This is a genomic window from Sphingobacterium faecale (assembly GCF_016746095.1).
Lineage (GTDB): Bacteria > Bacteroidota > Bacteroidia > Sphingobacteriales > Sphingobacteriaceae > Sphingobacterium > Sphingobacterium faecale.
On record NZ_JAERTY010000008.1, the window covers coordinates 286,813 to 344,260 of the forward strand.

Below are 57,448 nucleotides of genomic sequence, written 5' to 3' on the forward strand. Positions count from 1 at the left end.
TCCTTTTATTGGCAAAGAACCGTGACCGCCTGCAAAGCGATAACCCCGATCTGCCGGAGTTTGCAAAGGATCGTTCCGACGTCCAGATAGCGGAGGACATCCTAAAAAGAACCCAATAACCAAAATCAGATTATTTTATGGACTTTATCAACATGACGGAGCTAATGCCCCGTTTTTTATTGCAGGGAAATCCTGTAAATGTGCCGGACTCATTTAAAGACACATTCAATTTTTTACAGGGGAACGGCGTCTATGAGGAGGGTGTCATGCACTTTCTCAAAGGCATGAAAAACACGATATGGACGCACTTCGATACATTCATCACCGATGCACAGGCCCTTGCCGCCATTTTCATGCTCATATTCTTTGCCATCAAATCATACGAAATGATGGCGGGTGATAAAAAAATGGAAATCATGCCTTTGTTGCGACCTTTCGGGCTCGTGATGGTCATTATCTGGTGGGGAACGTTTACCCGCGTACTTGCATACCCCACGGACATCGTTGCCGCCAAAACGGAAAGCCTGTTTGACAGTGGACAGATCGAAGTCAACAATCTACGCCTGCAACGTGCAAAACTCATGGTTGACGTTGCCGACCAACTGACCACCATACAGGCCGAAACAGAGATCGCCGAAAAAGAAGCGGATACATGGTACGGTCAGGCATGGGATGCTGTTACCTCAACGGTAAAGGAGGGTTTTGCTTCGGTATGGAACCCAATCGTTGAACTTAAAAACCGTATGCAAGTGGGGTTACAGCTACTGGCGACCTATACCTTGGAAACGTTGGCCGTTTGGATATTACGCATCTGCGTTTATATCATATTCATTATCCAGATCATCTATTCGACCATCCTTATCATTTTAGGCCCGTTTAGTGTTGCCGTAAGTATCCTGCCTGCCTTTAGGGATTCCTTTGGTACGTGGATAGCCCGGTTTATCGCCGTAAACCTGTATTCCGGCATTGCCTATCTGGTCATGCACGTAGCCAGCCTGTTCCAACAGTATGCAATGGAAGCCGAGATTACCCGTTATCAGCAACTCCTTGACAGCACGGGCGACACATTGGAGAAAATGGGCTGGTTTGCGGGCAACGGGATTTTAAGTTTTGGGATCGTGATTGTGACATTCCTGATCGGAGGGCTGACCATGCTCACCGTCCCGAGTATCAGCACATGGATCGTATCGACAAGTGGTATCACCTCTGCCGCAAGCACAATGGGACGCGGAGCATCCAATATGGGACGTGCCGCAAGGAAGATCATCGCCAAGTTTTAACCCTTTTACACACTTCATTTCATGATAATAAAAAATATCGAAGCCAAGATCAGACTTGCCACCTTTATTGCAGGGGCAAGCCTGATCGCCGCCCTGCTCATGGTAGTTGCGGTATCTTTTTTTGCCTATAAACAGGTCAGCAATGCACGGAAGTCCGTGTATATACTTGATGCGGGCAATGTCCCCATGTCAGCAAGTCAAACCGACGTAGAGGTAAACAGGCCCGTGGAATACCGTACACATATCAACCTTTTTCACTCGCTATTCTTTACGCTCGCGCCCGACGAGAAGTTTATCGAATACCAGATGAAAAAAGCCATGTATCTGATCGATGAATCCGGTGCATTGCAGTACAACAACCTACGGGAAAAAGGCTTTTTTAACTCCGTTCTATCGTCCAGCTCCGTACTCACCATCCAGACGGATTCCATCCACGTCGATCCCGTAAAGAAATACTTTAAGTTTTATGGCAAACAGACGATAGATCGGCGCAGCTCTACCGTAATACGCTCGCTGGTCACCGAGGGCTATTTGCGGGACCTTGAAATGCGTACGGAGAACAATGGCCACGGTGTACTGATAACCCGATGGAAAACACTCGAAAACAAAGACATCAGCTATGTTCAAAAAAATAACTTCTAACCGACCACCTGACACCACGTTGTGGGCAGCTTTTTACAAAGAGTTTGGCAAGTACATCGATGGGAGCATCACACGTACCAAACGGTTTCTTGAAGCCCGGCCACGTGCGGTATTTTCGGCAATGGTGGTAAGCATCCTCGTTTCTGCCAGTTGCTTTCTTTTTCTCCCAAAGGAAACACCGAAGAAAGAACCCTTACAACTTTCGGTACAACAACCCCTAATGGATGGAATGGGCGGTATTGTCACCACCGTTTCAGCTTTAAAGGAACTGCTTGAAATCCGTACCGTCCTTGACACGCTTATGCAAAAGGACAGTTTGGACAGCGCTGATAGCCTGCTGATGGAAAGTGCCATCGACAGGATGCAGATCCTCGAAAAGCGACTGGCCGAAGCAAACAAACACCATAATTCACCCTAATACAATCCAACAAACATGAAAATCAATTTCAGACAACCGCGCTATGTACTGCCCCTCATAGTGCTGCCTTTTCTATGCCTGTTTTTTTATGTCTACCAAACAGGTTTTGCAAAGGAAGAAGCGCCCCAGCAAGAGGGTGATCCCTTGCAGGGCCAGATTGCCGAAGTGTCGGAAGATGTCAAGAACCGCGCGCTGTCCGATAAACTTGCCGCCTACCGTGAGCAGTACCGCCGTGGTGACGGCTATACGGCCATAGGCCAGTTACAGGAGGAAAGAGCCGAACAATTCCGTTTCGATGAACTCTATAACGAGGAAGAAAAGCGCAGACTTGATTCCATCGAGCGAGCGCTCAAAAATCAGCGACCTTTTTCCGCTAATAGAGATTCGGAAAATGACGACCAAGACCGGGCATTGCAACAGGCTCTTTCCTCATTACAGCGAAAACCCGAACCGACCAAAGTGGAACCGGACAAGACCGATCCGATGGAACTTTTTCGCAAACAGATGGCCTATGCGGACAGTATGGCAAGGGCGAACGACCCCGACCAGCAGGCTGCCCGCAAGGAACGTGAACGTATGGAGGAAGCGAAAAAAGAACTCGAAAACCAGCCCCGTCTTTCCGTTTCCAAATACGGTACAGGACAGGGAGCATTCAACACCATCCGCCCCGAAAGCGACAATACTTTCATACAGGCCATCATTGACGAAAACATAACGGGTTATGCCGATTCCCGTCTACGGATACGGCTCATGGATGACCTGTTGGTCGGCCAGCACATCGTTAAGAAAGGTACGCACGTATTTGCAAGGATTTCCGGTTTTTCAGGTCAACGGGTGCTGCTCACCATTACTTCCATCATGCACGAAAACAACATATTGCCCGTCCGGTTGGAAATCTACGATAATGACGGTTCCCCCGGACTGTACGTGCCCGCGTCAGCATTCAGGGAGTTTAGCCGCGAGCTTGGCGGGAACACCACACAGGGAATTACCCTGCAACAACAGGCCGAAAACAACAGTCAGTTGGTCATGAGCGCCATTCAGCGGATGTTCCAATCCACAACGACCGCCGTATCAAAGCATATTCGGAAGAACAGGGCCAAACTGAAATTCAATACGATGGTGTACCTCATCGATCCCCAGGCACTCCGCCAAAACCAACAGAACTACAAACAGTAAAACCACTTTAAGATTTCACCATGAAAAAGAAACATCATTTTCTTATCCTTTTCCTTTTATGTTGTATCGGATATTCCGCACACAGTCAACAGGCTACGGATACCCGATTAGGAACACTTCCCGAACTAAGCCTGCACCGTGGACATACGGTGCATATCCTTTCACCCGAACCCATCCAGTACGTTGACATCGCTTCACACCATGTATCGGGCGACCTGCCTCTTGAAAACGTGTTGCGGATCAAACTGAATGAGGATACCACGCAGATAGAACACCTCGATTATGAACTTGGAACGGTTACCATTGTGGGCGACAACTTCGTGGCGCAATACCGCCTAACCGCCCCATTATGGGTTAATGACGGGAGCATTCCGGCCATGCTGGAAATCAAACCGGAACACACCCGACCTTTGGAACTTTCGGAGATCAGATTGAGCCGTAGCAATATGAAAAACCTTGCGCTCGGTTTGCTTACAAAAAGTGTTCACAATCCTGTACGAAGCACAAAGGAATACGGTGTAGGCATTGTACTTAACGGTATCAGTACATTGGGCGATTATATCTTTCTTGACGTATCATTTACCAATACCTCAAACCTTTCTTACAATGTGGATGAACTCCGGTTTTTCATTGAGGACAAGAAGATCACCAAAGCAACGAACGTGCAGACCGTTGAGATTAAACCCTTGTGGCAATACCAACCACTGACGGAATTTAAGAAAAGACACCGCAATGTGTTCGTACTGAAAAAGGCAACCTTTCCCGGTAGTAAGATACTTCGGGTAACGCTCACCGAAAAACAGATTTCAGGACGTACGGTCAACCTAAAAATAAAGTACGGTGATATTCTGAAAGCCGACACCTTGTAGGTCGGCGGTATCCAACCATTAAAAATCAAATTATTATGGAGGAACGGCGAAGCCCTACTTCCAGCCGATAAAAAACAAGTTATTTATGGAAGAAACCAAAGAGCAACAGGGGCTTTACCGTTCCCTGCAATTTGGCATATATCTATCCGTCGTCCTCGAAATCTTTCTTTTTTTCTATGTAGATAGCTTCCTCTTGACAGGAACAACCAACAACGGGTTGTTCCTATTTGCGGAGAGACTTTCGAGGGTGCCGTTCTATGCCGAACTGCTGAACAGCAAACTCTTTACACTCGTGCTGATCTGTCTGGTCTCCGTCGGAACATTGAGCCGAAAGAAAAAAGACCTCAATCCCAAGACCCAGATAATATATCCTTTGGCATTGGGGATGCTTATCCTTTTTTCAGGTCTATGGTTGCAGGGGCGTGAAGCAGCCCCGATATGGCAATCGGTCAATTGGTATGACCTCGCCTATGTCACGAGTGCTTTTGCGGGAGCGATCTTGGTACACATGGCAATGGACAATGTATCCAAGATCATAAGCTCCAATCTGGGAAAGGATCGCTGGAACGTCGAAGAAGAATCCTTTATGCAGCCGACCAAGCCCGTCGTAAGCCCGTATGCAATCAATATTCCGACCTTGTTCTATTACAAAGGAAAAGTCCGTAGAGGGTATATCTTAATTGAAAATATTTTTAGGGGCCTGCTTCTTTGCGGGGTTCCGGGCAGTGGAAAATCGTTTGGGATCATCATGCCGATCATCCGCCAAATGCTGGCCAATTCGTTTACCATGTGCCTATACGATCTGAAATACCCCGATCTCGGCAAAATTGCCTATTATCATTACCTGCTTGCCAAGCAGAACGGTCGGTGCAAGAATTACCGTTTCCATGTTATCAACCTCAATGAACCCGAAAAGAGCAGACGGGTAAACCCTTTGAAACGGGAGTATCTTAATACGCTTGCAGATGCTTCGGAAACGGCCGAAGCACTCGTTGAAGCATTGAAAAAGGGAGACAAAAGCGGTGGTAGCGACCAATTCTTTACACAGTCTGCGATCAACTTCCTTGCCGCGTGTATTTACTTTTTCAGTAGCTATCAAGATGGACGCTATTCCAGTCTGCCCCATGTACTTGCGTTTCTTAATCTGTCTTATGAGCAGATTTTTACGGTGCTGTTCAGTAACGGGGAGCTTGCTTCCCTTTTGTCACCGTTCATGTCTGCCTACAAGGCGAAATCGTACGATCAGCTGGAGGGGCAAGTGGGTACCCTCAAAATCTTTATCAGCCGCATGGCCACCAAAGAAACGTTTTGGGTTTTCGGTGCGGATGATTTTGAACTACAGGTCAGCAATCCCAAACACCCCGGTGTTCTGGTGCTCGCCAATGACCCGCGAACCCAGAGCATCAACTCTGCTTGCCTGTCGGTGGTACTTAATCGGGTGACCAAACTTATCAATACGAAAGGCAATTTACCAATCGGTTTAGTGGTCGATGAGGCTCCAAGCCTCTATATTCACCGTGTTGACCTATTGGTGGCACAGAGCAGATCCAATTTTTCCGGGGTGGTTTTGGGGCTTCAGGAGTTGCCTATGTTACGCCAACAATACGGCAAAGAAACAGCGGAAACCATCACGTCCATTATGGGTAATGTACTGTCCGGTGCGGTCAGGAGCAAAGAAACTTTGGAATGGCTGGAACGTCTGTTTGGCAAGGTCAAACAGACGGGAGAAAGCCTAAGCATCGACCGTACAAAAACTTCGCTTTCCTTGAATGAAAAACTCGAACCGCTCATACCCGCTGGAAAGATAGCATCGTTAAAAGCGGGTGAAATTGTCGGTATCGTTGCCCGTGATACGATGGAAACCTATACGGGCAAATACGAGACCACCGCGGTAAACTGCCGTGTCAATCTGGACATGGACGCCCTCAAAAAGGAAGAAGCGAATTATCGGGAACTGCCGACCTATTACGACTTTGGTGATCGAAAAGAAGAAATCCTATTGGACAATTTTTTCCGAATCAACAGGGAGGTTGAGGAAATAGTTGAACAGTTTGTGCAAAAATCGGAGAAAGAGCCTTTGCCTCATGCTAAGGTTGCTAAAACAGTGTTCAGAAAATAACCATTGAATATCTAATTCATACCTAAAAAAATTAAAAATGATTGAGGAAACAAAGCTTTGGATTGATCCAACCGCTCCATTCTATCATGGTACTGACGCCTTATTCGATCAATTCATAGATCAGTATCGAGGAAGCAATACGGCATGGGATAATACAGTTCATGGATTTTTCTTTTCCGAAAAACAGGAAAATGCTCTTCTGTTCGGTGATAATATCATCACCGCCAATCTGGATATTCGTAACCCTATCGATCTCCGTCTCCATTCCATTTTCAGTGAAGAAAATCAAGCATCTATTATCTGGGAAATCCTTACTGGAGAGAAATTGGACGATGTTAAAGCACTTCAAAAAATAAATGACGAAATCAGCCTCGGCGAATTAGATGAGATGCGGGATGGGTTAAATAATGAATTTGCCCACGATATGATGATTGCCGCTGGCTACGATGGCTGTGTTTCGGATTTCGGTGACGATCAATCTGAATATGTGGTTTTCAGTGCAAAACAGATCACAATAATCTCTATTGATCGATATTCCGTTAAACGGAGCTTGGGCCGATGACTTAATCAGTATAGAACATACACTTATATCAATTTATTATTTATGAACCAGTTAAGAGATTTTTCATGGTTGTTGAGACTATGCCTTGTTTTCTTGGTTTGTCTATTGCTATCAACCAATTATGGCATTGGACAAATTATTGACTACAGTCCACCATTGGACAAGTTAAAGGTTACATCGCCATTCGGATACCGTATCCACCCGATCAGCGGTAAGGCTTCACACCATAGCGGTGTTGATTTTGCCGCCCGTTCCGATCCCGTTTTCAATGTACTTGACGGCCGGGTTAAAGAAACCGGAAAACATAAGTTGCTCGGCAAATACATACGCATAGTACACGGCGAAGTAGAAACCATTTACGGGCATCTTTCCCATATACTCGTTTCACCGCGCGACACGGTTATAGCGGGACAGCTTATCGCCATCACGGGAAGCACGGGCAGGGTAACGGGAGAACACCTGCATTTTTCGGTGAAATTCGACGGTAAATTCCTTGACCCTTTGAAATTCCTGCTCAGGATAAAAGAACAATTAGATCAATCCTTAAACATCGAATAATATGGACTATCATTTAAGATCACTGCAACAAAAACTAAGTGTTCTGGCCAGTGGTGAGGATATTGGACTGACACCAGCGGAAGCAGCTATTTATGGCGTGGAATACGCCGACGAATGGCCGGACGACGAATCCCCGGAGGTGGACGAAGATGAGTAGCAAAAATTCAAAATCCCTGCATGAAATAGTTGCGGAGAACATCATCAAGAAACTTGAACAGGGTACGGCTCCGTGGCAGAAGCCGTGGAATGAGAACGGTCCGGCTTTCGAAATACCTTACAATGCTACAACAGGAAACCGCTATAAAGGGATAAATATTTTTTCCCTTTTGATGGCTGATCGTGATGACCCTCGATGGATGACCTTTAAGCAAGCATCAGAAAAAGGCTGGCAAGTTAGGAAAGGTGAAAAGGCTTCCCTTATCCAGTATGTAAAACTACACCAATTGGTGCCTAAAAAAGACGATCACGGCAAACCGATTTTGGATGAGAATGGAAAACCCATCAAGGTTCAGATAAGGTTAGATAGACCGATCATTACGACTGCATGGGTTTTCAATGCAGAGCAGATCAATGGTGTCGAACCTTTGGTCAGACCCGATGTAAAACAATTACAATGGAATCCTATCGAACGGGCCGAAAACCTCATTCAGGCTTCAGGAGCGAGTATAAGCCACATGCCGGGTGACCGAGCTTTTTATAGCCCACTTCGTGACAGCATTACTATGCCGTTCCGTGAGCAATTCGATGCACGGGATAAATACTATGCAACCGTTCTCCATGAACTCGGTCATTGGACAGGTCATAAAGATCGTCTGGATAGGAGTTTGATAAACCGTTTCGGGACTGAAGGATATGCCCGCGAGGAACTCCGTGCCGAAATCGCTTCGATGCTTATCGGTCAGGAACTCAACATTGGCCATGATCCCGGCCAGCACGTTGCCTACGTGGACAATTGGATTCAGATATTGCGTGACACACCTTTTGAAATACATACCGCCGCTGCCGATGCGGAAAAAATCCTTAATTACCTTTTGGCATTTGAGCAAAAAAGGGAAATCAAAGCTGCCGCAAATATTCAGACCGAGGTACAGGCCGATGCCAGATCACAAAGGACAAAAGAAAGCAGCCTGTCCATAGGTGATGAAATTGCCTATAACAATACCATCTACAAAGTGCAAGGTCATCTGAAACGTGGCCGTATGCGTGTGGAAGACTTAACTACAGGAAATATTTTCCCCCTGTCGAAAACTGATCGGCTATACGGTTCACTGCTCCACGCCAAACAGCATCCCGATGCTGTTAAGGTAAGTGAAGACCTGCACCGCCCGGTGGTACAGCCCGAAAAGGAGGCTGTTGCCGCCTATGGTATCAGAAGATAAAATCTAAAACTTAATAAACAATTACATCATGAAATATCCCATCAACGAAAATGAAATGCCCCTAAATGAACTTGAAAAATTGGGGCTTTACAAAGACGGAGGGTTCAGTATCAGTCCGGAGAATATCGATGCCCTGCTTGCAGGAAGAAGAACCGATATGTTGAGCATGGCAGGTCTGAACATCGACGGGCTTGCCATCCGCCAACTGGATGCAAAGCTATCCATTAGCCGGAATGAGCTCGGCGATGTCCAGCTCAACATACATCCCATTTACCGAGAACCGCAATGGCATCCATTATTGAGTGATGACGACGAAAAAGCCCTGATCGCAGGAGAACAGCACGTAGTCAGCAAGGAACAGGATATTGACGGCAACAAGAAGAAAACAGTCATTATTGAGTATGACGACCTAACAAGGGAATTTGTGGCGTATGAACCCGATGAAGTACAGGCCCCGATCAGAGTAAACGGCGAAGAACTTTCGGAAAAGCAACAGGAGGCTTTCCGCAACGGAGAAGTGGTAGAACTCACAGATGGAACGAAAATCCAGCACTCGGCAACGGACAATAAGGGTATCCGTTCAGACCGTAAACGGCTTATCCTATCCGTGCTATTGGACGGCGGTATCTCATATTTGATATTCCGTGGTATCAATAACCTAAAAGGCAGGTTTGAACCACAGGACGAGGGTTATACCGAGGGATACAACCGAGCATTGGCCGATATGATGATGGCCGATAAAAAACAGAAAGACAAAGGCAATGAGAAAACCGTTCAAGACCTCGTGCTAAATCTCCGTGATAAACAGGAAAGCAGAGGCTACGGACGTGGCGTTGCAAGGTAATGGTATTTCTCCGATTGAAGTCCGAAGTACGGAACTTCTTTGCACCACATATCAATATAGTCGAGGATAACATTATGTTTCCTTATACAATGGAAAATCAGGTATTGGCCCAAGAGCATTGGAGTGAAAATGGTGTCCGTATCCCTGTCTGTAAAGGTATGTGGTTGGTGACGGACGGCTTACCTGTATCCGTCACCCATCTTTTTATCGGTCATTCCGCAAGCGATTTGTTGTGCTTTTGCCATTATCATCCCAATTGGGTTAACCCGCCCTGTTTGAGTGCGTTTGTTTCATTGGGTTTATTGCCAACTAAAGAACAGTTTACTTGGCTTAAAACCCTATTTCCGAACGCCAAAATACATACGGTATTCGACGCGGGGATAAGTGGCCGTGTTGCCGATTGTAAAGTGGCGACATGGCAACTCGGTAAGAATGCGAAGTTTACCCTTGTTGATGACCACGGGGAATTTTATTGCAACAGAAAACGGTACCGTATTCCGGTTGGTATTTTCTCAATGAACCGTTTTGAGAAATTATCGGGTATTCGTTCGGGTATCCGAACCCATAAACCAAAAGCACCATTTGAAACGTTCTACCAATCCTTTACAAACGGGCTAATCTGAACCAGCCCGCCCGAACCCCTGATCCTTTATTGGGTCAGGGGTTTTTGTACCGTGTAAGTTATAGCGAAAGAAAACAGACTTTAATTTATCATTTAATCCATTCATTATGAAAATCGAACTAAAGAGCATTTATCACAGCGCCCAACTTAGTGAAGAAACGGAAGCCTTTACCGCCAATTTGTATATAAATGGCGTTCACGCTGGCTATGCTAAAAATGAGGGGCATGGAGGTAACACCGACTATTATGCAAAAGACGAAAAAGGACGAGAATTAATCCGTCAAGCGGAGGAATACTGTAAGAGTTTACCACCGATTGAATACCCTGCCGATAAATACATGGAAGCATTTTCGATTAACATGGATCTTGAACACTATATTGACGACCTATTGAACAAATATGTTGAGAAAAAGGAAACGGCGAAATTCAATGCTAAATTAGATAAGACGATGTTGAAAGGGATAGTCTACGGAGTACCCAATCAATCCTTTGGGGCTATTACTTATACCATGCCACTTGTTAACGTTTTGGCTCACCCTAAAGGTCCTGAAACCGTCCTACAAGCAATCAAGGATAAAATTTTGCCTAAGTTAAAGGACGGAAACAAACTTTTAAACACGAACATTCCCGAAAGTATCATTAAGGCCGCTGGTTTGGAAGAGGAACAATATGTAAAACCTACAATTCAGAATATTAGATATGGTACAATTCCTGATGTGGACGAAAACAAGAATAAAAGAGGAAAATCGAGATAATTTATGTATAGACGTTTGAGAGATTGAACTATGGATTATTTTGTAACTTTATTGACAACTTCAGTTTATTAGCATTAATTGTCGTAGTTTATTTAAACTAACATTGAAAAAACAAATTACCTTATTTACGAATTGAAATGTTTTATGAGAATACACAGCAAGCAATCGATTGTTTGAAAGCGGTAGCTGCACTTTATCCTAATATAAATGAACTACTTAATAACTATGATTACATTCGGTGGCAAAGGAAATTAGAAAAATCTTCTGATTTTGAGTTTGATTTGATAGAACCGAGAGTATTTAACCTTTTAAATTTACTTTCAACAGTACACATTGAAAAGCAGTATCCTCAATTCTATAGCGTAGGAACGCCAATTGTTGCCAATCTCGAACGATGGTTAGCATGTTTTCCAGAGCTATTAAAAGATGTTGCTTTTCATGGCAAAATCAAGAATCTTGACGATACGAGTTTTTTATCTACGCTAAGCGAGTTACTCGTAGCGGAACATTTTAGATTATTAGGGTACAAAATTAGATTTGAACATAAATTTTCTATTCCAGCCACAGGAGGTAACCGTGACATTGATCTTACCATTGAGAGCCCAACAAAAGAGACCGTACACATTGAGATATATAGCCCATCTATGAAAATAGATGATGGATTTGGTCGACTGGACGATTCTGATATACCTTTTTCAAAAAAAGTGGCATTTAAGATGAACGACAAATTTGGTAATGACGAGATAAGCGGATTGAGTGGTAAGATCTTATTGGCGGTAGACACATACAAGATCGACATGTTTTCTGTTCGGAAACAGATCTTGGGGAAAAATAATGATGCTCTTTATTCTGAAATGGTAAATTATCTTCCTCAGGCAGTTCATGGTTATCTGTTTTTTTATGGCAATATAAATGCAGTAGAAAGCTTTATTTTTGAAAAATTAATCTTTAAGCCAGAGAATGGTTCAGAATTTTCTGATCTTTCGGTAGATCCTAAATAACATGAGAGTCGTTAAAGATACCAATTGGTTATCTTTGAGGAAAGAAAATATGTATGGTGATTATTCTTTTGAGAAAAGATATTTATTTTCTACGTGCACCATCACTTCCTCAATATGACTAAAATCAGTGTATTTAGTAAATGAATTGATAAAACGGTTAAACTCTATATGATTGGACTCGAAATCAGCTTTATCGAACTGAAAGTCAAAGCCAAGGAGTTTCGATATACTGTACAAAGGCTGGCCATTTGGCCCATTTACCTGTAAGTGTGCTAAACCCTGCATGATGTTGATGTCAATGTGAATGATAATCGAAAAACGTTCAATAAGTTGCGCGTCAACATATGGAATGCGAATAATGACGCAGTCGTTGAACAGTGGTTTCTCAACTTTGACATAGTTTAATGCACGTTTTAGATTTCGTAATTTTGATTTTGGTACATCCGGTTGTAAGCTCTTCTTAGGGAACATTGAATGGACGATACGTGTGCCGCGATAAAGAATTAGTATGAAATCTTTGCTTTCACCATTGGAATCCGTAAAACGCGATGATCTGCCAACATATTTAACGAACAAATCGCCGTCCGGATGTGCTTTTTCATCAATCTTACCAAGGATAAATACGTCATCTGCAATTTGCCGCCAATCAAAAATTGGTATTTCCAATGCTTTAAATCTACTCGGATTTCCAATGGCACCTTGTCCAAAGTAGAGATCGTTTGAGTAATAGCTATGCCTACTCAGTATATGAGCCCAACCGGTATCTTTATTGCCATGAATATATATCAGGCCTCTTGCTGAAACAGACATAATATCAAACCATCGGTTTTTAAAAGATGCTAAAATCCCCATGCGCCAAATGGGATCTTTGGATTGTTGCTCGATTTGGAGGATCATATCAGAAGTCAGGTATTCCCTTTTCATTATTAAATTTATTTGTAAAGTGGTAAAATACGACTATAAAGAATCATATATTGCTCGGTTTTTTCAAAGAAGAATCAATGTTTTTTCCTAATTATTAGTTGTGGATTTTCAGCTTTCTACCATTGTTTAGCCATTAACAAATCCAGGCTTATGTTTATATTGTCATTATCCAAATCAGAATAACTTAATAAAGAGAAATCAAAGTGATCTGGATAAAGCTGTTTAAGCAATTCTCCTAATTCCAAAATGCTTTCTGTTCTTATTTTATAATCGCTTTCCACCTTGCAATTGTTAATTGTTAAAAGAAGTGAGATTTTAATATTTTCATTCAACCAATTCGTTTTTCGGAATAACCACAGATACTTCGAAATACTTTCCACAGGTCGCAGATTATTTTCGTATTCTACAATAACCACCTTGTTCGCAAAATAGTAGGCATCGTCTGGTCTTATTCTATACTTTCTATTGTTGATAATAAGCTTTTTGTCATATTTGTGAGTAATGTGATTCTTCTCTTCAAAATATAGTGCTACTATTTGTTTGGTATCATTTGTAGTCATAAAAATTTGTTAAAGATCATCCCATACAGCAGGTGGTGGTTTTAGTGAATTCTTCTTCTTGGCTAAATAAGTTGAAATTGAAGCGGATAACCCTAACATCAATTCAGCTTCTTCATAGGAAGGTTCTCCTTGTTCACGAAGATGCCTTCCTTGCTCCGAAGAAAAGCCCCATATCTTTTCCACAATAATATCGATTGTAGGGGGAACTATTTCACGATTTCTTTTGATAAGTTCGCCTAATGTGATTTTGTTATTCCCAACAAGGTCTCTAGCAACGCATTCTAAACTAGCTACACCATGCTGAATCGCTCCAGTAATATCAGGATTAGGTCTTCTTGAAAGATCATTAATGGCTTCCCTTATCTCATTTTGAGCCGTATGTAGTTTAGCTTCTCCTAATTCTTTAATGGCCTTTCCTAAATCATCTTCAAATAACTCTTCTCCGCGAAATACTATATGACCATTGTTTAACTTCCAGCCTATTCCATTGGCTTTGAAATAATCATTGATTTCTTCGGTGAATTCCGCTTTCCGCTGGATAGTTTGGTGAAATCTTTCAATTATATCATAGATATAAAACCATTCGCACTCTTCCATCCATTCTCTTACTTCATTGCTGATATTGGGCTCTCCCCAATTATACTGGGTTTGCGGTGATACTCGTAGTACACGGCAAATAGTTTCTCTTACAGATGTTGAGGACAATCCTAAGTCATATAATAGTTGAGGGATAAATTGTCTCAATCCTACCGGTGCATCCTCTCTAGTTGTAATTTCTTTTTCAGAAGAAGAGTGTCCATTACGCTTTGAAAATCTTTTCATAAATTAAATTATCATATATTAACAAAGATAATAAACCAATAATACTTTGCCTAGATGAGATTTGGCACTTGCAGACCTCATCGTGTGCGGATAATATTAAGATTCAAGGCAACATTGAATCCTTACCTTTGTGAAAAGCAATAAAAACATAGAGTTGGATATGTATTTAGTTGTTTTTTAGCTACTTCCATGAGGACTACGCAGGAATATTTTGATTTGGTATTACAAAACACTGAAAAATATTTACTTGGGAAAAACAAATACAACATGAAAATTTATTAGATGATTGTTTGGGAAAACTTCGGATGAATTTGTATAAACTGCTTTTCAAGTATAATTGTTTGATGTATCTTAGTTTTAGTGATTCCAGAAGAGGATGTGTAATAGCTAAATAAAACTTATGTTTGATACATTTATTGAAATGAATTTTGATCACGCTTATCGCTTTGCTTCAAGTATAAGAGATACAGTTCTATCTAATAATCCCGAAGAATATTTTTTAGATTTCCTTGATTTAGATTTAGAAGGTACGGTTAAACCTAAAAAAGAAACAATTTTGCATGTTTTTATAAGTAACCACGTGTCGTTTCAATTTGAGTATTATGTAAAAAAAGGAGAGAGAGAGGAAGTCGCCAATGAATTCGAAAGTCTATTTAAGAGCTATAAACACAAGTATCGTAAGTCGAGAAGAAAAGATTACGAATACTTGTTATATCTTGAAAAGGAATTCAATAATAATATACTGCAAAAAATAGTTAATGAAACTTTTCAATTATTGTTTTCTGATCGTCTTTTTTGTATGGAATTTAACAAGCTGGTATCCGAATATGTAAGTGAGTTGAAGTTTGTGGATAATCCTAAAATTCTTTCTTCAGATGGGAAAGTTATTAGATGTGCATATTTCCAAAGCTGGGTGCAGAAAGCAATCTTTTATAGAGATAAAGGATGTTGTGCAATTTGCCTGTCTGACTTGTCTGGCTTGTTGAAAACTGATTTTCATAAAGCAATTGATCATATAGTTCCTATAAATTTAGGAGGAACAAATGATATAACCAATTTTCAATTAATTTGTAGATCATGTAATTCAAAAAAATCTGGTAAGGTCATCAAGACTTCTAAATATTATTCCCCTTTCTTTTAAATGTTTATTTCATTTTTTTTGTTACAAAGATGTAACAGAACATTTTCAAGAAAGAAAAATTTTTGTTAAATTTGTCATTGTAAATCAAAAACGTTGGTTTGTAAATCCTTTAATAATAGTTAGTTATTGGTTATGTGTTGTTTGGAGATTACAGCATTTCTCAGTAGCTTATCGGGTTAGATCATCTGACTGTTAATCAGAGGGTCGCTGGTTCGAGCCCAGCTTCAGGAGCCATGTTTGTAAAGCCATCAACAGATGTTGATGGCTTTTTTTGTATTACCATTTCCAGGCAAGAATTCTTGAAACTTTTTGACCCTGCTGCATAGGGATGATTTCTATTGCGGTAGCTTTGTGGTATTCGAGTATGGCGATCAGGGGTTTTATGTGGTCTTTGCTCGAAACGAGGGTAGTAATCCAATTGAGCTGATCTCTGAACTTCATACTTTCGTAAATAAGCTTACTTATAAAAGCTTTTTCACCGCCAGGGTACCATAGTTCGTTGGGGTGACCTGCAAAGTTCTGAACGGTAGGCTGTTCTTTGTTCTTGTGTAGGTTCTGAAATTTTCTTGAACTTACTTTCCAGTTGTCTTCACGTGATTTGAAAAAAGGAGGATTACAGATGACCGCATTGAAGCGATCCTTGTCAAACACGACGCCTTGGAGTATGTGTTCTTTGTCGTCTTGGAACCTGAGTTGTATTTTCTTTTTGAGCCATGAGTTTTTGTTGATGTTTATTTCGGCGTTTTGAATAGACTTCATGTCAATCTCTGTCGCTGTGAAATCCCAAAGGTATTCTTGTGCTCCTATGATTGGGTAGACCAAGCTTGACCCCGTCCCGATGTCAAGTACCTTGACTTTTTCGCCAGTTGGAATGTGACCATCGTTGTCTTTTGCCAAAATGTCGGCGATATAGTGTATGTAGTCTGCTCTTCCAGGTATACCTGGGCAAAGGCTATTGGGGCTAATCTGCCAGTTTTTGATTTTGTACTCACTGGTAAGTAAGGCCTTGTTCAGTTCGAATACCGCCTTTGGGTTAGCAAAGTCGATGCTTTGGGTACCGAAGTCGTTCGTAAATATGAAGGCGAGAAGGGCTGGGTTGCTTTTACACAGTTTGTCCATCTGGTAGCCGTTGCGGTGCTTGTTACGCGGATGCAGTTTTGAAGAAGTTGCGCCTTTTTGAATCATGTTCATTTACTGTTGTTGAAAGAGCAAAGGTACATTTGTAAGGTTATTAAATAGCATATAAAGGTAAAATTAGTGAGCTGAAGTGCCTTTTTTAATCTAGGGATTCGCTAATGCCAAGCATTTTATCTATGTTTGGACGTTTATTAAATTAACTAGGTGTGTCTTCATGTAGAACAGTGTAATTGTACATACTGTATGTGGATGTGCTTAACGCATTAACAAATTTTAAAATCATAATTGTAGATGATTAACATTACTCTCCCTGACGGTTCGGTGCGTCAGTATGAAAAAGGAACTACCGCTATGCAGGTAGCTCTATCTATCTCCGAAGGTTTAGCACGCAATGTATTAGCAGCAGAAGTAAATGGTGAAGTGTGGGACGCATCCCGTTCTATCGATACCGATGCTGCAGTCAAGTTGTTGACTTGGAATGATGATAAGGGCAAGTCTACTTTTTGGCACTCTTCTGCGCACTTGTTGGCAGAAGCGTTGGAAGAATTGTATCCAGGTATCAAATTTGGTATTGGTCCTTCTATCGAAACGGGCTTTTACTATGATGTGGACTTTGGTGATCAAATGTTTTCTTCTGACGATTTTAAGCAGATTGAAGATAAGATGCTGGAGTTGGCTAAGAAGAAAGAAGTGTTCGATAGAAGAAGTGTTTCTAAAGCGGAAGCGCTTGCTTACTTTGAAGATAAAGGAGACGAGTATAAACTGGATCTGATTAAAGATTTAGAGGATGGGTCGATTACCTTTTATTCGCAAGGTAATTTTACCGATCTGTGTCGAGGTCCACATATCCCGAATACAGGTTTTATCAAAGCTATTAAGCTGACCAATGTTGCTGGAGCCTATTGGCGCGGTGACGAAACTAGAAAGCAGTTGACCCGTATTTACGGTGTTACTTTCCCGAAAGCATCAGAGCTTACAGATTATCTCAAGTTTATCGAAGAGGCCAAGAAGAGAGATCACCGTAAGCTAGGTAAAGAGTTGGAGCTTTTTGCTTTCTCTGAAAAAGTGGGTATGGGATTGCCTTTATGGTTGCCAAAGGGAACAGCGTTAAGACAGAAGCTGACAGACTTTTTGCAAAGAGCACAGCTGAATTCGGGTTATGAGCCGGTAATGACCCCGCATATTGGACACAAACAGCTCTATATCACTTCAGGACATTATGAAAAATATGGAGCGGATTCTTTCCAGCCGATAAAAACGCCGGTAGAGGGAGAGGAGTTCTTGTTAAAACCAATGAACTGTCCTCACCACTGTGAGATATACAAGACTAAGCCTCGTTCGTATAAGGAATTGCCGGTTCGTTTTTCAGAGTTCGGAACGGTATATCGCTACGAACAATCAGGTGAGCTTCATGGCTTAACTCGTGTTCGTGGGTTTACACAAGATGATGCCCATTTATTCTGTCGTCCTGATCAGGTGAAGGAAGAATTTAAGAAAGTTATCGACCTGGTTCTTTATGTCTTTGGAGCGTTGGGCTTTAATGAATATACAGCGCAGGTTTCTTTACGTGATCCGGAGAATAAAACCAAATATATCGGTTCGGACGAAAACTGGGCTTTGGCTGAATCGGCTATCATTGAGGCTGCTGCTGAAAAAGGACTTCCAACTGTTGTGGAATACGGTGAAGCTGCGTTTTACGGTCCTAAATTAGATTTCATGGTTAAGGATGCACTGGGCCGTAAATGGCAGTTGGGTACGATACAAGTTGACTATAACTTGCCAGAGCGCTTTGAATTGGAATATACAGGAAGCGATAACCAAAAACATCGCCCTGTGATGATTCACCGTGCGCCGTTTGGTTCTATGGAAAGGTTCGTAGCAGTACTGATTGAACACTGTGGTGGACAGTTTCCGTTATGGCTTGCACCAGAGCAGTTTATCGTCTTGCCGGTATCAGAAAAATATGAAGATTATGCGCAAAAACTTTTAGAATCGCTAAATAATTCCGATATTCGCGGTCTAATCGATCTTCGTGACGAGAAAGTAGGGCGTAAGATCCGTGACGCTGAAGTCAAAAAATTGCCTTATATGCTTATTGTAGGCGAAAAAGAGATGGAAAGTGGCACAGTTTCTGTTCGTAAACACGGGTCAGTGGACTTGGGTTCGATGACGTCTGAAGAGTTTAGAGATTTATTAATAAAAGAAATAACCGTTTAAAATTTTAAACATTTGGCATTAAAAAGACCTAGTGGTCCTAGACCACCGATGAGGAAAAAAGAACCGGAGCACCGTATCAACGAATTCATACGTGTGCCTGAGGTACGTTTAGTTGGGGATAATGTTGAGCCAGGAGTATATCCTACGCGCAAAGCGTTAGAGCTGGCTGATGAATTGGAGCTAGATCTAGTTGAGATTTCTCCGAATGCTGTTCCTCCTGTTTGTAAAATTGTTGATTACAGCAAGTTTATTTATGAGCAGAAGAAAAAGCAAAAGGAAATCAAAGCGAATGCCAAACAAACAGTTATTAAGGAGATTCGTTTTGGACCTAATACAAGTGAACACGATTTTGACTTCAAATTAAAGCATGCTATGCGTTTTTTAGAGGCAGGAGAGAAAGTTCGTGCGTATGTACACTTTAAAGGGCGTGCTATTGTCTTTAAAGAGCAAGGAGAGATTTTATTGTTGAAATTTGCCCAGGCTTTAGAGGACTATGGTAAAGTAGAATTGTTACCTAAATTGGAAGGTAAACGTATGTTCTTGACGTTGGCTCCAAAAGGTGCTAAGAAATAAAAGTATTCTAACAGATTGATATAAATATTAAGTATTATGCCAAAAGTAAAAACCAATTCCAGCGCTAAGAAACGTTTTAAAGTGACTGGGACAGGTAAAATTGCAAGAAAAAGTGCTTACAAAAGCCACATCTTGACTAAAAAGACTACTAAACAAAAACGTAATCTTACGCAAACAGCTTATGTTTCTGATGGAGACTTAGGTAATGTAAAACGTATGTTAGTTCTTGGGAAGTAATCCTTTCTTAACAAAAAAAACAATATTTTTTGACCGGGTATAGGGTTGTAAGCTTGCTGAAAAACGTAACACCTTTTACCAAATTAAATTTTAATAATTATGCCACGTTCGGTTAACGCAGTTGCTTCGAGAAGAAGAAGAAAAAGAATTTTGAAATTAGCTAAAGGCTATTTCGGTTCACGTAGCAAAGTATATACTATTGCTAAAAATACAGTAGAAAAAGGTTTACAGTACGCTTACCGCGACCGTAAAACCAAAAAACGCGAGTTCAGAGCTTTATGGATTCAACGTATCAATGCAGGTGCCCGTCAGCACGGAATTTCTTATTCTAAGTTGATCGGTAAATTGAATGCTAAGAATATCGGATTGAACCGTAAGGTTTTAGCTGACTTAGCTATGAATAACCCTGATGCTTTCAAAGCAGTTATTGACGCTGTAAATTAATTTAGTTTTAAATCGCTGTCAATTTGTTAGATATTGAAAGGAACCCAATCGGGTTCCTTTTTCTTTTTTACTGGTCTATATATACTTGCTATGTAGAGGTCATTATCGTGATTTGGGGCCTTTAAATTTTATGAACTACGTTTTTGAAAGGGCGCAACTCTCAGATGAATGATTGTGCTATATATAGGGTAGGGCTCGGTTATTAGGGCTTAATATGCTTATAGTAGAGTTAGGGGCGCACAAGAGGTATGTAAGGAAAACTGTTTTGTTTTTCTTATCTTTAAGAAAGTTACCTTTAATCATGTATGATGGAAAGTGTTAAAGTATCTTTGGCATTTATGCCTTGTGAAAAAGTTAATGCCAAAATCAAAGGCATAAAAGATGTGCTAAAATCCTTGGTCGGTTGGTATTCTAGTTGTAATGCTGCGGGACATATTACAATCTGTGAATTTGAGACCACCGAGGATCAATTGGAAGGTATAGTGGCGCTATTGCGCGAAGAATTGAACTATGAGCATGCGCAATACGTTTATTTCAACGACTATTCGGTCTTTCAAAATGGGGATAGTTATACCTACTATATTGCACCAACAGTGCAATCCCGATATTATTTTAACCAGCGCTCTGCAGTAGTTATCAATGCGCTGAAAGGAAAGTTTTCTTTACGTTCTATCTCTAAAGAACCGCATCTGTCTATTGGTCGGCGTCTTGAGGAAAATATGCTTAAGGAGGCAAAGAATAACCTTCAACAAATTGATCTGGATTTTTTCTGTGATGCTGTATTTATACGTGTGTTCAATCCTGTCGTGAAACAGTATGATATATATGCGAAAATTCCATTTGGAGGAAAAGAAAGAAAGGTATACGCATCGGGACAATTAAGCTTTAATTTTTAGATACAAAAAAGCATCATTTTTAATGATGCTTTTTTGTAAAGTTTACTTTTATTTCTCTTTAGCCGGTTCGATGTTAAACCTATTGATATCTTTGGCTTTTTTTACTTTGCTCTTTAGTAAAGCTAGGTCGATTACTTCAGACATCTCCGATACATAATGAAACTGCATGTCTTTTATATAATCTTCCTTAATCTCTAGAATATCTTTCTTGTTCGATTTACAAAGAATAATTTCCTTGATATTAGCCCGTTTGGCAGCGAGTATCTTTTCTTTTATACCACCAACAGGGAGGACTTTGCCACGTAATGTGATCTCGCCTGTCATTGCTAACTTTTCTTTGACCTTACGCTGTGTAAATAAAGAGGTTAAGGCTGTAAGCATAGTGATACCGGCAGAGGGGCCATCTTTTGGAGTAGCACCTGCAGGTACGTGTATGTTGACGTCCCAATGGTCAAAAATGCGATAATCGATTCCAAAATCTTCCGCATGGGAACGTAAGTAAGCCATGGCAATCGCGGCCGATTCTTTCATGACATCACCAAGATTGCCGGTTAGACTTAGTTTGCCTTTTCCTGGGCTGAGACTGGATTCTATAAAAAGAATATCGCCACCAACAGAGGTCCATGCTAATCCCGTAACGACTCCTGCAACCTCGTTGTTTTCATAGCTATCTTTGTCGAAGATAGGGGCTCCTAGGATTTCTTCAGCAGCCTCTGCATTTACATTAGCAGTATGTGGTTTTTCCATGACTATCTTGGTTGCTATACCACGTACAACAGAACCAATCTTCTTTTCTAAGCCGCGGACACCGGATTCTCTTGTATATTCTTCGATGATCTTTTCAATGACCTTGTTATTCAAGGCGACGTCTTTTGTTTGTAGTCCGTGCATCTCACGTTGTTTGGGAAGAAGATGCTTTTTTGCAATCTCTATCTTCTCTTCTATCGTATATCCGTTAACCTCAATGATCTCCATACGGTCTAGCAATGCGGGTTGGATAGTACTCAGGGAGTTGGCAGTAGCAATAAACATGACTTTTGATAAGTCATACTCCATCTCGACGTAATGATCGTAGAAATGTGTATTCTGTTCGGGGTCTAGTACTTCTAAAAGAGCCGATGATGGATCTCCTTTAAAATCAGAGCCTATTTTGTCGATTTCATCCAGTACGAATACGGGATTCGAGGTGCCGGCTTTTTTTAATGATTGTATAATACGACCAGGCATGGCTCCGATATAGGTCTTGCGGTGGCCTCTGATTTCGGCTTCATCCCGTACACCGCCTAAAGCCATACGGGTATATTTACGACCCAATGCTTTTGCTATAGATTTACCTAAAGATGTTTTTCCGACTCCCGGAGGTCCCACAAGGCAAAGTATGGGCGCTTTCATATCGTTTTTTAGCTTTAGCACAGCTAAGTATTCTATGATACGTTGTTTGACTTTTTCTAGACCATAATGATCTTTGTCTAAAACTTTTATGGCTCTATTTAAGTCGAATTTATCTTTGGTGTATTCGCCCCAAGGAAGGTCTAAAAGAAGCTCTAGATAGTTGAGTTGTACAGAGTAATCTGCGGCAGCTGGATTTATCCGAGCTAATTTTTCGATCTCCTTATCGAAATGTTTCTTCACGTCTTCTGGCCATTTTTTACTTTTAGCCCGTTTCTTCAGATCTTCCATTTCTAAGTCGGGGGTGTTCCCTCCTAACTCTTCTTGGATTGTCTTAAGCTGTTGATTCAAGAAGTAGTCCCTTTGTTGCTTATCTAAGTCAACACGAACTTTGTTTTGAATCTGATTTTTCAATTCTAAAATCTGCACCTCATTTGTTAGGTGCTCCAAAAGCAATTTGGCTCTTTTGACGAAGTCTTTTAGCTCTAGTAACTCTTGTTTAGCAGGCAGTTCTAATGCAAGGTTGGAAGAGATGAAGTTAACTAAGAATGTGGGACTTTCAATATTTTTAATAGCTATCCCAGCTTCGGATGGAAGGTTTGGTGATAACTGAATAATCTGTAATGCTAACTCCTTGATGGAGGATATCAAAGCTTTAAATTCTTTGTTGCTTGTTTTCGGTTTTTCTTCAGCAAACCGTTCTACCTTGGCTTTAATATAAGGTTCTGATTGAACAAGTTCGTGAAGCTTAAAACGTTGTTTTCCTTGTATAATGACTGTAGTGTTGCCATCAGGCATTTGCAATATCTTAATGATATTAGCGACAGTTCCGACTTTATTCAATTGGTCAAACCCCGGGTCTTCTACTGACATATCCTTTTGGGATACAACCCCAATAGTTTTGTCTCCTTTGTAGGCTTCTTTTACAAGTTTTATAGATTTGTCGCGGCCAACTGTTATCGGAATGACTACTCCTGGAAATAAAACAGTATTACGTAGTGGAAGAATAGATAAAATCTCAGGTATATCCTCGTTTCGCATTTCGTCTTCGTCCTGTGGGCTTAACAAAGGGAAGAACTCGGTGTCTTCACTTATGATTGGAATAGCTTGGTTGAAGTCGAATGTGTCAAATTTGCTCATATATTATTTTGTTTAAAATCCGACAAGATGTCAGACTTTAGGTGTACTTTTTCGCTTATGGATTATGAATGCTTATAGTGCAAGCTGAGTGCCAAGAGTAAAAATTGGTATTATTTATGCTATAGTATTTATAAAACCTGCTAAATAGTCACATTGAATGTTAGTTTATGACAGCATTTTGATAGTGCAGGTTGTTGTAAAAATAAAAGAAATTGTAATATTGTGGAAATGTTTATAAGTATTTGTTGATGGCTTAAACTTATTGTGGCATTTTTACTCTAAGACGTAAACTAGAAACTTTAAATCAAGGATATGAATATTAAAATTGCAAATAATCAATTGAGATCATTGAAATTGGGAATGTCAGCACTAGCCTTGGCTTTGATGACATTGACCGCTCAAGCGCAGCAACAGGAGCATAGTAATGCAAATGTGAGATTGGGACAGAAAGCACTGCTTGATGGTGATTTCAAATCTGCAGTTTCACATTTAGAGAAAGCGATGCCTACCGAATCTAAAGATCCTGATGTGATGTATCTTTTGGGGTACTCTCAATTTCAGTCTGGTGATTTTCAGAAGGCAGCGGCTTCTTTTGGAAAAGTGGTAACCTTGGATGTTAAAAATGCTAATGCCTATTACTATAAGGCTAAGGCTAATAATGCTTTAGTAGAAAATGGTAAGCTTTCAAATGCTAAGAGAGAGGAATTGCTTCAATCGGTGCTTGCTGATTACTCGAAGGCTATAGCAATAAATGCTAATGATGCTAAATTGTATCAAAACAGAGCTGTAGCATACCGTGATTTGGGTATTTTGAAAGGAACAGCAGGAACTGAAAATTACAATAAAACGGAAGCTACAGCTGCTTATAATAAAGCAATAGCAGATTATGAAAAAGTACTTTCGTACGATGCTGCCCGTAAGGATATTCAGACTGAGCTGAAGAAAGCAAAGGTCTATCGTGATAATCTGAAATAAATTATTATCACCACAAAAAAGGCTCCCTGCTAGGGAGCCTTTTTTGTGCTTAAGATCTAATTCGTTGGTATTTCTCTTCGATAAAATCGAGCGTGGTTCGCATCATTATAGATAGTTTTTGCTCGTCAATATCGACTAGTTTTTTAATGTAAATACAAGCTTTACCCATGGTGAATTTTCCAAGTCCTTCTAAGAGATGGCTGTGACCATCTGCTCCTGTATAAACATAGAGTGAAAATGCTGCTTTTCGGGGCGAAAAACCTAATAATGGAGCTTGACCTTCGTGTCCGCTCGCGTATCGGTAGTGATATAAACCAAATCCGATGATTGAAGAGCCGAACATTTTGGCCTGTTCACCTGTAATTCCCTCCATAATCTCAATTAGTCGATGGCTGTCTGCTATTTTTTGCTGGTCTGTTATAGTCTCGATAAAGAGCGAAACGTCTTGGTCGGTATAAACTGTTTTATTCTGGGGCATGCCGTTAAGTTATGATTTTTTGTATTTATCATGGAGACCTTTGCCTTCTAAGATAAGTGGTTTTATTTTTTCAAGTCTAGCTGTTTTAGTCTTTTCCTGTTTGGCCTCTGAAATATAGTTTTGATATTCTTTGCGTTTACCTGGTGTCAACCGATCAAAGGCTATTTTAAATGCGATATCTTGGTGTAATGCTTCTTTCAGAATACCTGCGGGCGTTGGGGGGGCGACACGTTCTGGCTTTATTTCTTTCCCATCTTTGATTGTCTGTACGCTTTCTTGAATATAAGCAAGGATGTCTTGTTCATTCATTTCCTCCCGACTATTAAAACGCCATTGCCGCAGTGCCTTTGTTTTTCCTTCGGATGCATTGATCAATACCTTTAATCTATCTTCTAAGAAAACACCGTTATAAAACCATAATGAAAAGAAATGTTTGAAACCAGCCCACCCAATTACATTTTTACCCTGGTAGGTGTACACATCGGTGCCCCATTTAAATTCTTTTTTTAGATCGGTCTTGACGATCATCTGATTCATGAATTCTTCGCAGTCTCTCCAAGCAGCACGATGATTGTCCCATTGAGGGGCTTTTTTGTCTTGTAACAGTAGTATATTAAACTGTATGATATCAATCAGTAAATCTTTGGGCAACGGTGCATTCAATGGGATTTGTATAGCACCTTTGCTGGTTTTGAAGGCTGTTAATCGTTCTCTGAAGGCTTCAATTGCTGTTGGTCCCGGATAGATTCCGATATGGTTCTTGAATTTTGCAAAATGTATGAGGTTGCCATGCCAACGGTAGGTTGGCATACCATAGTTAATCGTTTCTTTCGCATCGCCTGGTGCTGCTGTCCGGATGAGGTGTCTAAGCTTCTGTAAATCCTCTTGTGTATCGGAGTCGAAGCTATTGATGTATTCGTCTATAGAAGAAAAAGTGGTCGACATATGGTTTTACTTATCAATCCCTGGAACTTATGAAAGCCATGCTTGTATTTCATAATCTAGTTCACCGGTGGATCGGGGTGCTCTGATCTGTCTTTTGCTGATTGGAATATCTAGGGGATTAACTGTTCTTTTTCATAAAATCAAAAGCACCAGTACGTAAGTTAATGCCATATTCTAAATAACATTTTAAACAAGCTAAGAAGTTTGCCCAACCTTCGGTTTGTCCGATTGCTTGTTGAATACCACTCTCATTGGCCGGCATCTGTTGCTCTGTGATTCGGACGACTGTGCTATTGTTGTGACAGGTTTCCAAATGGATCTCCACAAGCATTCCTTCGCTTCCCCCAGACCAATCGAAGGAAATGTATTCATTGCGTCTTATCTGTTTGCCTGTGACTGGAAATTGGTCATCAAATTCGGGAAATTTCCACTGAATGGTGATATCTGTTTCTAATGGTCCAGAGCCGTGTTCGATAAAATAATGATTCATCTGCGTAGGGTTGATGATGGCTTCAAAAACCTGATCTATAGGTTTTTGAATTTGAATTGAGGCTTTAGCCGAGAGCATCTTTTCCATTTTGGGTTCTTTTAAAGGAGTGTGTAATAGATTGGACTATTCCAATTGATAAAACAAAAATAGTGAAAATAGGTTTTTGGTTCTCCATATGAATAAGTAAATAAATCCCCGCTATTTCTATACGGATAATAGCGGAGGATTTTTATAAGGAGGGATTAATAGTTAATTGCTAATCCAACACCAAAGCCCATATCACTGTCGTAGTGAGTACGGATGCCTAGATTTTTATGTAAGATGTACCGGAGATCTACCATATATTCCTGGTCCGTATTCACCATAAAACCACCCCTTAGTCTTCTGGAGATGGGAATGTCGTCTCGCATAAGAGATAGCCGTGTGATGCCATCGTGGTATACTTCAGCCTGGAAGTTGATTAATAATGGCAATGTATACATGAATCCTAAACTGACAGCTGTACGGTTGTCTTTTTTATTGACCTGTCCAAACATGTTTTTTTCGTGGTTATCTTTTCCCATTTTACGGTAGCGCCAGTCGAATCCGATAAAAGGAATAAACCATTGCATTTTACCAATATAGCGTCCAAGATGGGTTTCTACTTCATAACCGTGCATATCATTGTATCCTAGGCGCCATTCTGTCCCAAGGCTCCAACGGGCGTTTTGTAGCATGGCTTCCCCATCATTACCGTTGGTAGCAAAATCATTCTGTATCATGAAATGAGTCATGTTGCTCTCTTTCTGAAGGACCTTGTATGCTTTTTCTTTGTCTGGTAGTAGGGGGTTCTTATAGTTTCCTACCTCAAATACACGATTCATTCCGGCCATCATATGGTATAAGATGTGACAGTGGAAAAACCAGTCACCCTCCCGATTGGCTTCGAACTCAATGATATTGGTCTCCATAGGCATAATATCCATAACATTCTTCATTGGAGCGTAATCGCCCTGTCCATTGATGAGTCTAAAGTCAAAGCCGTGCAGGTGCATGGGGTGACGCATCATCGAATTATTATACAATGTAATTCTTAAAATTTCGCCTTTTTTGACAGGAATTTTATCTGTCTCGGACATCACTCTGTTGTCCATACTCCATACGTAACGGTTCATATTTCCAGTTAGCTCAAACCGGAGTTCCCTCATGGGTGCATTAGTGGTGTCGAGTGTTGTTTTCTCGGTTGCTTTTAACATGGCATAATTCAAGGTGACCCTATCGGTGCTGTTGCCGTGATTATCATGCTCCTGATGTCCGTTCTGCTCAAAGGAAGATTTCATGTTATGTTGCTCTCCAGTCACCTCAGGATACATTACCGCATTCATGTCCATTTTTTGTAGGCTCATCTGCATTCCCATGTCATGCATGTCACCATTCATCTTCATCATGTCATTCATCATTTTCATCCCTTCAAAGTAGCGAAGCCTTGGTAATGGGGTATTTAATTGACGGATACCTTCTCCTATAAAAAGGGAGGCCGCTCCAGAGCGATCTTCCGCTGTTGCAGAGAGCTCATATGAAGTGTTCTCGGCGGGTATAGTGACGATGATATCGTATGTTTCGGATACACCGATTATCAGACGGTCGACTTCAACGGGTTGTACATCGTTACCATCATTGGCGACTACTGTTATTTTACCACCAGCATAGGTGAGCCAGAAGTAGGACGATGCTCCTCCATTGGCAATCCGCAATCGAACACGATCCCCGGCTTTGAATTGTGCCAGTTGACTGGATTGCTGTCCATTGATAAGGAAGCTTTCATAATAAACATCGCTGACATCCATAGCCTCCATACGTTTCCACTCATTGGTGACTTTTGTTTTGAAATGACCTTCTTTTATGGCCTCGACATAACTCTGTACTGTGTTTTTCTTTATACCAGGCCAGTCATTGCCGGTATGTAGCATCCGCTGGACGACTTCGGGCTTTGTATTCGTCCACTCGCTAAGCATGACAGATACAGTTGGAATGTCGTCTATTCCTTTTCTGAAAGTAGAATCGTCCTTTCTCTTGTTGAATACCATGGAACCATACATGCCGACTTGCTCTTGGAGTCCAGAGTGGCTATGATACCAATAGGTGCCGTTTTGTATAACAGGGAAGCGGTAGGTATAGGTGGAGCCAGGGGGAATAGGCATCTGCGTCAGAAATGGGACACCATCTTCCTTGTTGGGAAGCCATACACCATGCCAATGTAGAGAACTGCTTTCTTTTAACTGGTTGTGCACAATAATCTCTGCGGTGTCTCCCTCCGTAAATGTTAATGTCGGTAAGGGAATTTGTCCGTTGGCTGCAATGGCTCTCTTCTGTATACCTCCGTAGGTGACAACCGTGTCTTGCAGGTAGAGATGGTAGGTTACTGTACGCTGCGCCTGTACCGTGCCCAGTAGGCACAGTAACAGGAGTAGTGTTATATTTACTTTTTTTAGCAACATAGTTCAGGTTAGTTTATTTTTTCTTTTACACTCCCACATGTCATCATTTTCGAACCATAGAATGGGTTTTTAATCTCTTCATTTAAACTTAGCCAATTTGCACCTTTGCCGTTCTCAAACATAGGACAGTTCTGGTAGTACACCGGGGATGCCAACGGGCTTGCTTTGACCATAGGGTACAATTTAGTTGATAAGGCAGCAAAATGCTTCCTTTGATCAGCAATGTTTGAACTATTAACAATATTATTGGTCAATGCCGTGATTTCTTTAACCTGATCCATCCAAATCTGATGGGCGTTAGTGGAAAGTGTTTCCATTTTTAAGCTTTCAATAGCCTGAAGCAATGATTTCGCTTGTGAGGTAGCTACTTTTGAATCTGAACTGACCAATGCATCTTTTAGGGAAAAATAAGTTACCATGACGGTTTGAAAAGTATGTGATTCCACTTTCTTTTCGTCTTTACTATGGTGCTGATGCTCTTTCTCATGCGTTTGATGGGAGCTTACTGCTACAATCTCTTTCCCTTTCAATGTTCTTTCGTATTTGCAGCAACCATGTAATTGGGTATAAGTCTCATCTGGGGCTAAGTACTTTTCATTATCGTAGCCGGCCAAAGCTATACGTTTTAAAATGGCATCACTGTTTGTCTTTTCAGCATCGTAAACGATGCTGGCACTTTGAGAGCTGGCATCCCATGTCACCTGTGCTTCTTTTTTCTTGTTTCCAGCTTTCTCGATGGTTGCCTTACACATATCACAATTGCCATTGACATGAAATGTTTCTGTCTTCGCATTTTTAACTTGTGCATATATATTGTTGGTCGTGGTTAGTATGCTACAGATACTAATCCAGAAAATAATCGTTTTCATATGTAAATAATTTGTCTTTTAACGGTCATATGGAATATCCAAAGCATTTTCATTCGTCTTTGTGTAGCCTGTACTACATGGATATTTCATATGTGTATAATTTATTTTTATCTGTTATCCGCCAATTGATGGACATCGTTGATATCTGTGGTTTTGCAAACAGGATTAATCCATCTAGAAATAATCTATTAATGGATATAACACCCGTTTACTGCTTAACCACTTGTTGGCGGATTTGTTTGAATTTATCGAATTGATTTAGTTCTAAAAGCTAGAACCACAGCAACGTGATACGCCCAGAAAGGACATACCTATGGCTGTACAGGTATTAAATTAACCTATTTTTGGAAGAAGCCATATCGACAGAAAACCTGGTGTAATACGGTTGTCGTTGGCATAGAAGGAAACTTTTCCATTGGTATTACTGCTCCATTGGTGGATATTGGTCAGGGTGTGGAACAACTGAAATTTAACACTGCTCTGTTGACAGCTAGCGCCTTTACATTGGCCATCGCAGTGTTTTCCATAGTCCTGTTCTGAAGAAGTCTCCGTTTGGCAGCAATCGTGTGGTTTATCCTCGTGTCCTTGGTCACAGCAAGAAGGTGTGGTGTGTACAGGCTCATGTTGCTCACAAGCAGATACTGATTTGGTCAAGGTGAGTAGACCAAATAGTAAGGTGAAACATATGAACATATACTTTTTCATGCGTGATGTAAAATTACATATTTCCTTTATAAAAGGGAAGTCCTTTTGCGTAACTATATGGTGATGTTGCAATAACTGTGCCTTGGAGCTTACTTATTGCACATTTCTAGAAAAGCATTGCCGTAGGTACGGGCCATTATGTCCCAACTGTAAGTTGTGCGTGTATATTCGGCATAAATTTTTGCTTGTTGCCGGTAGTGTTCTGGATTTTCTAAAACTTCTGTCAGGACATTGATCCAAGCATGATTGTTTTCTGCAGGAACTAGTATGCCATTTTTTTTGTGCTGTATGGCGCTATTTATCCCCTCTAGTGCAGAGGCAATAACCAATGATCCTGCCGTAGATGCTTCTAGGCAGACTAATCCGAAACCTTCCATATCTCCAGGGATAGTGATATTAGGCATTAAAAAGGCAAGGGACTCTTGTAGGATTGGCTTTAGATCTTCGAAAGGTACTTTGCCCAAATGAATAACTTTAGGGTAATATTGTGGCAGTATTTTCCGGAGTGTGGTTTGATCGGATGGATATCCCAAAAACAACATGATCATTGTCTTTAGCTTTGAGGGAAGGAGTTTGATTAATCGATCTGTTAAAGTCTTTTTTGTACTGTAAGGGCCTAGCATTAACAACTGAAAATCCGTACCCAAGTAGGGGATGACATGTTGCAAGAGCCAAGAAAATCCCTTGCGCTTTACAGGGCGACCTAGGGTGACGAATATTTTTTTGTCTACCTGTATATCTGGATACTTGTATCTGATATCAGCTAAGTTTTTTTTTGCCTGATGTTCAGTGGTATCTACACCATTAGCTATCACTTGAATTTTTTCAATCTTGATTCCACGATCACAAGCGGCTTGGGCAGTGGCGTCACTTACTGCAAAAATACGATCAAAGGTATTAAAACGGGGGATAATTTTCTTTTGAAAATAGGCTAAGGGGTATACGATGTCTAGACCATGTATTGTAGCAGTTTTTTTGATCTGTTCGTATCCTTTGTGATAAGAAGCGATGGCAGCAATCAAACCATCATTGAAGTGTATCATCTTGATTTTTGGATTCGCCTTAATCACCTTCAAGATACGCGCATTTAGTTTTAGAAAGAATGCTAGGAGCGACTCTTGATGGTCATAGACGATGGTATGTGTTTTTAGGTACAGCGCTACACCATTAATCAATTCGTAGCTTTGTTTTTCCATCCCACCAGTAGCAGGAGGTGACTTGTGGCTTACAAATAGTATTTCTGTATCCGTTGAATGCTCCATTTTATATCGATTTTTAATAGCTACTGGTGGGGGATGTCTGAAGTTGTTCTGGTTTCAACTGATTCGGAAAGACTTTAAACAACACCGATAATAGAACACCAATAAGGCTCCATATTACCTGTCTGAATCGGCGAAGTATAGAGATAGAAACCCATATTGTCGCACTTTTTATACCAATCATATCTAGGGTGATCTTGTTCGCAAATTCTTCAATACCTATTTGTCCGGGGATAGCGGCTCCTATACTTTTTATAACAACAATGGACATATCGAGTACCAAACTATCCATCGGTTGTATGGAATACCCCATAAAAAGAAGAAGCAGATAGAGTTCCATGCTGCCCACAGTCCAATGAAATGCAAAAAACAGATAAGAATACCAGAAGTTCTTTTGGTCGTGCCGGAAGAAAATCTTGCAGTTATAAAATGCGATATTCAGTGCGGTTTTTGTTTGCCTCCAGAAAGAACTTTTGTCCCGTATAGGTGAAGGACCTATCGGTCGATATAAAGCGATGAATAACGCTGTTTTTAATAAGAGAAGTACGACAATTGTACACGTAATTATCCATGTTAGTTCTTGAGATACCGTCTTACGGATTGTATTGGATAATAGCCAGATCATGGCAATGGTAAATAAGGAGATCTGAGATAATGTAGCCGTTATCCTAGAGGATGTTACGGATTTTAGCGCTGTCTCTTGGTTAATCTGATAGGGCTTTAGAAGTTGGGCTTTCAGTAGGTCGCCTGCTATGATGCTGGTTGGATTATAGAGCGCTAATGTTTCGCCAATCTGTCGAAAGGCAAATAATCGAAACAATGATATGTTTTTTCTATCCTGTCCTAAACATAGCCACCAACCTATAGTTCCCAAAAAATAGGCTGTAAACGTCAATAATAAAATATAGGTGAATTTGAAACCGACCTGTTTTAGTTGGTTTTTTAAAGCGGTAAAGTCTGTGTTTGCAATGAACACAGTTATGGATATTATTGCAATACATAGTATAAAACCTTTGGCGAATTTACGCCATAGAGTTAGTTTGCCCATGCTAAACCTGTTCCATTCTTTTGCAAAGCGAGTTGTTGTACATCAAGAAAGTATTGCTCGGATAATCTATTCCAGTCTAATTGGGATACAAAATGGAGTCCTTCTCTCTTAAATTTTAGACTAAGGTTTTCGTCTTCGATTATGTTTTTTAGAAAGGAGACATATTCTAGTGCATTTTGAGGATTACATTTGAATCCAGAAACACCATGTGTGATTAATGAAGCCGACCCTCCTCCGTCTGCAATCACGCAGGGTAATCCAGAGGCCATGGCTTCTATTACGACGTTGCCATAGGTTTCGGAGGTTGACGTAAAGACAAATGCATCGGCCGATGCGTATAGCTTGGAGAGCTGATCGTGGTTTTTTTTGCCTAGAAAGAATGCATTAGGCATTTGCTGCATAGCAGCTGTCTTGGCAGTGCCTTCACCAACTATGATTAAGTTATAATCTAATCTCTCTTGAGCTAATGTATGGTAGATAGCAATCAAGGTTTTTATGTTCTTCTCCCATACCAATCGACTTGCAAAGAGAATATTGGGCTTGGAGTTGCCTGTTATTCTTTGGATATAATGGCTGTCTCGTTTTAAAGGTGTGAAGAGTTGACAATCTATACCTCTAGGCCATATTTGCATTTTTTTTGCATCAATGCCGATTGTTGATAATTCATCTGCAATAGCGTTTGTGGGGATATAGACCATTCCTACGCGATTGTAGAAACTGATCATGGCTTTTTTTATCCAATGTTGCGTTGGTTTTACCAATGAAGTCAGGTTTCTGAAGTAATAATCGATGTAGGAGATAAAGTGTGTGTGATATATGGTCAAGACTGGTATTCCTCGTTTTTGAGCATAATTGAGTGCGAAAAAGCCGAGTAGAGAGGGAGTAGCTATATGGATGACTTCAGGAGCAAAGTCGTCCAATGCTGTTTCTAATTTTGCTTTTATAAGATGCGGGATTGCAAGACTGTAATCTTCATTGACTGGTATTCTAAAGGCTGGTACTTTATAGGATTTAAAATTCCGAAACTGTTGTGGGCCATTTCCGTAAATGAACAGATAGTCAAATAGGGTGCTGTCAATTCTTTCTATCAATTGGAACATGGTGCGCGAAGCTCCGTCAAAATCTGCAATTAATATTTCGGTAAAAAAGGCTACTCTCCTCATTTTATTTTGTTTATCTGTAAATATATAGTGAGGATGTAACGTTGGAGATAAGGAGGTGTTAAGATATTGTAATCTGTTTGTAACGTAAGTGTTGTGTGTTAATATTCTGTAAATCAGTTGGCGATATATTGTTAATGTAAAGGTGCATCTGTGTTTATAATGTGGTCGTACTTTTGTGGGAGATCAGATTAAATAGATATGTTATTGTATTTGTCTTACGAAAGAAATAAGAAACAATGGAACATAAGAGTTTTAATTTTATCCCTTGTATGTGGTGTCGCATGTTTGCTTCTGGCATTTAGAAGTAAGGGAACACTACAACGTGGCTTTGAACCCGCCCTGTCATCACTCCTAGAGGTATCTTCTGGTGAAATTGATGTCCTGACCTATAATATTGCAGGATTACCAGAGTGGATATCTAGTGCGAAGGCGCCCCGGGAGGCGAGCATTGTCTCTATTGGACAAAAGATCAATGGTTTTGATGTGGTGAATATCCAAGAGGATTTCAATTATAACAAATTTTTGTATCAGGACAACCGACATCCTTACCGCACTCCCAATATGGGGGGCGTACCATTTGGTGATGGACTGACCACCTTGTCAACGTATCCTATTGTTGAATTTGAACGTGTGACTTGGGACGATTGTCGTGGTGCTGACTGCCTTACTCCGAAAGGATTCTCATATGCTCGGATTCAACTGGCAAAAAATGTATTTTTGGATGTATACAATGTACATGCGACTGCTCAAGATGATGTTGCTGCTACTCAGGCCAGAAAGGGCAACTTACGGCAATTGGCGTCGTATATCGAGGAGCATTCTATGTGTCAGGCTGTATTATTGATGGGCGATTTTAATGCGCATTATGCTTTTGAACGAGAGTGGATAAAGGCTTTTCAAGAGCAGGTAGATGTGATTGATAGTTGGGTGCTTCTGCAGAATGAAGGTGTCTTCCCTGAGATCGTCAGAAATTTCAAAGCAAAACCCGCATTGAGTGTTACTGATGACTGTGAGAGTATTGATAAGATATTTTTTAGAAATAGTGATAATCTATTGTTGAATCCTACAGGTTATCGGGTAGAGCATGAGCTTTTTCAAAATGAATCGGGACAGCCGCTCTCAGACCATTGTGCCATTTCTTTGACGTTGGGGTGGCAACATATCAAATAAGAGGCTTAATGGTTAAAGAAAGTTGTAAAGGGCTACTTTGTTTATAGCTATTTTGAATAACTTTACTTGTTATCAAAATGTTGTATATCCTATTTTTATTTATCCTGATCGTCCTCTTTATTCTATTTTTTAGAAAAGGCAGAGGTGTATTGATATCGGAGGTGCTGAATTCGATCGATATGGAATATCGACAAGAAGGAAACCTTCGTGTATTGACTTATAATGTTGCTGGACTTCCCCAACGTCTTTCCAGTGCCTCTACACCAAGGAGGAAGAGTATGGAAATCATTGGTGAGTTTCTTAACAGTTATGATATCGCAAATATACAGGAGGACTTTAATTATAATAGTTCTCTTTTTGCAAAATCCCTGCATCCCTATAGAACGCTACATAAAGGAAAGGTGCCTTTTGGTGATGGGTTAAGTACGTTATCTAAGTTTCCGATATTAGAATACCGCCGTATACCGTGGAAGGCCTGTCATGGAGCAGATTGTCTGACTCCTAAAGGATTTAGTTATATTCGTGTACAATTATCTAAGTCTATTACTATAGATGTATACAACCTTCATGCTAACGCTCATGATACTGTCCGTTCGGCCCGGGCTAGGAATCTAAACCTGGATCAATTGGCGAAGTATATTCATGACCATTCTTTGGAACGACCGTTGTTGGTCATGGGGGATTTTAATGCGCACTATTCAAATGGTTTGGATAGTATGTCTGACTTCTGTCGAAGAACTCAATTGAAAGATGTCTGGGTAGAATTGGAGAATAGAAATGAAATTCCTGCTGTTGATCCCTTTTTTATAGCGAAGGATATGTTATCATTGACCAATAAAGCAGAAAGTCTAGACAAAATTCTATATCGGAATAATCCCCATTTTAAATTCACGCCTATCTTGTATGATATCGAGAGGAAGATATTTCGTAATGAAATCAATCAACCGTTGTCGGATCACTTAGCTGTCATGGTGAGTTTAAAATGGGAATATAAGTTTGATCAATAGCTATTGGTCTTTGTGTAAGATATACTTATCCGCTAGTGCTCCTGTTATTTCTTTTCCTTCCGTGTCTAATTGTATAAGTATATTTTCGCCTACCTTATATTTGATGTCCATATCTTTTCCTTTTAGTTGTATGGAGCCATCCTTGTCAAACCACTCGAATTTTCCAGTATCTGCTACTGTTAAGTTGCGATCTTGATAAAGAGCTTTGTAGGAGAAAGTTTCGTCCTCGTAGATTTTGACTGTGGTTTCTATTCCTGGGCAGTCAGCACAAGGAGTTGTTCCTTTATAGGTTCCCATCCAATCAACTGAGTTTTTGGAATTGTGGGCATCCCCAATATAATCTGGGTGATTTGGGTTCAGCGCATTCGTGTCTAGGGTATTCTGTTTGTTTGAATCGGCAGTACCGTTTGAATTTTTAGTGTTGTTTGAATTACAAGCTGCTAGTACTAGAATAGAACATAGTGCGATGGTAGAAATTGTTTTGTTCATGTCTGAATATGTTTTATATGTTATTATAATAGGAAACCTTTTCTGGTATCTTTTGTTTTAACTTTTTGTAAAAGTTACTAAAAATACTCCAATAGTTTGTGAATAAACTAAATACCAGTTTATCTTTGCTCGTATGAAGGAATCAGAATTAAGGACACTTTTACAGAAAGAAGTGATTCAATTTAGCGATGTGTTGGATTTGGTAGAGCGTGAGTACACCTATATACCTACAGCTTTTAAAAATGGGGAAATAGAGAATGGCAAGGATGAGAATCAGGGAAGTGCAAGAGTACTGTTCTTGGGATATTTACATGGACTGAGCAAAGAAGAAACCTTACGTTTATTTAGTGAACATTATGTGTCTGTATTGAATAGCCCTTCAGGGACGGATCATCAGAATATCCGACAGTTTGTAAGGTATGGTTGGTCTGCTGTATCTTTTGAAGGTGACGTCCTTCTTGAAAAATAGCTTTGCTAATATAATAATACAGAGGCCGCCTCCGCACGATATTATGTGCGTTAGAGACGGCCTCTAGAGTAGTGTGATTTAGTAATGTAATTATTTTTCCAGGATTGTTTTTAGGGTTGCGAGACCTTTATCAAAGTCTTTGCTCATGTCGTAAAAGATAGACATCAGGTTAAAAGGGTAGGGCATCTTCCCATTAATTTCCCAATGCACCTCACTTTGATTGGGGGATAGGGAATCGACTTGTATAAAGGACTTATTGGCTTGGTCCGATCCGTTAAAGAAAAGATCCATATCTACTCGTTTACCTTCTTCTATTTTCGTAATGATCTGCTTTCCGTCTCCTACTTTTTTACTTTTCCATGTATAGCTAAAGCCAACAGTGCCGTCAGTACCATTATATTCCTTTTGTATTTGAGGGTCTTGCTGTGACCAACTATCATATGTTCCTTGCTTCTTTATTTGCTTTATATAGTCAAATACCTCGGATGAAGGTTTGTTGATAACTATTGTACTACCAGCATGAAAGTTTTTAGGGAGTATAGCGGCAACGATTAGAATAATGGCAAGTAATCCCAGTACTGTAAATAGAAAGTATTTAATAAACTTCATTTGTTACTTTATTGTTGGTTCATCATTTGATTTTTTCCTTCATAATGGATCATCCATGCAATACCAAACTGATCAGTGAAAGATGCGTAGAGTTCAGCGAAAAACTGTTCGCCTAAAGGCATTTCTATATTTTGGGCATTGACAACCAATGCATCATATAGTTTTTGAGCTTCTTCTGCAGATTCTACATCGAGCATGATATAGGTATTAGTTCCGGGAGTTGCTTTATGTCCAAAGTTTTCGATACAGTCTGATCCCATGAGCATACTGTCGGCATTGATCATCAGCGCGGTATGCATGATTTTTCTTTTATCTCCATCGTTAAGGGGATAGTTAGGATCCGCTGGCATATCGCCAAAGCGATAGGTTCCGATAAGATCTGTATGGAAGACGGTTTTGTAAAAAGCAAATGCGTCTTCGCAATTGCCATTAAAATTTAAGTAAGCGTGGATCTTTGCCATAGTGTTTTTGTTTTATTTGAAGTTATTGATCGTTTACTTTTGTCTGATATTAAGAAATAAGGGGTAAATATCTTTTTTTGTTCTCAATAATTATCCAACTGTTGATCAGTAAGAGTATGATAGCCATCAATAATCCTTCGGGAGCATATATGAGATGTTGAAGGAGGATACCGACCATTACAGGTAAAATCATGATTGCAGCCAATGCCCTGGTTTTAGGAATGATAAACAATAATCCGGCAATTATTTCTACTGTTGCTATCAAGGGCATCAGCCATTTAATAGTGGCAAAAGCCTCATTGACTTGACGGAGTTCTGCTGACATTTCGGGAACCGGTAGGTACATGAAGAATTTATTAAGTCCGGCATTGATGAACATCAATCCGAATAGAGAACAAATAATGAGTTTTATAACCTTCATGGCATTTTATCGTTTATAATTTATTCTTCAAAGTTATTATAGGGATAGAAGAAACAACTTGACATAAGATAAGTTTTAAAAATTTTAAATTATTTGTCTCTAAAAAATATATTACTTTTGCAGCTGAAGCAAACTGGTTCTATCGCTGTTTCGATTTATCGGAAGAGAGGAAAGTCCGGGCAACATAGAGCGACACGCTTCCTAACGGGAAGGCTCCGACTTGTCGGAGACAGAAAGTGCCACAGAAAATAAACCGTCCTGATTCATCGGGATAAGGGTGAAAACGTGAGGTAAGAGCTCACGGTCTTGTATGGTGACATGCATTACGGTAAACCTCGTGTGTTGAAAAACCAAATAGGTTGCGGGAACCGAAGGCTGCTCGTCTTCTTCCGACTTGTCGGGAACCGCAATGGGTAGGTTGATGGATCCTATGAGTGATTGTAGGGCTAGATAAATGATAGAATCCCGATACGTCGGGAACAGAACCCGGCTTACAAGGTTTGCTTCTTTTTTATTTTTCGAAGATTAGAGACGAAATTGATGCCTGCTTGTCTCTCATTGGAATCCTAAAAGTTTTTTCTTATTTTGTTCGACATTAATTCAAATGTGAATATGGCTACAATTTTAATAATTGATGATGAACGTCCCATCCGTAGTTCGCTGCGTGATATATTGGAATATGAGGATTATAAAGTTCTTGATGTAGATAACGGTGTAGATGGTTTGGAGCTTCTGAAAAAGGAGAAGATTGATTTGACCCTGTGCGATATCAAGATGAATAAAATGGATGGGATGGAGGTTCTGACTGCAGCTAAAGAGTTTTCGGATACTCCATTTATCATGATTTCTGGCCATGGTACGATAGAGACGGCGGTAGAAGCGGCCCGTAAAGGAGCGTACGACTTTTTAGAAAAGCCGTTAGATTTAAATCGTCTTTTAATCACTGTTCGTAATGCCCTTGAAAAAGGCTCCTTGGTTAAGGAAACCAAAGTGCTAAAGAGAAAGGTTTCCAAAACAAAGGAGATCTTGGGTGCTTCAGATGGTATTTCGCTGATCAAAGACAGTATAGAGAAGGTAGCACCTACAGAAGCTCGGGTACTGATAACGGGAGCTAATGGATCTGGTAAGGAATTGGTAGCGCGGTGGTTGCATGAAAAGTCAAATCGTGCATCGGCCGCTTTAGTTGAAGTCAATTGTGCAGCTATTCCTTCGGAACTTATTGAGTCCGAGTTGTTTGGTCACGAGAAGGGATCGTTTACCTCTGCCGTAAAGCAACGTATAGGTAAATTTGAACAAGCTAGTGGAGGAACATTGTTTCTGGATGAAATTGGAGATATGAGTCTTTCTGCACAGGCGAAGGTACTACGTGCATTACAAGAGAATAAGATAACACGTGTGGGAGGGGAGAAAGAGATCTCTGTGGATGTACGTGTGGTAGCAGCTACTAATAAAGACTTGTTGAAGGAAATTGATGCTGGTAACTTTCGAATGGATTTGTATCATCGATTGAGTGTTATCTTAATTCATGTTCCCTCTTTGGCAGAACGTAGAGATGATATTCCAACATTGGCGACGGCATTTTGCGAGGAAATATGTGCAGACTATAATATCCCTACTAAAGAGATAACTGCAGAGGCTATGAAAGCGCTACAAGCTCTTCCGTGGACCGGAAATATTCGGGAATTACGTAATATGGTAGAACGTTTGATTATTCTGAGTGACCGTAAGATTACGGATAAGGAAGTGAATTCATTTGCTAATCCTTCGGTATCCACGCATCACGGTCTTGGCGGTGTAACTTCTATGATCGATTTGGATCGAATGGATAGCCTTGAAGATTTCTTAACCTTTGCTGAGGATAAGTTTCTATCACACAAGCTTAATAAAAATAATGGTGATGTGGGAAAAACAGCTAGAGCAGTAGGAGTGTCGGAAGAACGACTAAGAGAACAGGGAAAGAAATATAATATTTTATAAAAAAAGGGCATAAGCCCTTTTTTTAATCATTATACCTTCTCTTTTGTTTGTTATAGAGCATGAAGACTACAACAAATAAAAGTACTAGACCAATAATAATAAATACAGTAGGGGATGTCTGTTCTGAACCACTTCCTGTCTGCGCCCACCCCATGTTAGAAAGCAACATTAGGAAGAATACACTATGCCATTTTCTCATAATACAAAAATAAATCGTTAACCATTAAACTTACTGAATTTATTTGATAAAAGCAACTGGTATTTAGATTTTTAACTAGTTTTTAACAATGTGTTTTTTTTGACTTTTGTATGGAGATTAGTTTGTCGTTTAAATAAAAAAGGTATCAACTAGAATAGCGATACCTTTTGTTCATTGCTTGAGTTAATATATTAGGCTATTTCTGCGAGGAAATAACCTGGTTGGTTAATTAGTTCCCGTTTGTCGATAATCTCCTGTAGATTAAGATAGCCAATGACATATTTGTGGTCTTCGCCATAAAATCTTTCTGTAATATTCTTGAATGCGATATTTTCTAATACGTTTTCATCTGTGTACCGGAAATAAACTTTGATGTCAACATTGGTTGTATATGTTAATTCCTGAGCATCTAGATGTTTTTTATATTCATAACGATAGTCATATCGTAGTGCGGTGATGTCGGAAAGAACAGCTGATCCTGTTGGGTGGCCTCCGGCACCTTTACCATAGAAAAATTGCTCGTCTGCAAATGCTGCTTTAACTAAAACCCCATTGTTTTCGTTTTCAACATTAAACAGGATACTGTCTTTAGATATAAACTTAGGTAGCACATATAGTACGACCTCGCTATCGCTTACTTCTTTGGCCAGTGGAATCAATTTTATTTTGAGATTCTTTTCTTTTGCATACCGAATATCGGCATCGTTCAATTTGTCTATGCCTAGATTTAGGATGGTGTCTGGATTAACAAATAAGCCATAGGCATGCGAAGCAACGATCGCCAATTTGAATTTTGGATCATACCCACCTACATCTAATGTCGGATCTGTCTCCGCAAAACCTAATTCTTGCGCTTTTTTTAACGCAGCATCATAAGTCTGGTTCTCGTTGAATATTTTTGACAGAATATAGTTGGATGAACCGTTGAATATACCGCTTAACGAATGTAATAGCTCGTTGTCATAGTACTCTTCTAAATTTCTGATGATGGGGATACTACCACATACGGCTCCTTCGTACAATAAGGACGTGCCGTGTTCTTGCTGTAGTGCCGTCAGTTCCTTGAGGTGGGTAGCAATCATTTTCTTATTGGCAGATACTACATTTTTTCCTGACGATAGTGCTTTTTTGGTTATTTCGAAGGCGGCATCCGCATCATCTATCAATTCTACTACGGTATTTATTTGAGGATCATCCAAGATCTCGTTTGCATCCGTAGAAAAGAGTTCTGCGGGGAGGCTGCGTGCTTTGCCTGCATTCTTGATTACAAATTTCTTGATTTCTAGGTTGAGTTTTTTTGTTTTGATGATGTCATATAGTCCTTGGCCTACAACGCCAAAACCGAATATGCCAATAGTAAGCTTTTTACTCATTTCGTTTTTTATGCTGCTTTTACTTTTTGTTATTTGGTATTACAGTAAGCTTAATACCTGATTAAATACGATAGGCAATTTGAATGTTTTCCAAATTGCCTTCGTATCTGTGGGTTAATATTTGTTATTTAATTTTATCAAAAGCTTGTTGCAAATCTGCTTTAATGTCGTCGATATGTTCGATACCTACAGACAGGCGAAGTGATCCTGCATAAACCCCAGCTGCGCGTTGTGCTTCTTCGCTCAACTGTTGGTGTGTGGTTGCTGATGGATGTATAATCAATGTCTTAGCGTCTCCAACGTTAGCTAAGTGGCTTATTAATTCTAATGAATCGATAAACTCATCTGCTTTTTTGGCATCACCTTTAATGGTGAATGAGAGTACGGCACCGTATCCATTTTTAAGATATTTTTGTGCCAAAGCATGATGAGGATGACTTTTCAATCCTGGATAACTAACAGATTCCACTTGTGGGTGCGCTTCTAACCATTGTGCAATCTCTTGGGTATTGTCGACATGTCGTTGTACTCGTAGGGATAGAGTCTCTAGACCTTGCACCAATAAGAAGGAGTTGAAAGGTGATAATGCAGGTCCAAAGTCGCGTAAACCTTCTACACGAGCTCTTATCGCGAACTGAATATTGCCGAATGGACCGTTCACACCAAATACATCGGAGAATACAAGTCCATGGTAGCCTTCTGATGGTTCAGAGAACTGCTTGAACTTTCCATTACCCCAGTTGTAGTTTCCTCCATCAATGATTACACCACCAATACTTGTGCCGTGTCCACCAATCCATTTGGTAGCTGATTCTACGACAACGTTGGCACCATGCTCAATAGGTTTGAATAAATAGCCTCCAGCTCCAAATGTGTTGTCCACAATAAGTGGTAAATCATGTTTTCTTGCAACGGCGGCTATTTTCTCAAAATCAGGAATGTTGTAGCTTGGGTTACCAATTGTCTCTACATATATCGCTTTTGTTTTATCATCGATTAGTTTTTCGATGTTTTCAGCATCGCTATCTGCTGCGAATCTAGCTTCGATACCCAACCTTTTAAAAGATACTTTAAACTGATTGTAAGTACCACCGTAGAGGTTTGCGCCAGACACAAAGTTTTCACCCGCTTCTAGGATGTTGGTCAACGCGATAAACTGTGCTGCCTGTCCCGATGCTACTGCGACTGCTGCTACACCACCTTCTAATGCTGCGATACGTTTCTCGAATACATCAGTAGTAGGGTTCATGATACGTGTATAAATATTTCCGAATTGCTTTAGCGCAAAAAGATTAGCTCCATGTTCTGCATTTTCAAAAACAAAAGATGAAGTTTGGTATATAGGTAATGCGCGGGATCCTGTTGTAGGATCAACTTCTTGTCCTGCATGTACTTGTAATGTTTCGAAGTTTAAATTTTTATTGTCAGCCATTTTGTATTTTATTAAGATGTGTTTGAAATTATATATGAAGTAAAAAAGAATAGGGTTGGTCGTCGTTGGATGTGCCTGTCATTTACGTGCTACCCGAAGGGTATCGGCGTGGAAAGGGACTGACGACTAGCGCATTCGTGTGGGTGTGCAGCTGTAAATAGCTGTACGGAAGTAGTTCTTGCGGCTTGTTAAGCTATCCGCAACAATTTTTAATTGCTGTGTGAAATTTAAAGTCATAGTCTTATTTCATTTATATGCTCCAAAGATTTATTTCTTTGGACAGGAATTGGCACCTTTTCAAATACCTTTTGAAGGTTGCCAGTGGGTCATAGAGCCAGTCTCTCGCCACTTCTTTATAAATCAAGACCTACAGAAAGGTGTTGATTAGGTACACTACTATCTAAGTGTACAGCAAATATAGGATATATTATTTAAATAACCAATGAATTAACAAAAAGTTATTAAGATATACCCCATTAATGTGCCTTGATAGTGGCATCTCTCTCTATTTCGCTATAAAAACATCTAAATAGAGAAGAAGAATTTAGGTAAGTTTGATAAATCAGAATTTGAGGTGTTTTACAGTGAGCCCGTTATTGATGAGTTGCTTCAAAGCATCAATTCCTATGTTGAGATGGGTCTCTACGAATTTTGCGGTTACAGCTAAATCGCTCTCTATAGTCTTTACGCCCTCGGGAACCATAGGCTGATCAGACACCAATAATAATGCTCCTGTGGGGATCTTATTCGCAAAGCCCACACTGAATATGGTTGCGGTTTCCATATCTACTGCCATTGCTCGGATAGTTTTTAGATACTTCTTAAACACTTTGTCGTGTTCCCATACCCGTCTATTGGTCGTGTATACAGTTCCAGTCCAATAATCTCTAGCGTGATCCCTGATGGTAGTTGATATTGCTTTTTGCAGGGCAAAGGCGGGCATGGATGGAACCTCAGGTGGGAAGTAGTCGTTGGAAGTACCTTCTCCACGTATGGCTGCTATCGGGAGAATAAGTTCGCCCACGGCGATTTTCTTTTTGAGTCCTCCTGTCTTTCCTAGAAAAAGGACGGCCTTGGGTTGGATAGCGGACAATAGATCCATTACTGTAGCAGCCATCGGGCTTCCCATCCCGAAATTAATGATGGTTATACCATTGGCAGTACAGGCTTGCATGGCTTTGTCTTGTCCATAAATAGGAGCGTCCTCGTGCATAGCAGAGAACATGGTAACATACTTGGAAAAATTGGTTAGTAGAATATACTCTCCGAATTCTTCTAGAGGTTTTCCAGTATAACGCGGTAGCCAGTTGGAGACAATGTCTTCTTTAGATTTGAGTCCTGGTGTAATTGGCGTCTCAATAGATTTCGTTTTCTTCATGTCTAAATGTTTTTGTTTCTAACAACAATCCCCCACCGGATGGGTGAGGGATTTGTTTACTTAGGCAACTTTTAACTTCTTAATGTCTGATTTTGCAAATTTCTTTTTTGCATAATCGAGTGTTATATGTAAGCTTGTTTCCTCACTCTCTTCTTTTGTAGTCGGTATTTCAAACATGGCGTCCAGCATAATAGCCTCACAGATACTTCGCAGCCCCCGTGCCCCCAATTTGAATTCCCATGCCTTATCAACAATGAATTCATAGACTTCTTTGTCAAACTTGAGTTCTACGCCTTCGTATTCAAATAATTTGACATACTGCTTAATCAATGCATTTTTTGGTTCGGTAAGGATACTTAAGAGTGTTTCCTTATCCAGAGGGTTTAAATGCGTTAATACAGGTAATCTTCCTATTAATTCGGGAATGAGACCGAAACTCTTTAAATCTTGTGGTGTGATATATTTATAGAGGTTGTTGAGGTCGATGTCTTCTTCATCTTCCATCATTTTATAGCCTACGGTCTGCGTCCTCAGACGGTTGGCTATTTTTTTCTGTATACCGTCAAACGCGCCACCACAGATAAATAGGATATTACTCGTGTTTACGGTGATCATCTTTTGATCCGGATGTTTACGTCCTCCTTGAGGTGGTACGTTGACATTGGTTCCTTCTAAGATTTTCAATAGCGCCTGTTGTACACCTTCGCCTGATACATCTCTAGTTATGGACGGGTTGTCACTTTTACGAGCGACTTTGTCGATCTCATCGATATATATAATTCCTCTTTCTGCTGAAGCTACATCGTAGTCTGCTGCTTGGAGCAAACGTGTAAGTATGCTTTCCACATCTTCTCCTACATAACCTGCTTCAGTCAGGACTGTTGCATCGACGATAGAAAAAGGGACGTTAAGTATCTTTGCTACTGTCTTGGCCAACAAAGTCTTTCCTGTACCGGTTTCTCCAACGATAATCAAGTTGGATTTTTCGATTTCAGTCTCATCGGCGCTTGTTTTTTGGTTCAATCTTTTATAATGATTGTATACGGCTACCGAGATTACTTTTTTAGCTTCATCCTGTCCTATGACATACTGATCCAAATGCTGTTTGATTTCTATCGGGCGGATGAGTTTCAGTGTTGTTTGCAACGACTTGTTTTTTCGTTGATTCAACTCTTCTGTTAAAATCTCGCCTGCTTGTGTCACACAGCGATCACAGATATGTGCTCCATCCCCAGCAATCAGCATCAAGGCTTCGTTTTTGCTGATTCCACAAAATGAACAGTGGATATCTTTGCTGTTGTTCTTGCTCATTTATTTACTTTCTTTTCTAGGTGCTAAGACCTCGTCAATCATTCCAAATTCTTTCGCTTCTGCTGCTTTCATCCAATAGTCACGATCTGAAGATTTTTCTACCCATTCATAGGATTGTCCGGAATGTTCTGCTATTATAGTGTACAATTCTTCTTTAAGCTTTAACATCTCTCTAAGATTGATCTCCATATCCGCTGCTACTCCTTGTGCGCCACCTGAAGGTTGGTGGATCATTACTCTAGAGTGCTTCAGGGCGGCACGTTTTCCTTTAGCTCCAGCTACTAACAATACTGCACCCATAGAAGCAGCCATACCTGTACAAATCGTGGCTACGTCCGGAGAGATATATTGCATCGTGTCGTAGATACCTAGACCGGCATACACACTTCCACCTGGCGAATTGATGTATATCTGTATGTCACGCTGTGCGTCGGTAGACTGTAAAAATAATAATTGTGCTTGAATGATATTTGCAACTTGGTCGTTGACGCCATCTCCCAAAAAGATAATACGGTCCATCATCAATCTAGAGAATACATCCATCTGCGCAACGTTTAACTGACGCTCCTCTACAATGTAGGGGGTCAAGTTTGTTGGCATTTGTGTTTCTACGCGTGAAATAAAGCCGTCTACGTGCTGTGAGCCAATGCGGTGATGTTTTATCGCGTATTTTCTGAATTCGTTTTTATCTATATTCATTTTGTATGATGTTACTATTTTAAAAATATTAGACTAATATAATTCGTTTTTCTTAAATACAAATAATATTTATGTCTCCTTATTGTAAATTGGTAGGTCTGAAATAAAATCTACGCTGTTGTTTTCAAAGTTGACCTTACAGAAATAATGTTGCAATCCGTTGCTGACCAACAAAAGTGGAATCTTGTGCTTACTGTTATAACTGCCGATCTGTTCGAATGCCGCCTGTGTTATCTTCACACCAGGGGCTTTGAACTCAGCTAACAATATCTTTTCTCCTTGATTGTTAAATATGATCAGATCGCTTCTTTTTTGCAGTTCATTAACGATGAGACCTCCTTCTATATTCATCAGGGATTTTGGATATTTCTTATGCAAGTGCAAAAAATGTACCCAATGTTGCCGGACCCATTCTTCTGGGGTTAGCAATAGGTTCTTCTTCCTCAGTATATCAAAAACGTAAACTTTATCTTGAACACGTGTCAGCTTTAAGGGAAAAGGAGGTAAGTTTAATTGTACTGGCTTAAACATAGGCAAATTTACGATTTTTTGACGTTAAAGCAAAATTGGCGTTAATAAGAGATTTATGTGTTTTAAATGAAGGAGTAATTTGAGCACTCATTGCCGTGCAGGGCAACAAACTTTTGCTTGATCAAAAGTTTGACAAAAATCAAGGCTGTATCTTATTTGTTGCTCCAGTGACGCTATGGTGTAAGCGTAGCCCAAGGTCTCCTTCACGCTATCCCCTCTCAAAGACTGGGGGCTACTGGAGATATTGCAATCTGATAAGAATCGGTGTACACCATACCTACTTTCACGGCCAAATAAGCTAAGGCCGTTTTGTATACTTTACACTGATTGATCGCCATTTCTTACACTTTTGAAAATGTCACCTTGGCGGGTTGCCAATTGTAGTAATGGTGATCCGTTGTGGCAAGCCGGCACAGTGACGCGCTTTTACCTCCTTTTGGCAAGACAAAAGGAGGAGCCAGTCGCGGCTTGAGCGACAAAAAGATATCGATAATAAACTTTCTATTTCAACAGACAATCATATTCACTGCACAGATATTCCTCTAGATTATGTATTTTCGCAATGACATGAGTGCACAATCTATTTTAACTGATATCAAGCAGCGTAAGTTCAAGCCTTTGTATTTATTACATGGTGAAGAATCTTATTATATTGACTTGATTAGTGACCGTATTGAGAATAGTGTTCTTGACGAGAGTCAGAAGGGGTTTGATCAGACCATTCTGTATGGAAAGGATACTGATTTTTCGACGATAGTCAGTGCTGCTAAGCGTTATCCAATGTTGAGCGACTATCAGGTCATTATCGTTAAAGAAGCACAGGGGTTGAAATGGAAGGGGGATGACGATTTCCTGATGAAGTATGTGGACCAGCCGACACCTACTACGATTCTTGTGTTTGCTTTCAAACATGGTAAATTTGATAAGCGGACAAAGTTGTATAAGGCTTTGGAAAAGAAGGGTATTACTTTTGAATCCGAGAAGCTTTATGATAATAAAGTGGCCCCTTGGATTGTAGAGGAGCTGCAGCAGAATGGGCAGAGAGTGCATCCGCAAGCGGCAGCGCTTATGGCTGACTACTTGGGTACTGATCTTTCTAAAATAGCAAATGAAGTACAGAAATTGGTGCTGAATGTTCCTAAAGATCGTGAAATAACTGTTCAAGATGTGGAACAGAACATTGGTATAAGTAAGGATTTTAATGTGTTTGAACTCAATTCGGCATTGGGTAAACGGGATGTGCTCAAGGCCGTACAGATTGTTGATTATTTTGCGTCTAATCCTAAGTCCAACCCCTTTGTTGTCGTGATCGGTTCGCTGGCCGGTTATTTTACGAAATTGTTGAAGTATCACTATCTATCCGATAAATCTTCAGCGGTTGTTGCCAAGGAACTCGGTGTGCATCCCTTTTTTACGAAGGAATATGATATGGCAGCCCGTAATTTTAACAGACGTAAATTGTTTGATGTTCTTTCTATATTAAGGGAATATGATCTCAAGTCGAAAGGACTGAATGCTGGACCTAATACCAGTGATGGGGATTTGATGCGGGAGATGTTATTTAAAATTTTAAATTAACGGTAATATAATGAAATAATGAAGAGGCTTCTATTAGTGTTCTTATCAGCTGCTTTTTATATGCCTTTACAGGCGCAGTCCTTCTATACCTTGATCCAAGGTGGGGGTAATTTAGGTCTTGCTAATCCTGGTTACCAGGGAGCATTTAACGGTTACTCCTTGCATTTTATTTTTGGTAAGAACTTTGATGATAAAGCTTACGTTGGTTTAGGACTAGGGAATGAACGTCTGAAAGGAAGTTATAGAACTACAAAGGCGGGAGAGTATGATTTGGATAAAAGATTTAATTACGATCAGAATTTATTCCCCATCTTTGTTGATGGGAGGGTGCCTTTTGCGCCTCTGGGAGACAACGGTCGGCTTGGGGTCTTGGCCAATGGAGGGTACGCACCTAAAATAAGCCCTCAATATGACCGTGGTTTTGTGTTCAAAAGTGGAGTTTTCTATTTGCATGAAGCTCCGGGAAAGACCGATTGGACAGTATCGGCGAGCTATGGTTATCAACAACTAAATAAAAATATCATTGGAAATGATTTTCGGCATCAACACCTCAATATTTCTGTGGGACTGATGTTGAAATAGGAAAGAATAAATTTATATGAAAGACGGAAAAACAAGAGGGGATATCAAACCAGGTATGTTGGTGAATATTGTGCTAAAGAAGGATCAACGTACTGGTATTCTCACAGAGGGGATAGTGAAAGATTTGTTAACTTCTGCTCCATTTCATCATCGAGGTATTAAAGTCCGGTTAGATGATGGACAGATAGGACGTGTACAGGAGATTTTGGAAGACGATTAAGGGGGATATTTTTTTACTTTTATTTTTGACTTATTACTTTTATTTCTACCTTTGTCCCTCGTGAAAATTGATATTTTTGATTTGATTTCCGAGGACAATGTGTTCAATGTTTACATTGAAATATCACGAGTTTGATACGTATAGCCCATTTGGGCTTTTTTTATGTCCAAAAATTTGACAGACAAGAATATCATTAGTATAAAAGATAGAGGCTAAGCCCTCTTCTAGATTTGGAATTATTTAGTATTTAATATAGAAAATGACCAGCTACAGTAAATTACCCGCAATTTTAGTTTTAGAAGATGGAACAGTTTTTCATGGTAAAGCCGCCGGAAAAATTGGTACAACTACTGGAGAGATTTGTTTTAATACCGGAACCACTGGATATCAGGAGATATTCACTGATCCTTCGTATTACGGACAGATTATGGTGACAACCAACGCTCATATCGGTAATTATGGTATCGACGAAGAGGATACGGAGTCCAACAAAATCCAAATTGCAGGGCTGGTATGTAAAAACTATAATATTAACTATAGCCGTAAAATGGCTGATGAGTCGATTCAGACTTATTTTGAAGAGCAGAATCTGGTGGGAATCTCTGATATTGATACGCGCTCTTTGGTGCGGCATATCAGGAATAAAGGAGCTATGAATGCTATTATCTCTTCGGAAAACCTTGATGTGCAGGCTTTAAAAGATGATTTGGCAAAAGTTCCTTCCATGGCAGGTTTGGAGCTGTCTTCGTCGGTGACGACTGGTCAACCGTATTTTTATGGTGATGAAACGGCAAGTACACGTATTGCTGTTCTGGATTTAGGAATAAAGAAAAACATCCTTCGTAATTTTGACGCTAGACAGGTATATGCCAAGGTTTTTCCGGCTAAGACGAGTTTTGCTGAAATGGAAGCGTGGGGTGCCGATGGATATTTTATTTCTAATGGGCCTGGTGATCCTTCGGCTATGCAATATGCTATAGCAACGGTTCAAGAGATTCTTGCTGCGGACAAACCGATGTTTGGGATTTGTTTAGGACACCAGATCTTGGCGTTAGCGAATGGGATACGTACTGAAAAAATGTTCAACGGACACCGTGGTATTAACCATCCTGTAAAGAACATAATTGCCAATAAGTGTGAGATTACCTCACAGAACCATGGATTTGGTGTGGTGCGTGAAGATATTGAGAGCTCGAATGATGTAGAGGTAACGCATATCAATCTTAACGATGACTCCATCGAAGGAATTCGTGTTAAAGGTAAGAAGGCTTTTTCTGTACAGTATCACCCTGAATCATCTCCTGGCCCTCATGATTCCCGTTATTTATTCGATGATTTTATTAGTATGATAAAGGGCTAAGAATGATGGCTCCAGAAAATAAAATATTTCCTGGAGCCATTTTCCTTTTTAGAATAATCCAATCTGTCCTCCATCATCGGTCTGGAGATCGTCAGGATTGGTTATCTCTAATGTTAACGAATCAGAAGTGTCCGTATTTTTATCCGTTTCTGTCGTAGCAGGAATAGCAAGGTCAATCTCTTCACGTAAACTTGTTACTTTTTGCACATTGTGAAAGGAAAGCCTGTTACCCTGTGCCTTTATCTTCTTAACATCAATTAGTTCGTTCAAGGATTGTTCTATTGTCTCAGGTTGTTGGGATTTACCTTTGAGTTGGTCAATCTTAACAAGAGGCTCGGGGTTGTTGGTCAACAGAATCAGTTTTGATCCGGGCTCTTCATTTATAAAAGAGATACGCTTACCGATCTGTATATCGTCAAATACAAAGCGTTTTACATAATATGCACCTGATTTTCCGTCTTGGTGTACAGCGGTGTACACATGGTTTGGGAGGTGTTTTTCGATGCGAATCATTTTTTCGTCGAAATGATTGTTGAGATCGAAGTTCGACAGTTCGAAAGAACCATCTTGGAATACCTGTAGGATTTTGTCATCTCCATCAAACTCGCCCAAGAATTTACCTCTTTCTTCCGCATTCAACCGCTTTAATACCTCGTCGTACCATATCTTGCGTCCTGCCAAGGTAGACACACCGGCACTTTTGAAGGTGATTTTCTTAACGGGATATTTGGAAACGATATTTCCCATGGATGCTCTGCCTTTAATCGCTATCTCAGCAAAATCTTGGTCAAAGGTCAATTTACGTAACTTGGTATGTGGTTTGAGCTGGATATGTACGATTTCAGCTTCGCCATTTGGATTGGCGGTGAAATAGAGGACTTTCGATCCTTTAGTTCCCTTGCTGATGTCATAATCTTTGTCTCTAGTGACCGCTGTTACTGCAAAGCGCTTAATATAAGTCGTTCCATTTGGCCCATCTTTATATATAGCATTGTAGATGGTACGATCGTCTCCTTTTTTGAATACCGCGATATGGATGATATCTTTTCCTACAAATACTTTGTCCTGTACTTTTACTACGCTGTATTTACCATCTTCACGGAATACAATGATGTCGTCGATATCCGAACAGTCGGAAACGAACTCGTCCTTTTTCATAGCTGTTCCGATGAATCCTTCTTCGCGGTTTACGTAGAGCTTAGCGTTGGCCAGCGCTACCTGTGAAGCTTCAACTTTGTCAAAGACACGGAGTTCAGTTTTTCTTTCGCGACCTTTTGCGTATTTGTTGTGTAATCTTTCAAACCAGTTAATGGTGAATTCGGTCAGTTGCCGTAGGTTTTTTTTGACTTCTTTGATCTCATCTTCCAATGTCTTCATCTGCTCATCTGCTTTTTTAACATCAAAGCGAGTGATGCTACTCATGGGCTTGTCGATAAGCTTCTTATAGTCATCTGCTGTTATTTCACGGTAGAATTGTTCAAAGAATGGGGTGAAAAGTCTGGTTAAAACTTGAGCAACCGTGTCGAAATCGCCGGAGTTTTCGTAGTCTGGGTGTTTGTACATCCCTTCTTGGATAAAGATCTTGAGTAGGTTACTGAAGAAGATTTTCTCCTGAAGTTCGCGCAGGCGGATTTCTAATTCTTGTTTCAAGAGATCCTTTGTCTGCACGGTATTTTCGATCAAGATGTCATTCACACTCATAAAGTGTGGTTTGTTTTCCTTAATGACACAGGTATTTGGAGATATCGAAGATTCACAGGATGTAAATGCGTAAAGTGCATCTATGGTGACATCTGGTGATATACCTGGCGCCAAGTGGACGATGATTTCCACATGCTCTGCGGTATTATCTTCAATTTTTTTAATTTTTATTTTACCCTTATCGTTTGCGGAGACAATACTTTCTATCAGGCCGCCTGTTGTCGTTCCGTAAGGTATCTCTGTGATTGCGAGTGTTTTTTTATCGCGTTCTTCGATTTTCGCCCTGACCCTGATTTTTCCTCCGCGTTGTCCTTCGTTATAGTTGGATACATCCGCGAGTCCTCCTGTGGGGAAGTCGGGGAATATATTTGGTCTTTCGCCTTTCAATACCTGGATAGAACCTGCAATAAGTTCGATGAAGTTGTGAGGCATTACTTTGGTCGCTAGGCCTACTGCGATACCTTCTGCTCCTTGGGCTAGTAGTAGCGGGAATTTGACAGGTAGTGTGATAGGCTCTTTGTTTCGGCCGTCATAGCTCAATTGCCAGTCGGTGGTATCTGGATTGAATACTACCTCATTAGCAAATTTAGAAAGTCTTGCTTCTATATAACGTGGTGCTGCAGCTGAGTCTCCGGTGACGGGGTCTCCCCAGTTACCCTGACATTCGATCAATAGATCTTTTTGACCGATCTGTACCATAGCATCTCCAATAGAAGCATCACCATGCGGGTGATATTTCATGGTATTACCTACGACATTAGCCGCCTTATTGAAGCGGCCATCATCCATTTCTTTCAATGAATGAAGGATACGGCGCTGTACCGGTTTAAAGCCATCATTGATATGTGGCACTGCTCGATCTAGTATAACATAAGAGGCGTAGTCTAGGAACCAGGTTTCGTATAATCCCGAAAGAGGGATGGTATTACTGGCCTGTTCGCCATCCTGTTGTGGATTGTTTTCTAAGTTATTGTCCTCTGGATCGTTTATTTCATCAATCATTTACGTTACTTTAAAATTATGCTAAGCGTGACTTAAGGGCTGTTTCTAACAGGGTAAAATTACAAAAATCTTTGTAATTTTTGGTATTCGAAATTTGTGAAGATAGAAGGGACTGGGTTATATCTGTATTTAACCATATTGGTATAAAAGTCAGTATTTGGACAGAAATATGACGAACTAGTCTTTCGAATATTGTTTTTGAACATTAATTTTGTGTTAACCTTTTTTGGGAATTACATTATTAGGCACAAATTGAATTAATCGATTTATGGCAAAGAAAAACTACATTTCAAATTCAACAGAGTCTACGCGGATGTTTAAGAATGATTTTTTAGAGTCATTGACAAAGGTCCATTTTACGGTTCCTCTTATTTTTTGGATTCCCGTAATTATTTATTTTATTCGTAAATCTTATGTATCTGGGGAGATGTCTGCGGGTAATATTGTTCTTTATTTTTTATTTGGCCTTGCTTTCTGGACTTTTGCCGAGTATATATTGCATCGCTGGGTATTCCATTTCGAACCCAAGAGTAAATTTGGACAGCGTATTCACTTTATCTTTCACGGGGTACATCATGATTATCCAAAAGACCGCTTACGCTTGGTGATGCCACTCTCTGCAAGTATTCCGATGGCTACCATTATCTATTTTCTTTTCTACCTGTTTTTTTCAGAGTTTACATTGGCCTCATTTTTTGCTGGTTTTTTATTTGGTTACCTGATTTATGACGAGTGCCATTATGCCATGCATCATGCAAACTTTAAATCCGGTCTGTTCAAAAAGATTAAAGATCACCACATGTTGCACCACTACTCGGATCCTGAAAAAGGGTTTGGCGTGAGTTCGGCAATCTGGGATAAAGTCTTTAACTCTGGGTTTCCAAAGAAAGAGGGCAAAAAGAAATAAGCAGTCTTTTACATTAGACTAGCGCTTATTGGACAGGCTGTCTTGCTGTAAGGAAGCTTCGTAAGCAGCTTTGTCCTCGTCATCCATTTCGGTGTCGAGATCATCTTCCTTATAGCGTCCCAGCTTAATTTTGAAATTTTCGGATGTACCATTGATACGCATCGGTATTCCTAATATTCCAAGAGGGGGCAGTCCCAGTCTGAATCCAATATTCATTCGTCCATCTAATGTGACTTGTCCTTCAAAGCGGGGACGGAAGCCTGCCATCTTCATCTTCGTCCGTTCGATGGTCATGACATTGTTTTTGATAGCACTGTGAATATTGACTTTTTTGAGTTCTCCGTCAAGGAAACCCTCTTTAGAAGTCGCTTTACTGATGCCGTTGAGGAGTTTAAAGTTCTTGAATCGGATCTGATCTAAGCTGAGTACACCTTTCCCCTGTATGGAGGGCATTACTGGATCCATATTGGCATTCAACAAGCCCGCCAATTGATAGTCTAGGGATATGATGCCGTGGGCATCTTTGGCGGAGGTTACCATTTGTTGAAACATTGGGATCTCTCGGTAGGCACGTTGTATATCGAAACTGTCAGCCTTGACCTTAAAGTCAAATTTGGCTTTGTAAGGGGACAAAGGCTGATAATTCATCTGCATATCCGTGGTAAGCCCTGCGACTTGAAAAGCTGTGTTTTCAAGGGCGAGTTTGCCGTTTTTTAATTTAAGATTACCTCTGAAATTTTGTAACAGCAACTGGTCATAAGCTACTTGATCTACTGCACCTAATACTTCAATATCCAGATTTTTGGGCAGTAGTATGACACCGGAGTTGTTCGTCGGTGCTGCGGTTGCACTACTGTTGGATGTACTGAATGCCATAAAATCATTGACATTGATTTTGCGACTGTGTATATCAAAGTTTCCCTTCAATATATCTGTGTCTAGTGTTAGGTAATTTATAATATTGTTGATATGGCCTTTGACGCTAAGTTCATTGCGCCCGTATTGCGCTACAAATTTGTCGAAGTTGAGTTTTTCCTGTTTGAAGGAGAACTTTCCGCTCTTAATCTGTACGGGCTGTGGTAGTAATTCGGTTTCTACCTTTATGTTGCCAATGTCGACATACCCCTCATTTTTTAGACGGTTGTATCTGCCCTGTAGGGCATCACTTTGCAAACCTGCCAAATCCAGATTGGTACGGATATAACCGTCAACATGGGTGCCTTCTAGGGCAAATATCTTGTATATGGGTCCTAAGTTCAGTTTTCCCTTGGAATGAATGGCGTATTTGATATTGTTGAAGTTTTGGAAATCAGCGTTTAGAAAGAACGGTTCGCCAGCAAGTTTAAAAGATACAGGCAGAATTTTGACGTTAAGGTCCTTTAAGGAACCTTTCTTGCTATTGATATATGTTTCTACTTGTATTTCCTCTAGGGGGACGGGGTAGTCTGCTGTCATGAAATAGCCGTTCTTCATCGTAACCGTGGCACTGGTTTCTGGTATGATATTTTTTTTCAGGTCCATAAACCCTTGGGATATAATATTAACGAATATATTCCCCGCGATTTCTACGTCCTGGATCGGGTATATTTTCTTAATATCCGAAAGGTCGATATCAGCTTGTATGTTAGCATCTAGATGGAGTTTTTGAAAGTTTTTGATATCGGCATGTCCCTTTATGAAATTGTTTAGGGCGGCAATATCAATATCTTTTAAAGCAATTTTTGCATTCTTGATGTTATGATCCGTTCCTGTTGCCTCGAGTGCATAGCTGATCTTTTCGATAGCAACAGGTAGGTCACTTAACTTAAAGTATCCGTTTTTTAATGTGTTTTTTATATTGAATGTGGGAATGGAAGCAATGTAGACTTCCTTTTTGTTACGTAACCCGTAGGTCAGTGTATCTGTGGCATAAGTGCCGTCTATTGTGCCATTCAGGTCAAGCTGTCCGGCGAATGTGAAGTCTGGCCATTGCACAGCCTGGTAAAGGCTGCCCAGGTCCAGTGAACTATTGACCGTGGACTGTATCTGCATAGGGTCTACTCCTGATAGGTGTCCTTCTGTTTTGAAAAAGCCATTGGCTATCTTAAATTCAAATTGGCGCAGGTCTATAGCTAAAGAATCGGGGTTCATTTGTGGTAAATTTACCTTGAATTTGGCATTCCATCCCGATATCGGTGTTTTGGCATTTTTGTAGGCGAGGTATCCGTCATTGATGATCAGTCCCAAGCTTAGGTTTGGCATTTTATGCTCGTCGGCGATATAGTCTCCCTCGAGATTCATGAATACTTCGGATGTTCCTTTTACTTGGGTATCTTTTAGCCAATCAGCATATGCTTTGGGCACTAGGGAAAGTAGTTCGTTTAGTGTGCTTTCCTGTGATTTTAGTTTGAAGTCCAGGTGGTATCCATTAGTCAAAAAGGCGAATGAACCTTTGAAGCGAACCGGGAGCCGATTG

58 protein-coding genes, 1 tRNA gene, 1 other RNA gene and 1 riboswitch (2 of these 61 running past the window's edge) are annotated in these 57,448 nt (G+C 40.3%); of the genes, 33 read left to right on the forward strand and 27 right to left on the reverse strand.

Annotated features, from left to right (window positions below):
• The 15 genes from JKG61_RS15165 to JKG61_RS15235 all read left to right on the forward strand — a co-directional run.
• Positions 1-119 carry the final stretch of a hypothetical protein gene (locus tag JKG61_RS15165; protein WP_202103799.1) on the forward strand. The gene continues 700 nt to the left of window position 1, outside the view, so only the last 119 of its 819 coding nucleotides appear in the window; its start codon lies beyond the left edge, outside the window; it ends in the stop codon at positions 117-119.
• 18 nt (positions 120-137) lie between these two features.
• On the forward strand, positions 138-1,280 hold the full coding sequence (locus JKG61_RS15170; protein WP_237249493.1) for a plasmid transfer protein: 1,143 nt from the start codon (positions 138-140) through the stop codon (positions 1,278-1,280).
• A 21-nt stretch (positions 1,281-1,301) separates the two neighbouring features.
• Positions 1,302-1,922, forward strand: a complete 621-nt coding sequence (gene traK, locus JKG61_RS15175; protein WP_202103800.1) for a conjugative transposon protein TraK — start codon at positions 1,302-1,304, stop codon at positions 1,920-1,922.
• Positions 1,900-2,340 carry a hypothetical protein gene (locus JKG61_RS15180; protein ID WP_202103801.1) on the forward strand — a complete coding sequence of 147 codons (441 nt, stop codon included), beginning with the start codon at positions 1,900-1,902 and terminating at the stop codon, positions 2,338-2,340. Before traK ends, JKG61_RS15180 begins: the two co-directional genes overlap by 23 nt.
• A 15-nt stretch (positions 2,341-2,355) precedes the next feature.
• Complete coding sequence (gene traM / locus JKG61_RS15185) at positions 2,356-3,519, forward strand: conjugative transposon protein TraM (protein ID WP_202103802.1); 1,164 nt, start codon at positions 2,356-2,358, stop codon at positions 3,517-3,519.
• A 20-nt stretch (positions 3,520-3,539) separates the two neighbouring features.
• Entirely contained in the window at positions 3,540-4,388 is an 849-nt protein-coding gene (traN, locus tag JKG61_RS15190) for a conjugative transposon protein TraN (RefSeq protein WP_202103803.1), read from the forward strand.
• A gap of 85 nt (positions 4,389-4,473) precedes the next feature.
• The gene (locus JKG61_RS15195; protein ID WP_202103804.1) at positions 4,474-6,507 is read left to right on the forward strand and encodes a type IV secretory system conjugative DNA transfer family protein; all 2,034 of its coding nucleotides are present in this window, start codon (positions 4,474-4,476) and stop codon (positions 6,505-6,507) included.
• A gap of 37 nt (positions 6,508-6,544) precedes the next feature.
• Entirely contained in the window at positions 6,545-7,069 is a 525-nt protein-coding gene (locus JKG61_RS15200) for an ADP-ribosyltransferase-containing protein (protein ID WP_202103805.1), read from the forward strand.
• Positions 7,070-7,111: 42 nt separating this feature from the next.
• Positions 7,112-7,627 carry a M23 family metallopeptidase gene (locus JKG61_RS15205; RefSeq protein ID WP_202103806.1) on the forward strand — a complete coding sequence of 172 codons (516 nt, stop codon included), beginning with the start codon at positions 7,112-7,114 and terminating at the stop codon, positions 7,625-7,627.
• 1 nt (position 7,628) lies between these two features.
• Positions 7,629-7,784: a hypothetical protein gene (locus JKG61_RS15210; protein ID WP_157739352.1), complete on the forward strand. Its 156-nt coding sequence runs from the start codon at positions 7,629-7,631 to the stop codon at positions 7,782-7,784.
• Positions 7,777-9,006: an ArdC family protein gene (locus JKG61_RS15215; RefSeq protein ID WP_237249494.1), complete on the forward strand. Its 1,230-nt coding sequence runs from the start codon at positions 7,777-7,779 to the stop codon at positions 9,004-9,006. Before JKG61_RS15210 ends, JKG61_RS15215 begins: the two co-directional genes overlap by 8 nt.
• Positions 9,007-9,034: 28 nt before the next feature.
• Positions 9,035-9,850 carry a DUF4099 domain-containing protein gene (locus tag JKG61_RS15220; protein WP_202103808.1) on the forward strand — a complete coding sequence of 272 codons (816 nt, stop codon included), beginning with the start codon at positions 9,035-9,037 and terminating at the stop codon, positions 9,848-9,850.
• A complete protein-coding gene (locus tag JKG61_RS15225; protein WP_202103809.1) occupies positions 9,850-10,473 on the forward strand; it encodes a hypothetical protein in 624 nt (207 codons plus the stop codon). Before JKG61_RS15220 ends, JKG61_RS15225 begins: the two co-directional genes overlap by 1 nt.
• Positions 10,474-10,579: 106 nt before the next feature.
• On the forward strand, positions 10,580-11,227 hold the full coding sequence (locus JKG61_RS15230; RefSeq protein WP_202103810.1) for a hypothetical protein: 648 nt from the start codon (positions 10,580-10,582) through the stop codon (positions 11,225-11,227).
• A 137-nt stretch (positions 11,228-11,364) separates the two neighbouring features.
• Complete coding sequence (locus JKG61_RS15235; RefSeq protein WP_202103811.1) at positions 11,365-12,228, forward strand: hypothetical protein; 864 nt, start codon at positions 11,365-11,367, stop codon at positions 12,226-12,228.
• A gap of 60 nt (positions 12,229-12,288) precedes the next feature.
• On the opposite strand, the gene JKG61_RS15240 is transcribed toward JKG61_RS15235, so the two are convergent.
• From JKG61_RS15240 to JKG61_RS15250, 3 genes are all read right to left on the reverse strand, one after another.
• Positions 12,289-13,152, reverse strand: coding sequence for a hypothetical protein (locus JKG61_RS15240; RefSeq protein WP_202103812.1), 864 nt, complete (start codon positions 13,150-13,152; stop codon positions 12,289-12,291).
• A gap of 116 nt (positions 13,153-13,268) precedes the next feature.
• Entirely contained in the window at positions 13,269-13,712 is a 444-nt protein-coding gene (locus JKG61_RS15245) for a hypothetical protein (protein ID WP_202103813.1), read from the reverse strand.
• A 9-nt stretch (positions 13,713-13,721) separates the two neighbouring features.
• A complete protein-coding gene (locus JKG61_RS15250) occupies positions 13,722-14,534 on the reverse strand; it encodes an AbiJ-NTD4 domain-containing protein (RefSeq protein ID WP_202103814.1) in 813 nt (270 codons plus the stop codon).
• Between the two features lie 400 nt (positions 14,535-14,934).
• Here JKG61_RS15250 and JKG61_RS15255 point away from each other — a divergent pair, with 400 nt between their 5' ends.
• Positions 14,935-15,675 carry an HNH endonuclease gene (locus JKG61_RS15255; RefSeq protein WP_202103815.1) on the forward strand — a complete coding sequence of 247 codons (741 nt, stop codon included), beginning with the start codon at positions 14,935-14,937 and terminating at the stop codon, positions 15,673-15,675.
• A gap of 157 nt (positions 15,676-15,832) precedes the next feature.
• Positions 15,833-15,909: transfer RNA gene (locus JKG61_RS15260), tRNA-Asn, on the forward strand.
• Positions 15,910-15,951: 42 nt separating this feature from the next.
• Here JKG61_RS15260 and rlmF read toward each other — a convergent pair.
• Positions 15,952-16,866, reverse strand: coding sequence for a 23S rRNA (adenine(1618)-N(6))-methyltransferase RlmF (gene rlmF, locus JKG61_RS15265; RefSeq protein ID WP_237249495.1), 915 nt, complete (start codon positions 16,864-16,866; stop codon positions 15,952-15,954).
• A 237-nt stretch (positions 16,867-17,103) separates the two neighbouring features.
• On the opposite strand from rlmF, the gene thrS reads away from it, so the two are divergent.
• The 5 genes from thrS (at position 17,104) to JKG61_RS15290 (ending at position 21,179) form a co-directional block, all read left to right on the forward strand.
• Positions 17,104-19,029: a threonine--tRNA ligase gene (thrS, locus tag JKG61_RS15270; protein ID WP_202103816.1), complete on the forward strand. Its 1,926-nt coding sequence runs from the start codon at positions 17,104-17,106 to the stop codon at positions 19,027-19,029.
• 48 nt (positions 19,030-19,077) lie between these two features.
• A complete protein-coding gene (gene infC, locus JKG61_RS15275; protein ID WP_021069888.1) occupies positions 19,078-19,602 on the forward strand; it encodes a translation initiation factor IF-3 in 525 nt (174 codons plus the stop codon).
• A gap of 36 nt (positions 19,603-19,638) precedes the next feature.
• Positions 19,639-19,839, forward strand: coding sequence for a 50S ribosomal protein L35 (gene rpmI / locus JKG61_RS15280; protein ID WP_021069889.1), 201 nt, complete (start codon positions 19,639-19,641; stop codon positions 19,837-19,839).
• Positions 19,840-19,938: 99 nt separating this feature from the next.
• On the forward strand, positions 19,939-20,283 hold the full coding sequence (gene rplT, locus JKG61_RS15285) for a 50S ribosomal protein L20 (RefSeq protein ID WP_021069890.1): 345 nt from the start codon (positions 19,939-19,941) through the stop codon (positions 20,281-20,283).
• Between the two features lie 305 nt (positions 20,284-20,588).
• Positions 20,589-21,179, forward strand: coding sequence for a 2'-5' RNA ligase family protein (locus tag JKG61_RS15290; protein ID WP_202103817.1), 591 nt, complete (start codon positions 20,589-20,591; stop codon positions 21,177-21,179).
• A gap of 48 nt (positions 21,180-21,227) precedes the next feature.
• Here the strand turns inward: JKG61_RS15290 and lon are convergent, their stop codons facing one another.
• The gene (gene lon, locus JKG61_RS15295; protein ID WP_202103818.1) at positions 21,228-23,708 is read right to left on the reverse strand and encodes an endopeptidase La; all 2,481 of its coding nucleotides are present in this window, start codon (positions 23,706-23,708) and stop codon (positions 21,228-21,230) included.
• 312 nt (positions 23,709-24,020) lie between these two features.
• Between lon and JKG61_RS15300 the strand changes: the two genes are divergently transcribed.
• Complete coding sequence (locus tag JKG61_RS15300; RefSeq protein ID WP_202103819.1) at positions 24,021-24,683, forward strand: CDC27 family protein; 663 nt, start codon at positions 24,021-24,023, stop codon at positions 24,681-24,683.
• 49 nt (positions 24,684-24,732) lie between these two features.
• Here the strand turns inward: JKG61_RS15300 and JKG61_RS15305 are convergent, their stop codons facing one another.
• The 9 genes from JKG61_RS15305 to JKG61_RS15345 all read right to left on the reverse strand — a co-directional run bounded on the left by JKG61_RS15305 (position 24,733) and on the right by JKG61_RS15345 (position 34,117).
• Positions 24,733-25,161 carry a DUF1801 domain-containing protein gene (locus JKG61_RS15305; RefSeq protein ID WP_202103820.1) on the reverse strand — a complete coding sequence of 143 codons (429 nt, stop codon included), beginning with the start codon at positions 25,159-25,161 and terminating at the stop codon, positions 24,733-24,735.
• A gap of 9 nt (positions 25,162-25,170) precedes the next feature.
• Positions 25,171-26,106, reverse strand: coding sequence for a DUF1801 domain-containing protein (locus JKG61_RS15310; RefSeq protein WP_202103821.1), 936 nt, complete (start codon positions 26,104-26,106; stop codon positions 25,171-25,173).
• A gap of 118 nt (positions 26,107-26,224) precedes the next feature.
• A complete protein-coding gene (locus JKG61_RS15315) occupies positions 26,225-26,683 on the reverse strand; it encodes an SRPBCC domain-containing protein (protein WP_237249496.1) in 459 nt (152 codons plus the stop codon).
• A gap of 155 nt (positions 26,684-26,838) precedes the next feature.
• On the reverse strand, positions 26,839-29,073 hold the full coding sequence (locus tag JKG61_RS15320) for a multicopper oxidase domain-containing protein (protein WP_202103822.1): 2,235 nt from the start codon (positions 29,071-29,073) through the stop codon (positions 26,839-26,841).
• A gap of 8 nt (positions 29,074-29,081) precedes the next feature.
• A complete protein-coding gene (locus tag JKG61_RS15325; protein ID WP_202103823.1) occupies positions 29,082-29,942 on the reverse strand; it encodes a DUF3347 domain-containing protein in 861 nt (286 codons plus the stop codon).
• A 333-nt stretch (positions 29,943-30,275) separates the two neighbouring features.
• Positions 30,276-30,647, reverse strand: a complete 372-nt coding sequence (locus tag JKG61_RS15330) for a hypothetical protein (RefSeq protein WP_202103824.1) — start codon at positions 30,645-30,647, stop codon at positions 30,276-30,278.
• A gap of 89 nt (positions 30,648-30,736) precedes the next feature.
• Positions 30,737-31,909, reverse strand: coding sequence for a glycosyltransferase family 4 protein (locus JKG61_RS15335; RefSeq protein ID WP_202103825.1), 1,173 nt, complete (start codon positions 31,907-31,909; stop codon positions 30,737-30,739).
• 13 nt (positions 31,910-31,922) lie between these two features.
• Positions 31,923-32,954: a lysylphosphatidylglycerol synthase transmembrane domain-containing protein gene (locus JKG61_RS15340; protein WP_202103826.1), complete on the reverse strand. Its 1,032-nt coding sequence runs from the start codon at positions 32,952-32,954 to the stop codon at positions 31,923-31,925.
• Positions 32,942-34,117 (reverse strand): glycosyltransferase family 4 protein, encoded by a 1,176-nt coding sequence (locus tag JKG61_RS15345; protein ID WP_202103827.1) that lies wholly within the window; start codon positions 34,115-34,117, stop codon positions 32,942-32,944. The genes JKG61_RS15340 and JKG61_RS15345 overlap by 13 nt, the downstream gene beginning before the upstream one ends.
• A 198-nt stretch (positions 34,118-34,315) precedes the next feature.
• Between JKG61_RS15345 and JKG61_RS15350 the strand changes: the two genes are divergently transcribed.
• Together JKG61_RS15350 and JKG61_RS15355 are read left to right on the forward strand one after the other, a co-directional pair.
• The gene (locus JKG61_RS15350) at positions 34,316-35,287 is read left to right on the forward strand and encodes an endonuclease/exonuclease/phosphatase family protein (RefSeq protein WP_237249497.1); all 972 of its coding nucleotides are present in this window, start codon (positions 34,316-34,318) and stop codon (positions 35,285-35,287) included.
• Positions 35,288-35,364: 77 nt separating this feature from the next.
• Entirely contained in the window at positions 35,365-36,294 is a 930-nt protein-coding gene (locus tag JKG61_RS15355; protein ID WP_202103828.1) for an endonuclease/exonuclease/phosphatase family protein, read from the forward strand.
• Here the strand turns inward: JKG61_RS15355 and JKG61_RS15360 are convergent, their stop codons facing one another.
• On the reverse strand, positions 36,295-36,783 hold the full coding sequence (locus tag JKG61_RS15360; protein WP_202103829.1) for a copper resistance protein NlpE: 489 nt from the start codon (positions 36,781-36,783) through the stop codon (positions 36,295-36,297).
• A gap of 133 nt (positions 36,784-36,916) precedes the next feature.
• Between JKG61_RS15360 and JKG61_RS15365 the strand changes: the two genes are divergently transcribed.
• The gene (locus tag JKG61_RS15365; RefSeq protein ID WP_202103830.1) at positions 36,917-37,252 is read left to right on the forward strand and encodes a HopJ type III effector protein; all 336 of its coding nucleotides are present in this window, start codon (positions 36,917-36,919) and stop codon (positions 37,250-37,252) included.
• 90 nt (positions 37,253-37,342) lie between these two features.
• Here JKG61_RS15365 and JKG61_RS15370 read toward each other — a convergent pair whose 3' ends face one another.
• Genes JKG61_RS15370 through JKG61_RS15380 form a run of 3 tightly spaced genes read right to left on the reverse strand, consistent with a single transcriptional unit; the run spans position 37,343 to position 38,743 of the window.
• Positions 37,343-37,861: an SRPBCC family protein gene (locus JKG61_RS15370; protein WP_202103831.1), complete on the reverse strand. Its 519-nt coding sequence runs from the start codon at positions 37,859-37,861 to the stop codon at positions 37,343-37,345.
• 8 nt (positions 37,862-37,869) lie between these two features.
• Positions 37,870-38,322 (reverse strand): VOC family protein, encoded by a 453-nt coding sequence (locus JKG61_RS15375; RefSeq protein ID WP_021069908.1) that lies wholly within the window; start codon positions 38,320-38,322, stop codon positions 37,870-37,872.
• A 49-nt stretch (positions 38,323-38,371) separates the two neighbouring features.
• Complete coding sequence (locus JKG61_RS15380; protein WP_202103832.1) at positions 38,372-38,743, reverse strand: MauE/DoxX family redox-associated membrane protein; 372 nt, start codon at positions 38,741-38,743, stop codon at positions 38,372-38,374.
• 126 nt (positions 38,744-38,869) lie between these two features.
• On the opposite strand from JKG61_RS15380, the gene rnpB reads away from it, so the two are divergent.
• Positions 38,870-39,253: RNase P RNA component class A (gene rnpB, locus JKG61_RS15385), an RNA gene on the forward strand.
• 102 nt (positions 39,254-39,355) lie between these two features.
• Positions 39,356-40,720 (forward strand): sigma-54-dependent transcriptional regulator, encoded by a 1,365-nt coding sequence (locus JKG61_RS15390; protein ID WP_202103833.1) that lies wholly within the window; start codon positions 39,356-39,358, stop codon positions 40,718-40,720.
• Positions 40,721-40,742: 22 nt separating this feature from the next.
• Here JKG61_RS15390 and JKG61_RS15395 read toward each other — a convergent pair whose 3' ends face one another.
• From JKG61_RS15395 to JKG61_RS15425, 7 genes are all read right to left on the reverse strand, one after another.
• Positions 40,743-40,919 carry a hypothetical protein gene (locus JKG61_RS15395; RefSeq protein ID WP_202103834.1) on the reverse strand — a complete coding sequence of 59 codons (177 nt, stop codon included), beginning with the start codon at positions 40,917-40,919 and terminating at the stop codon, positions 40,743-40,745.
• A gap of 191 nt (positions 40,920-41,110) precedes the next feature.
• Entirely contained in the window at positions 41,111-42,292 is a 1,182-nt protein-coding gene (locus JKG61_RS15400; RefSeq protein WP_202103835.1) for a homoserine dehydrogenase, read from the reverse strand.
• Positions 42,293-42,416: 124 nt separating this feature from the next.
• Complete coding sequence (locus JKG61_RS15405; RefSeq protein ID WP_202103836.1) at positions 42,417-43,724, reverse strand: O-acetylhomoserine aminocarboxypropyltransferase/cysteine synthase family protein; 1,308 nt, start codon at positions 43,722-43,724, stop codon at positions 42,417-42,419.
• A 247-nt stretch (positions 43,725-43,971) separates the two neighbouring features.
• A riboswitch (SAM riboswitch) is annotated at positions 43,972-44,086 on the reverse strand.
• Between the two features lie 200 nt (positions 44,087-44,286).
• Positions 44,287-45,102 carry an AMP nucleosidase gene (locus JKG61_RS15410; RefSeq protein WP_202103837.1) on the reverse strand — a complete coding sequence of 272 codons (816 nt, stop codon included), beginning with the start codon at positions 45,100-45,102 and terminating at the stop codon, positions 44,287-44,289.
• A gap of 60 nt (positions 45,103-45,162) precedes the next feature.
• The gene (gene clpX / locus JKG61_RS15415; protein WP_202103838.1) at positions 45,163-46,413 is read right to left on the reverse strand and encodes an ATP-dependent Clp protease ATP-binding subunit ClpX; all 1,251 of its coding nucleotides are present in this window, start codon (positions 46,411-46,413) and stop codon (positions 45,163-45,165) included.
• Positions 46,414-47,112, reverse strand: coding sequence for an ATP-dependent Clp endopeptidase proteolytic subunit ClpP (gene clpP / locus JKG61_RS15420; protein WP_021069916.1), 699 nt, complete (start codon positions 47,110-47,112; stop codon positions 46,414-46,416). It abuts the gene before it with no gap.
• A gap of 69 nt (positions 47,113-47,181) precedes the next feature.
• Complete coding sequence (locus tag JKG61_RS15425) at positions 47,182-47,643, reverse strand: type I restriction enzyme HsdR N-terminal domain-containing protein (RefSeq protein ID WP_202103839.1); 462 nt, start codon at positions 47,641-47,643, stop codon at positions 47,182-47,184.
• A gap of 567 nt (positions 47,644-48,210) precedes the next feature.
• Here JKG61_RS15425 and holA point away from each other — a divergent pair.
• The 4 genes from holA (at position 48,211) to carA (ending at position 51,383) form a co-directional block, all read left to right on the forward strand.
• A complete protein-coding gene (gene holA / locus JKG61_RS15430) occupies positions 48,211-49,221 on the forward strand; it encodes a DNA polymerase III subunit delta (protein ID WP_202103912.1) in 1,011 nt (336 codons plus the stop codon).
• Positions 49,222-49,239: 18 nt separating this feature from the next.
• Positions 49,240-49,803 (forward strand): hypothetical protein, encoded by a 564-nt coding sequence (locus JKG61_RS15435; protein WP_202103840.1) that lies wholly within the window; start codon positions 49,240-49,242, stop codon positions 49,801-49,803.
• 16 nt (positions 49,804-49,819) lie between these two features.
• On the forward strand, positions 49,820-50,023 hold the full coding sequence (locus JKG61_RS15440) for a YwbE family protein (RefSeq protein WP_202103841.1): 204 nt from the start codon (positions 49,820-49,822) through the stop codon (positions 50,021-50,023).
• 259 nt (positions 50,024-50,282) lie between these two features.
• Entirely contained in the window at positions 50,283-51,383 is a 1,101-nt protein-coding gene (gene carA / locus JKG61_RS15445) for a glutamine-hydrolyzing carbamoyl-phosphate synthase small subunit (RefSeq protein ID WP_202103842.1), read from the forward strand.
• A 48-nt stretch (positions 51,384-51,431) separates the two neighbouring features.
• Here the strand turns inward: carA and JKG61_RS15450 are convergent, their stop codons facing one another.
• The gene (locus JKG61_RS15450; RefSeq protein ID WP_202103843.1) at positions 51,432-54,086 is read right to left on the reverse strand and encodes a DNA gyrase/topoisomerase IV subunit A; all 2,655 of its coding nucleotides are present in this window, start codon (positions 54,084-54,086) and stop codon (positions 51,432-51,434) included.
• A gap of 268 nt (positions 54,087-54,354) precedes the next feature.
• Here JKG61_RS15450 and JKG61_RS15455 point away from each other — a divergent pair, with 268 nt between their 5' ends.
• On the forward strand, positions 54,355-54,993 hold the full coding sequence (locus JKG61_RS15455) for a sterol desaturase family protein (RefSeq protein ID WP_237249498.1): 639 nt from the start codon (positions 54,355-54,357) through the stop codon (positions 54,991-54,993).
• A gap of 18 nt (positions 54,994-55,011) precedes the next feature.
• Here the strand turns inward: JKG61_RS15455 and JKG61_RS15460 are convergent, their stop codons facing one another.
• Positions 55,012-57,448, reverse strand: the 3' portion of a protein-coding gene (locus JKG61_RS15460) for an AsmA family protein (protein ID WP_202103844.1). 743 nt of this gene lie beyond the right edge of the window; only the last 2,437 of its 3,180 coding nucleotides appear in the window; the start codon falls outside the window, past its right edge; its stop codon occupies positions 55,012-55,014.

Excerpts from the sequence above, each read along its gene's own strand:
- infC (WP_021069888.1), top strand. The coding sequence starts at position 19,078 with ATGAGGAAAAAAGAACCGGAGCACCGTATCAACGAATTCATACGTGTG.
- JKG61_RS15340 (WP_202103826.1), bottom strand. The coding sequence starts at position 32,954 with ATGGGCAAACTAACTCTATGGCGTAAATTCGCCAAAGGTTTTATACTA.
- JKG61_RS15360 (WP_202103829.1), bottom strand. The coding sequence starts at position 36,783 with ATGAACAAAACAATTTCTACCATCGCACTATGTTCTATTCTAGTACTA.
- JKG61_RS15400 (WP_202103835.1), bottom strand. The coding sequence starts at position 42,292 with ATGAGTAAAAAGCTTACTATTGGCATATTCGGTTTTGGCGTTGTAGGC.
- traK (WP_202103800.1), top strand. The coding sequence starts at position 1,302 with ATGATAATAAAAAATATCGAAGCCAAGATCAGACTTGCCACCTTTATT.
- JKG61_RS15235 (WP_202103811.1), top strand. The coding sequence starts at position 11,365 with ATGTTTTATGAGAATACACAGCAAGCAATCGATTGTTTGAAAGCGGTA.
- JKG61_RS15440 (WP_202103841.1), top strand. The coding sequence starts at position 49,820 with ATGAAAGACGGAAAAACAAGAGGGGATATCAAACCAGGTATGTTGGTG.
- JKG61_RS15200 (WP_202103805.1), top strand. The coding sequence starts at position 6,545 with ATGATTGAGGAAACAAAGCTTTGGATTGATCCAACCGCTCCATTCTAT.
- JKG61_RS15365 (WP_202103830.1), top strand. The coding sequence starts at position 36,917 with ATGAAGGAATCAGAATTAAGGACACTTTTACAGAAAGAAGTGATTCAA.
- JKG61_RS15310 (WP_202103821.1), bottom strand. The coding sequence starts at position 26,106 with ATGTCGACCACTTTTTCTTCTATAGACGAATACATCAATAGCTTCGAC.
- traM (WP_202103802.1), top strand. The coding sequence starts at position 2,356 with ATGAAAATCAATTTCAGACAACCGCGCTATGTACTGCCCCTCATAGTG.
- JKG61_RS15305 (WP_202103820.1), bottom strand. The coding sequence starts at position 25,161 with ATGCCCCAGAATAAAACAGTTTATACCGACCAAGACGTTTCGCTCTTT.
- JKG61_RS15380 (WP_202103832.1), bottom strand. The coding sequence starts at position 38,743 with ATGAAGGTTATAAAACTCATTATTTGTTCTCTATTCGGATTGATGTTC.
- JKG61_RS15325 (WP_202103823.1), bottom strand. The coding sequence starts at position 29,942 with ATGAAAACGATTATTTTCTGGATTAGTATCTGTAGCATACTAACCACG.
- JKG61_RS15335 (WP_202103825.1), bottom strand. The coding sequence starts at position 31,909 with ATGGAGCATTCAACGGATACAGAAATACTATTTGTAAGCCACAAGTCA.
- lon (WP_202103818.1), bottom strand. The coding sequence starts at position 23,708 with ATGAGCAAATTTGACACATTCGACTTCAACCAAGCTATTCCAATCATA.
- clpP (WP_021069916.1), bottom strand. The coding sequence starts at position 47,112 with ATGAATATAGATAAAAACGAATTCAGAAAATACGCGATAAAACATCAC.
- JKG61_RS15435 (WP_202103840.1), top strand. The coding sequence starts at position 49,240 with ATGAAGAGGCTTCTATTAGTGTTCTTATCAGCTGCTTTTTATATGCCT.
- JKG61_RS15370 (WP_202103831.1), bottom strand. The coding sequence starts at position 37,861 with ATGAAGTTTATTAAATACTTTCTATTTACAGTACTGGGATTACTTGCC.
- JKG61_RS15245 (WP_202103813.1), bottom strand. The coding sequence starts at position 13,712 with ATGACTACAAATGATACCAAACAAATAGTAGCACTATATTTTGAAGAG.
- JKG61_RS15425 (WP_202103839.1), bottom strand. The coding sequence starts at position 47,643 with ATGTTTAAGCCAGTACAATTAAACTTACCTCCTTTTCCCTTAAAGCTG.
- JKG61_RS15250 (WP_202103814.1), bottom strand. The coding sequence starts at position 14,534 with ATGAAAAGATTTTCAAAGCGTAATGGACACTCTTCTTCTGAAAAAGAA.
- JKG61_RS15205 (WP_202103806.1), top strand. The coding sequence starts at position 7,112 with ATGAACCAGTTAAGAGATTTTTCATGGTTGTTGAGACTATGCCTTGTT.
- JKG61_RS15345 (WP_202103827.1), bottom strand. The coding sequence starts at position 34,117 with ATGAGGAGAGTAGCCTTTTTTACCGAAATATTAATTGCAGATTTTGAC.
- JKG61_RS15330 (WP_202103824.1), bottom strand. The coding sequence starts at position 30,647 with ATGAAAAAGTATATGTTCATATGTTTCACCTTACTATTTGGTCTACTC.
- JKG61_RS15405 (WP_202103836.1), bottom strand. The coding sequence starts at position 43,724 with ATGGCTGACAATAAAAATTTAAACTTCGAAACATTACAAGTACATGCA.
- JKG61_RS15180 (WP_202103801.1), top strand. The coding sequence starts at position 1,900 with ATGTTCAAAAAAATAACTTCTAACCGACCACCTGACACCACGTTGTGG.
- JKG61_RS15220 (WP_202103808.1), top strand. The coding sequence starts at position 9,035 with ATGAAATATCCCATCAACGAAAATGAAATGCCCCTAAATGAACTTGAA.
- JKG61_RS15350 (WP_237249497.1), top strand. The coding sequence starts at position 34,316 with ATGTTATTGTATTTGTCTTACGAAAGAAATAAGAAACAATGGAACATA.
- JKG61_RS15355 (WP_202103828.1), top strand. The coding sequence starts at position 35,365 with ATGTTGTATATCCTATTTTTATTTATCCTGATCGTCCTCTTTATTCTA.
- clpX (WP_202103838.1), bottom strand. The coding sequence starts at position 46,413 with ATGAGCAAGAACAACAGCAAAGATATCCACTGTTCATTTTGTGGAATC.
- JKG61_RS15390 (WP_202103833.1), top strand. The coding sequence starts at position 39,356 with ATGGCTACAATTTTAATAATTGATGATGAACGTCCCATCCGTAGTTCG.
- JKG61_RS15320 (WP_202103822.1), bottom strand. The coding sequence starts at position 29,073 with ATGTTGCTAAAAAAAGTAAATATAACACTACTCCTGTTACTGTGCCTA.
- JKG61_RS15395 (WP_202103834.1), bottom strand. The coding sequence starts at position 40,919 with ATGAGAAAATGGCATAGTGTATTCTTCCTAATGTTGCTTTCTAACATG.
- JKG61_RS15240 (WP_202103812.1), bottom strand. The coding sequence starts at position 13,152 with ATGAAAAGGGAATACCTGACTTCTGATATGATCCTCCAAATCGAGCAA.
- JKG61_RS15410 (WP_202103837.1), bottom strand. The coding sequence starts at position 45,102 with ATGAAGAAAACGAAATCTATTGAGACGCCAATTACACCAGGACTCAAA.
- JKG61_RS15230 (WP_202103810.1), top strand. The coding sequence starts at position 10,580 with ATGAAAATCGAACTAAAGAGCATTTATCACAGCGCCCAACTTAGTGAA.
- rlmF (WP_237249495.1), bottom strand. The coding sequence starts at position 16,866 with ATGAACATGATTCAAAAAGGCGCAACTTCTTCAAAACTGCATCCGCGT.
- JKG61_RS15215 (WP_237249494.1), top strand. The coding sequence starts at position 7,777 with ATGAGTAGCAAAAATTCAAAATCCCTGCATGAAATAGTTGCGGAGAAC.
- JKG61_RS15170 (WP_237249493.1), top strand. The coding sequence starts at position 138 with ATGGACTTTATCAACATGACGGAGCTAATGCCCCGTTTTTTATTGCAG.
- carA (WP_202103842.1), top strand. The coding sequence starts at position 50,283 with ATGACCAGCTACAGTAAATTACCCGCAATTTTAGTTTTAGAAGATGGA.
- JKG61_RS15195 (WP_202103804.1), top strand. The coding sequence starts at position 4,474 with ATGGAAGAAACCAAAGAGCAACAGGGGCTTTACCGTTCCCTGCAATTT.
- JKG61_RS15255 (WP_202103815.1), top strand. The coding sequence starts at position 14,935 with ATGTTTGATACATTTATTGAAATGAATTTTGATCACGCTTATCGCTTT.
- holA (WP_202103912.1), top strand. The coding sequence starts at position 48,211 with ATGAGTGCACAATCTATTTTAACTGATATCAAGCAGCGTAAGTTCAAG.
- rplT (WP_021069890.1), top strand. The coding sequence starts at position 19,939 with ATGCCACGTTCGGTTAACGCAGTTGCTTCGAGAAGAAGAAGAAAAAGA.
- rpmI (WP_021069889.1), top strand. The coding sequence starts at position 19,639 with ATGCCAAAAGTAAAAACCAATTCCAGCGCTAAGAAACGTTTTAAAGTG.
- JKG61_RS15210 (WP_157739352.1), top strand. The coding sequence starts at position 7,629 with ATGGACTATCATTTAAGATCACTGCAACAAAAACTAAGTGTTCTGGCC.
- thrS (WP_202103816.1), top strand. The coding sequence starts at position 17,104 with ATGATTAACATTACTCTCCCTGACGGTTCGGTGCGTCAGTATGAAAAA.
- JKG61_RS15315 (WP_237249496.1), bottom strand. The coding sequence starts at position 26,683 with ATGGAAAAGATGCTCTCGGCTAAAGCCTCAATTCAAATTCAAAAACCT.
- JKG61_RS15290 (WP_202103817.1), top strand. The coding sequence starts at position 20,589 with ATGATGGAAAGTGTTAAAGTATCTTTGGCATTTATGCCTTGTGAAAAA.
- JKG61_RS15225 (WP_202103809.1), top strand. The coding sequence starts at position 9,850 with ATGGTATTTCTCCGATTGAAGTCCGAAGTACGGAACTTCTTTGCACCA.
- JKG61_RS15300 (WP_202103819.1), top strand. The coding sequence starts at position 24,021 with ATGAATATTAAAATTGCAAATAATCAATTGAGATCATTGAAATTGGGA.
- traN (WP_202103803.1), top strand. The coding sequence starts at position 3,540 with ATGAAAAAGAAACATCATTTTCTTATCCTTTTCCTTTTATGTTGTATC.
- JKG61_RS15375 (WP_021069908.1), bottom strand. The coding sequence starts at position 38,322 with ATGGCAAAGATCCACGCTTACTTAAATTTTAATGGCAATTGCGAAGAC.
- JKG61_RS15450 (WP_202103843.1), bottom strand. The coding sequence starts at position 54,086 with ATGATTGATGAAATAAACGATCCAGAGGACAATAACTTAGAAAACAAT.
- JKG61_RS15455 (WP_237249498.1), top strand. The coding sequence starts at position 54,355 with ATGGCAAAGAAAAACTACATTTCAAATTCAACAGAGTCTACGCGGATG.